Origin of the sequence: Pluralibacter sp. (assembly GCF_019237635.1) — a bacterium.
Taxonomy (GTDB): domain Bacteria; phylum Pseudomonadota; class Gammaproteobacteria; order Enterobacterales; family Enterobacteriaceae; genus Enterobacter_B.
This window is the reverse complement of record NZ_JAFAGS010000099.1, coordinates 1-46,197: the sequence shown is the minus strand read 5'-3', so window position 1 is coordinate 46,197 and position 46,197 is coordinate 1. Positions and strand designations below refer to the sequence as shown.

Below are 46,197 nucleotides of genomic sequence, written 5' to 3'. Positions count from 1 at the left end.
ACCTGCCGCCAGCGGTAACCGCCAGTTTATCCAGCGTCCCGGCAGCAGGCGCTGGACTCCCCGAACCAGCAGTGAACCCAGCAGCGCGCCTAAGGCAATATGCAAACCGGAAATCGCCATCAGGTGCATTGTTCCCGTTTGCTGCATAATGGCCTTGACCTCAGGCGGTAACGACAAGCGTTCTCCCATCCCCAGTGCGATGATGACCAGCCGCCAGGAAAACGGCGCCAGCGTTTGCTGTAGCGACGCCAGGTAGCGTGCCCGCCAGGAGCAGGAGGCATCAAGCGGTGTGGCGGAAAGGATGGCGCCGCTGAGTATGCTGTGCCGGGAAAACGCGTAGCGCTGCGCATCGAACGCGCCATCATTTAACTGTCCGTGCACCACCCTGGCGCGAATCGTCATTCTCCAGCGCTGGCCCGCGCACACCGACGGCGTCAACGGCCCGCCAAACAAGCTAATGGCGGGAGCGGGAAACAGCCGTTTCCCGCGGTGGCTGACGATGTCCCCCTGATGGACAGTTTGCCCGTCCGTGCTACGAATAATGACATCAACCGTTTGCGCGTTCCCCGTCAGCCGCTGAACCGGCCATATCACCTGCTGCGCCGACAGTACGGCCCAGCAAAAGCACAACAACGTCACCCCCGTATAGCGCAGGACGGGTTTGCGGAGAAAAGCCAACAGGCAGGCAAACAGGGTAAGCACGCCGATAATGGCAACGCCGGGCAGCGACGGTAAGACGACAAGCGGTGAAATACCGCCAATAACGCAGACGGCAAGCGATGGTAAACGCATGACACTCCCTCCTTCCAGGCCAAGTGTCCGGCGTCAGCAGGATAATGTCTGGTCTGTTTTCAAGGGATTGCGGCGAAGCGCGGAAAAAATAAGACAACATTGCAGAGCGTTTCAGTACCTGCACTGCGGCGGTTCCACTACGCTGTCTCTGGCCAGAGACAGAAATGAAAAAAGCACCCGCAGGTGCTTTTTTCGCGCTCAAGTTTTAACAGCAGCGTGCTGACAATAACTCAACCGTAAATATTGGCGCGATCGCGCAATTCTTTACCCGGCTTAAAGTGCGGAACGTATTTACCTTCCAGCTCGACTTTATCGCCTGTCTTCGGGTTGCGCCCAACACGTGGGGCACGGTAATGCAAAGAGAAGCTACCGAAACCGCGGATTTCAATGCGCTCACCCTGGGCCAGCGTAGAGGCCATATGTTCCAGCATCTCTTTAACAGCATCTTCTACCGCTTTCGCAGGAATGTGAGATTGCTGGCTAGCAAGTCTTTCAATGAGCTCTGACTTGGTCATGATTCCTCCGGTTTCCTTTCAGGAAAGTAATAGCTAACAGCTTGAACAAGGGCGGCCGCAGCCGCCCTTTGTCATTGATTACAGGACGAATCCTGTAATCTGTCAAGTCCTCTACTCATCGTTCGGGCCGAAACCCGAACGATTCAGAGTAAATTACTCGCCTTTAGCTGCTTTGAACGCTTCAGCCATTGCGTTGGAGAAGTTGCCGTCTTCCTGCTTGTTGTTCACAGAAGCGATTGCATCTTTCTCGTCAGCTTCGTCTTTCGCACGAACAGACAGGCTGATTGCGCGGTTCTTACGATCAACGCCGGTGAATTTAGCTTCAACGTCATCGCCAACGCTCAGAACCAGAGTCGCATCTTCAACGCGGTCGCGGGAAGCTTCAGAAGCACGCAGGTAACCTTCAACGCCGTCAGCCAGTTCTACGGTTGCGCCTTTAGCGTCAACTGCAGTGACTTTACCGTTTACGATTGCGCCTTTCTTGTTCAGTGCAACCCAGTTGTTGAACGGATCTTCAGCGAGCTGTTTAACGCCCAGGGAGATACGCTCACGCTCTGCGTCAACCTGCAGAACAACGGCAGCGATTTCGTCGCCTTTCTTGTATTCACGAACTGCTTCTTCGCCTGCAACGTTCCAGGAGATATCAGACAGGTGAACCAGACCGTCGATGCCACCATCCAGGCCGATGAAGATACCGAAGTCAGTGATAGACTTGATTTTACCTTCAACGCGATCGCCCTTGTTGTGGGTTTCTGCGAACTGCTGCCACGGGTTAGATTTGCACTGCTTCAGACCCAGGGAGATACGACGACGTTCTTCGTCGATGTCCAGAACCATAACTTCCACTACGTCGCCAACGTTAACAACTTTGGACGGGTGGATGTTTTTGTTGGTCCAGTCCATTTCGGAAACGTGTACCAAGCCTTCAACGCCTTCTTCGATTTCAACGAAGCAGCCGTAGTCGGTCAGGTTGGTCACGCGACCGGTCAGCTTGGTACCTTCCGGGTAACGCTTAGCGATAGCGACCCACGGATCTTCGCCCAGCTGTTTCAGACCCAGAGAAACACGGGTACGCTCGCGGTCGAACTTCAGCACTTTAACAGTGATTTCGTCGCCAACGTTCACGATTTCGCTCGGATGCTTAACGCGTTTCCAGGCCATGTCAGTGATGTGCAGCAGGCCGTCTACGCCACCCAGATCAACGAATGCACCGTAGTCAGTGAGGTTCTTAACGATACCTTTGACTTCCATGCCTTCCTGCAGGTTTTCCAGCAGCTGATCGCGCTCTGCGCTGTTTTCGGATTCGATAACGGCACGACGAGAAACAACAACGTTGTTACGCTTCTGGTCCAGCTTGATGACTTTGAATTCAAGCTCTTTGCCTTCCAGGTGCAGCGTGTCGCGAACCGGACGCACGTCTACCAGAGAACCTGGCAGGAACGCACGAATGCCGTTCAGCTCAACAGTGAAGCCGCCTTTAACTTTGCCGTTGATAACACCGGTAACAGTTTCAGCTTCTTCGTAAGCTTTTTCCAGCGTGATCCAAGCTTCGTGACGTTTAGCTTTCTCACGGGACAGCAGAGTTTCACCGAAGCCGTCTTCCACTGCATCCAGTGCAACGTCAACTTCGTCGCCTACCTGGATTTCCAGTTCGCCGGCTGCGTTTTTGAACTGCTCTGCAGGGATTGCAGATTCAGATTTCAGGCCCGCATCAACCAGAACAACGTCTTTGTCGATAGAGACAACAACGCCACGAACGATGGAACCCGGACGGGTTTCGATTTCTTTCAGGGATTCTTCAAACAGTTGAGCAAAAGATTCAGTCATGTTTAATCTTCAAAAGTTAGATTAACGTCCATCTGACTTCATGTCGGATGGGGTTGTTTTACATACCCGCTCACACTCCGTTGCAGCGGGGGTACTACAAAATTCGGAGGCTTACTGCCTTTAATTCAAACAGCAGCCAGTTTTTGGCGCGCGTATTGTAGCGCTTTTTCAATCACTTGCTCAATACTTAATCGTGTTGAATCCAACACTAAAGCATCAGCAGCGGGAACCAACGGTGCCACCGCACGGTTGCGATCGCGATCGTCACGTTCCTTTATCTCGGCCAAAAGGCGTTCAAAGTTAACACTAAAGCCCTTCTCCTGCAACTGTAGCATACGGCGGTGGGCGCGCTCCTCCGAGGAGGCGTCGAGGAAAATTTTCACCGGCGCATCCGGGAAAACGACAGTGCCCATATCACGCCCGTCGGCGATCAGGCCCGGACCTTCACGAAACGCGCGCTGGCGGCGCAACAGCGCTTCACGCACACGCGGGAAGGCGGCGACCTGCGAGGCGGCATTTGCGACCTCCTGGGTACGGATTTCCGCACTAACGTCCTCACCTTCAAGAATGACCTCAAGATTGCCATTCGTCGAGACGAAGCGGACATCCAGGTGCGCCGCGAGGGGAACCAGGACGTCTTCGGAGGTCACATCTACGTGATGATGCAACGCGGCCAGCGCCAGAACGCGATAGATAGCGCCCGAATCCAGCAGATGCCACTGCAGCGCTTCCGCCATTGCCTTGCACAGAGTGCCTTTTCCAGCACCGCTAGGTCCATCAATGGTGATTACCGGGGCAATTGCCGTCATCTTTTTCTCCTTCACTAAGGCATCGGTTGCATAAACGCCGCGCATTATACGCGTCATTGCCTTTGACCGTTAATACTGGTTGCAAATTACAGCCTGATTGAAGGTGAGTGTAGAATAAATGAGCAGAGGGAATAATCAGAAAGCGCAACGCTGCGCCGGACGGCGCAGCGCTATGGGGTCAGGCAAGCGTGCTAATGCGGGTCAGTTGTTCAAAATAGTCCGGGAAAGTCTTAGCCGTACATTTCGGGTCAAGGATAGTCACCGGGGTATCCGACAACGCCACCAGCGAGAAACACATCGCCATACGGTGATCGTTGTAAGTCCCAATCTCGGCGACATTCAGCCGGGCAGGCGGCGTCACGCGGATGTAATCCTCGCCCTCTTCCACGTCCGCGCCGACTTTACGCAACTCCGTCGCCATAGCGAACAAGCGGTCGGTCTCCTTGACGCGCCAGTTATAGATGTTGCGCATCGTCGTCGTGCCTTTAGCGAACAGCGCGGTGGTCGCAATCGTCATCGCGGCATCAGGAATATGGTTCATGTCCATATCAATGGCGTTCAGCTCGCCGCGGGTACAGGAAATAAAATCATCCCCCCAGACGATGGTCGCCCCCATTTTCTCCAGCACATCGGCGAAACGAATATCGCCCTGCACGCTATTGCGGCCAATCCCGGTCACTTTCACCGTACCGCCTTTAATGGCTGCCGCCGCGAGGAAATACGAGGCTGAAGAGGCATCGCCCTCCACCAGGTAGTCGCCTGGCGACTGATAATGCTGCCCGCCTTTCACCACAAAACGCTGATAGTCCTGATTATCTACCGCCACGCCGAAGGTTTTCATCAGATGTAGCGTGATGTCGATATACGGCTTCGACACCAGATCGCCCTTGATGGTAATCACGGTGTCCTGCTCCGCCAACGGCGCGGTCATTAAAAGCGCGGTCAGGAACTGGCTGGAGACGCTGCCGTCAACGGCAACGTTACCGCCGTTGAAGCCGCCACTCAGGCGCAGCGGCGGGTAGTTTTCCTGCTCCAGATACGCAATCTGCGCGCCGCCCTGACGCAAGGCATCGACCAGATGGCCAATCGGACGCTCCTTCATGCGCGGCTCGCCGGTCAGCACGATATCATTGCGTCCCAGGCACAGTGCGGCCGCCAGCGGGCGCATCGCAGTCCCGGCGTTGCCCAGAAACAGTTCAAGCGAATCGTCAGCCTGCAGCGGGCCGCCGTTGCCGGTCACTTCGCAACGGGTGCGATCGGCCGACAGGGTGTAATGAACTCCCAGCGCACTCAACGCATTCAGCATATGGCGCACGTCGTCGCTATCCAGCAGGTTGGTCAGCACCGTCGTGCCGCGGGCTAACGCCGCCAGCAGCAGAGCGCGGTTTGAGACACTTTTAGAACCCGGTAAATTGATGGTGCCATCCACCCGCGCGATGGGTTGTAACGTCAGGAATTCCATGAAACTCAACTCTCAAAAACAGACATAAAAACCCCGCAGACCCGCTGCGGGGATGAACAAAGAACATCGATTAACCGCGACGGCGCTCGAAATCCTGCATGAAGTCCGTCAAGGCCTTCACGCCTGCCAGCGGCATTGCGTTATAGATGGACGCACGCATACCGCCCACAACGCGGTGGCCTTTCAGCGCATGCAGGCCCGCAGCGAAGGACTCTTCCAGGAACAGCTTGTCCAGCGCGCTGTCGGCCAACTGGAACGGCACGTTCATGCGGGAGCGGTTCGCTGTCGCCACATCGTTACGGTAGAAATCGCTATTATCGATAACGCCGTACAGCAGTTCTGCTTTTTGCTGATTAATACGATTCATGGCCGCAACGCCACCCTGCTCTTTCAGCCATTTGAACACCAGGCCGGACAAGTACCAGGCAAACGTCGGCGGAGTATTGAACATGGAATCGTTGTTGTTCAGTACGGTGTAGTCGAGGATAGACGGGCATGCTTTATGGGCTTTGCCCAGCAAATCTTCACGCACGATAACTAACGTCAGGCCCGCCGGACCGATGTTTTTCTGCGCACCGGCATAGATGACGCCAAAACGGCTGACGTCGACAGGCGCAGACAGAATAGAAGAAGAGAAGTCGGCGGCCACGACGACATCGCTGCCGAAATTCGGCATTTCGTCAATCGCGATACCGTCGATCGTTTCGTTCGGGCAGTAGTGCAGATAGGCGGCGTTATCGGACAGTTGCCATTCGCGCATCGGTTTTACCGCGCGCTTGCCGTCGACCATCACCTTCGCGTCAATCACGTGCGCGGTGCAGTATTTATGCGCTTCTTTAATTGCGCTCTCAGCCCAGTAGCCAGCATCCACGTAATCAGCTGCCGTTTTGTCGCCCAGCAGGTTGAGCGGCACGCCAGCAAACTGACCGCGACCGCCGCCGTGACAGAACAGCACTTTGTAGTTGGAAGGAATGTTCAGCAAGTCACGGAAATCTTTTTCAGCTTCTTCCGCCACCTGGATGAATTCTTTACCACGGTGACTGATTTCCATTACCGAGGTGCCTAAACCATGCCAGTCGCACAGTTCCTGTTGCGCCAGTTTAAGAACGTCTGCCGGAAGCATTGCCGGACCTGAACTAAAATTGAAGACCTGAGCCATTTCCCCTCACCACGCTGTACACGTTATCAACCCGAAGGCATAAGTTATTCCTGTGGATATCGGTTTTATCATTCAGTGACACGCGCCGCAATGGCTAAACGTCATCTGCAGTTAAATGCGGCCGTCATCACACAACAGAATCTGCCAGCTTGACGGATGAAAACCGACATTTCCGCTGTCGACGCCCCGCGCGCTTCCCCATATCCGCAGACCTTTATTTTATTGCCTCCAGTCTGGATGATAGCGCCTGACACATAAACCCCGTATGATTGCGCGCTTTCCGTACGACAAAAGTGACCGCCATGACCCAAACCTTTATTCCCGGCAAAGACGCCGCGCTGGAAGACTCTATCGCCCGCTTCCAGCAGAAGTTACTCGATCTGGGTTTCCATATTGAGGAAGCCTCCTGGCTGAACCCGGTGCCGAACGTGTGGTCGGTGCATATTCGCGACAAAGAATCCGCGCTGTGCTTTACCAACGGTAAAGGCGCGACCAAAAAAGCAGCCCTGGCCTCTGCGCTTGGCGAATACTTCGAGCGCCTGTCCACCAACTATTTCTTTGCCGACTTCTGGCTGGGTGAAACCGTTGCTAACGGGCCGTTCGTCCACTATCCGAACGAAAAATGGTTCCCGCTGACCGAAGACGACGAACTGCCGGAAGGCATCCTTGATGCCCGCCTGCGCGCCTTCTACGATCCTGACGATCAACTAACCGCAAGCCAACTGGTGGACCTGCAGTCCGGCAACGACGATCGCGGCATCTGCGGTCTGCCGTTTACCCGTCAGTCCGATGGCAAAACGGTCTATATCCCGATGAACATCGTCGGTAACCTGTACGTGTCTAACGGCATGTCCGCAGGCAATACCCGTAATGAAGCGCGCGTACAGGGACTGTCCGAAGTCTTCGAACGCCACATTAAGAACCGCATCATTGCCGAAAGCATCAGCCTGCCGGAGATCCCGGCTGAGGTCATGGCGCGCTATCCTGGCGTGGTGGAATCCATCGCCACGCTGGAAGCGGAAGGGTTCCCGATTTTCGCCTACGACGGCTCGTTGGGCGGTAAATACCCGGTTATCTGTGTGGTGCTGTTTAACCCGAGCAACGGCACCTGCTTTGCCTCCTTCGGCGCCCACCCGGACTTCGGCGTCGCGCTGGAGCGCACCGTCACCGAGCTGCTGCAGGGCCGCGGTCTTAAAGATCTCGACGTCTTTACACCACCGACCTTCGACGATGAAGAAGTCGCGGAGCACGCGAACCTCGAAACCCACTTTATCGACTCCAGCGGTCTGATCTCCTGGGATCTGTTCAAGCAGGATGCCGATTATCCGTTCGTTGACTGGAATTTCTCCGGCACCACCGAAGAAGAGTTCGCTACGTTGATGGCGATTTTCCAGACCGAAGATAAAGACGTCTATATTGCCGACTACGAGCATCTCGGCGTTTACGCCTGCCGTATTCTGGTGCCGGGCATGTCCGATATTTATCCGGCGGAAGACCTGTGGCTTGCCAACAATAATATGGGCAGCCATCTGCGCGAGACTATTCTCTCGTTGCCAAATAGCGAATGGGAAAAAGAAGACTATCTGGCGCTCATTGAGCAAATGGATGACGAGGGTCTGGATGACTTCACCCGCGTGCGGGAGCTGCTCGGTCTGGCAACCGGTAAAGATAACGGCTGGTATACCCTGCGTATTGGCGAGCTGAAAGCCATGCTGGCGCTGGCGGGCGGCGATCTGGAACAGGCGCTTATCTGGACCGAGTGGACCATGGAGTTTAACGCGTCTATCTTCTCTGCCGAGCGCGCCAACTACTATCGCTGCCTGCAAACCCTGCTGCTGCTGGCGCAGGAAGAAGAGCGCGAACCGCTGCAGTACCTGAACGCCTTTGTACGCATGTACGGCGCAGAGGCTGTTGAAGCCGCAAGCGCTGCGCTGAGCGGTGAAGCGCCATTCTACGGCCTGCAACCGGTCGACAGCTCTCTTACCGCGTTCCCGGCGCATCAGGGGCTGCTGAAAGCCTACGAGAAACTGCAGCGCGCCAAGGCGAAATTCTGGGCGGACAAGGCGTAAAGAAACAACAAATGTATGGCGAAAATATTCGCCTGCGCTATATTACGGGGCCGCATTGTGGGCCCCGTTTTTATTTATCCGGCGCCCGCGACTAATTTGTAATAATAAAGTTAATTATGCGTAAATATTATTATTAATAACTTATCACTATTGTTAATTTTAATGCATATTACCCCATTTTAATTAACTGCCAGAGAGGAGGGTTACGGAAAAAATTCAACTTCATTTGTAATTTTTAAAATTTATTTTTATTTTGATAATCAAAAAGTTACGCCGTAATTGCTGAAAAACCATGCGATTTGCGGGCCTATAAGCCAGGCGAGATATGATCTACATCAAATTCTCTTCTATAATGCTTTGTTAGTATCTCGTCGCCGACTTAATAAAGAGAGAGTTAGTGTGAAAGCTGACAACCCTTTTGATCTTTTACTCCCTGCTGCAATGGCGAAAGTTGCCGAAGAAGCAGGTGTCTATAAAGCAACGAAACACCCGATGACGACCTTTTTTCTGGCGATTACCGCGGGTGTGTTTATCTCGATTGCCTTTGTCTTCTATATCACTGCTACCACAGGCACCGCCGCAATGCCGTTTGGCATCGCAAAGCTGATTGGCGGTATCTGCTTCTCATTGGGTCTGATTCTGTGCGTGATTTGCGGCGCGGATCTGTTCACCTCTACGGTACTTATCGTTGTGGCAAAAGCCAGCGGTCGTATCACCTGGGGTCAACTGGCGCGAAACTGGTTAAACGTCTATGTTGGTAACCTGATTGGCGCGCTGCTCTTTGTTCTGCTGATGTGGTTATCCGGCGAGTATATGGCCGCCAACGGCGGTTGGGGACTCAACGTCCTGCAAACCGCCGACCACAAAATGCATCATACTTTTATTGAGGCTGTGAGCCTCGGTATTCTGGCAAACCTGATGGTCTGTCTGGCGGTGTGGATGAGCTACTCCGGCCGCAGCCTGATGGATAAAGCGATGATTATGGTTCTCCCGGTTGCGATGTTCGTCGCCAGCGGTTTTGAGCACAGTATCGCTAACATGTTTATGATCCCAATGGGTATCGTAATCCGTAACTTTGCCAGCCCGGAATTCTGGACCGCTATTGGTTCGACTCCGGACAGTTTTTCACACCTGACTGTGATGAACTTCATCACCGATAACCTGATTCCGGTTACTATTGGGAACATTATCGGCGGGGGTCTGTTAGTCGGGTTGACATACTGGGTCATTTACCTGCGTGGCGACAATCATCATTAATGGTTGTCTCAGGCAGTAAATAAAAAAGTCCACTTAAGAAGGTAGGTGTTACATGTCCGAACTTAATGAAAAGTTAGCCACAGCCTGGGAAGGTTTTGCCAAAGGTGACTGGCAGAAAGAAGTCAACGTCCGTGACTTTATCCAGAAAAACTACACCCCATATGAAGGTGACGAGTCCTTCCTGGCTGGCGCTACTGATGCGACCACCACCCTGTGGGACAAAGTCATGGAAGGCGTTAAACTGGAAAACCGCACTCACGCGCCAGTTGATTTTGACACCTCCGTTGCATCCACCATCACTTCTCACGACGCTGGCTACATCAACAAGCAGCTTGAGAAAATCGTTGGTCTGCAGACTGAAGCTCCGCTGAAACGTGCGATCATCCCGTTCGGCGGCATCAAAATGGTTGAAGGTTCCTGCAAAGCGTACGACCGCGAGCTGGACCCGGCACTGAAAAAAATCTTCACCGATTACCGTAAAACCCACAACCAGGGCGTATTCGACGTTTACACCAAAGACATCCTGAACTGCCGTAAATCCGGCGTTCTGACCGGTCTGCCGGATGCCTACGGTCGTGGTCGTATCATTGGTGACTACCGTCGCGTTGCGCTGTACGGTATCGACTTCCTGCTGAAAGACAAATACGCACAATTCGTTTCCCTGCAGTCTGACCTGGAAAACGGCGTAAACCTGGAAGCGACTATCCGTCTGCGCGAAGAAATCGCTGAACAGCACCGTGCGCTGGGTCAGATCAAAGAAATGGCGGCTAAATACGGCTGCGATATCTCTGGTCCGGCAACCAACGCTCAGGAAGCTATCCAGTGGACCTACTTCGGCTACCTGGCCGCTGTTAAGTCTCAGAACGGCGCTGCAATGTCCTTCGGTCGCGTATCCACCTTCCTGGATGCCTACATCGAACGTGACCTGAAAGCAGGCAAAATCACCGAGCTTGACGCTCAGGAAATGATTGACCACCTGGTCATGAAACTGCGTATGGTTCGCTTCCTGCGCACCCCTGAGTACGATGAACTGTTCTCTGGCGACCCGATTTGGGCAACCGAATCCATCGGCGGTATGGGCGTTGACGGCCGTACCCTGGTAACCAAAAACAGCTTCCGCTTCCTGAACACCCTGTACACCATGGGACCGTCTCCGGAGCCGAACATCACCGTTCTGTGGTCAGAAAAACTGCCGCTGAACTTCAAGAAATACGCCGCTAAAGTGTCCATCGACACCTCTTCTCTGCAGTACGAGAACGATGACCTGATGCGTCCGGACTTCAACAACGACGACTACGCTATCGCTTGCTGCGTAAGCCCGATGATTGTTGGTAAGCAAATGCAGTTCTTCGGCGCTCGTGCTAACCTCGCGAAAACCATGCTGTACGCTATCAACGGCGGCGTTGACGAAAAACTGAAAATGCAGGTGGGTCCGAAATCTGAGCCGATCAAAGGCGACGTTCTGAACTTCGACGAAGTCATGGACCGCATGGATCACTTCATGGACTGGCTGGCTAAGCAGTACGTCACTGCGCTGAACGTCATCCACTACATGCACGACAAGTACAGCTACGAAGCCTCTCTGATGGCGCTGCACGACCGTGACGTTGTCCGTACCATGGCTTGTGGTATCGCGGGTCTGTCCGTTGCGGCTGACTCCCTGTCTGCTATCAAATACGCGAAAGTTAAACCGGTTCGTGACGAAGACGGCCTGGCTGTCGACTTCGAAATCGAAGGCGAATACCCGCAGTTTGGTAACAACGACTCTCGCGTTGATGACATGGCGGTTGACCTGGTAGAACGTTTCATGAAGAAAATTCAGAAACTGACTACTTACCGTAACGCTATCCCGACGCAGTCTGTTCTGACCATCACCTCTAACGTCGTGTATGGTAAGAAAACCGGTAACACCCCAGACGGTCGTCGCGCTGGCGCACCGTTCGGACCAGGTGCTAACCCGATGCACGGCCGTGACCAGAAAGGTGCTGTCGCCTCTCTGACCTCCGTGGCTAAACTGCCGTTTGCGTACGCTAAAGATGGTATCTCTTACACCTTCTCTATCGTTCCGAACGCACTGGGTAAAGATGACGAAGTGCGTAAGACCAACCTGGCGGGCCTGATGGATGGTTACTTCCATCACGAAGCGTCCATCGAAGGTGGTCAGCACCTGAACGTGAACGTCATGAACCGTGAAATGCTGCTCGATGCGATGGAACATCCGGAAAAATATCCGCAGCTGACCATCCGTGTTTCTGGTTATGCCGTACGTTTTAACTCCCTGACTAAAGAACAGCAGCAGGACGTTATCACCCGTACTTTCACTCAGACCATGTAATTCCCTGTCTGACTGAAAACGCGTAGAATAAAGGCTCCACGATAGTGGGGCCTTTTTAACAAATATTGCCTCCCGCCCCAGCCTGCTTTGCCAGCTATCTATACTATGGGTATCTGTCAAAACAGACTCGACGCAGCCAACGAGCTGTGCGCTTACTCAGGCCCTGGATGGGCCACATCTGGAGAAAACACCGCAATGTCAGTTAATGGTCGCATTCACTCCTTTGAATCCTGTGGCACCGTCGATGGGCCGGGCATCCGTTTCATTACGTTTTTCCAGGGCTGCCTGATGCGCTGCCTGTACTGCCACAACCGTGACACCTGGGATACGCATGGCGGCAAAGAGATAACCGTTGACGAGCTGATGAAAGAAGTGGTGACGTATCGCCACTTTATGAATGCTTCCGGCGGCGGCGTTACGGCCTCCGGCGGAGAAGCTATCCTGCAGGCGGAATTCGTACGCGACTGGTTCAGAGCCTGCAGGAAAGAAGGGATCCACACCTGCCTTGATACCAACGGCTTCGTGCGCCGCTACGATCCGGTGATCGACGAACTGCTGGAAGTCACCGACCTGGTGATGCTCGACCTCAAGCAAATGAATGATGAGATCCACCAGAACCTGGTCGGCGTTTCCAACCACCGTACGCTGGAGTTTGCCAAATATATTTCGGCAAAAGGCATCAAAACCTGGATTCGCTATGTGGTCGTACCGGGCTGGTCGGACGATGACGACTCCGCGCACCGCCTGGGCGAGTTCACCCGTGATATGGGCAACGTCGAGAAGATTGAGCTGCTGCCGTACCACGAGTTGGGCAAGCACAAGTGGGTGGCGATGGGTGAAGAGTACAAGCTTGATGGCGTAAAACCGCCGAAAAAAGAGGCCATGGAGCGCGTGAAAGGCATTCTTGAGCAGTATGGTCACAAGGTGATGTATTAAGCATGACAGATGGCAGCCCCGCTGCCATCTGTATTACCACCGGTCCTCACACCACTCCCTTTTCAACCTTTAAATACTGGTCGTTGTGCTGGTGCTGCTTCCGGTATGCGTTCGGTGATGGAAACCCGTGCTGACCGTCGTCACGCCAGTATCTGTTTACTGCTGTCGACGCGCCAGCAGCGGGAAGATAAGCCCCAGGCCAACCAGCACAAACGGGGTTGCAACGTTCAGCGAGAGCTGGAACGTCCATTCAGGCGTAAAGGCCTGCATTTTTGGAAAGATACCGGTCAGACAGGCGAAGGCGGTGAATACAAAGCACCATAGCCCAACGGTAAACGCCAGACGGCGATTGCGAATAAAGACATACTCTGGTTTGAATTTGTCCGCCATGCGCAATACGGCCATAAAGGCGACGAATACCCACAGATAACGCAATGGCATCACCACAGAGTTCAGATTCAGCAACCACTTATACAGGTTGTTCATGTCGCCAATGCCGAGGGTCGGTAACATAATCAGCACTGCCACCAGCGCCATGGTCATCAGATAGCCGTTAACCGGCGTCCCCTTTTCATTCAGGCGACACAGTTTTTCCGGCACATACTTTCTGTCCGCATCCGCCAGCAGCACCTTCAGCGGCGCATCAATTGAAAACACCAGCGCTGCCACCTGACCAAGCGTATTGGCAATGGCGTAGACGACCATCAGCGAATTGCCCATATGGTAATATTCGCCCAGTTTCTGAAACGCGTAATATTGACCGTTGGTCATCAGATCGTCTGGAATATTCCGGGAGTCAAACATCATTCCCATCGCCAGCGAGCCAAGGATCGCGCACACCGCCACCATCACGGCAAGAAAGAGCATACCGCGGGGAAACTCTTTTCCCGGGTTGCGCGTATTGTTCACATAGGGCGAAATTTTTTCCGCTCCGCCGACGGCAAAGACCAGCATGGAGATGGTGGTAATGTAGGTAAAATCAAAATGCGGAATGAAGGTTTCCCAGGTGATATTCGTCGTCGCAATATGCACTTCCGTAATCGCTGGCGCGGTGACCGCCATCACCACGTAAAGCAGCGACATGACAAACATCGCAATCCCGGCGACCGATCCCACCACTTTTAGCGACTTCATACCGCGTGATGCGACCCACATAAAAAAGACAAACAGCAGCAGCGTCAGCCCCTGCAATGCAACGACACCGTATTCCTTGATAAGCGAACCGTCGCCTTTGAATGCCCAGCCCAACGCAATCAGGATAGCCTGCGGCTTTTGCGCCAGATAAGGAATATGCACAACCCAGTAAGTCCACGCCGCGAGATAGGCCAGCCCCGGCCCCATCGTATGCTTAATCCAGGTGCTGACCCCGCCTTTACCCTCCTTAAACGTCGACCCCAGTTGTCCCACAATCAGGGCATAAGGCGTGAAATAGAGGGCAAAAATAAAGATCCAGGAAAAGACGACCACCAGTCCCTGGTTGGCGTAGTTATTCACTACGTTGCCAAAACCCCATACCGTAATAAACGACATCAGCGCGATGTTATACCACCGTAACTGCTTCTCTTGCTCACCTGCCATAAGCTCAGTTCCTTGAACGTTATTTTTTACGAATTATCAAACAGGAAAAGATTATGCCGAGCACAGTGGCGAAAGAATAACGTTACAGTGCGAAACTTTAAGGTTTCGCACAGGTTTGACATTTATCACCAGAGTTAGGTAAAAAACCAGCGTATACCAACAGAATAGTCAATAAAATTATGCGTCAGGCGTGCGCCACCGGTGTCGGATGTTGGCCCGCTTTGCGTAGCAGCATCAACAGGTAGATAAACGATACGCAGGCAATCATGACAAACAGCAGATTATCGGAGTAATTCTGCATCAGCATCGCGGTAAACGTCGGTCCCAGCAGACTGCCGATGGTGTAGCTCAGCAGCAGCGCCTGGTTCATTGCCACCAGCTGATGATGTTCAACTTTTTCGCAGGCCCAGGCCATTGCCACCGGATAAAGCGTAAAGCCGGACGCGCCCAGCACGAACAGCGCAGGCGCCATCGCCGCATTGCTCAGCATCGCCAGACAGCCGAGGATCACGACAAACACCTGCACGCGCAGCACCAGCAGGCGCCCGAAGCGATCGGCAAGCCGCCCAACCGGCCACTGACCGATGATACCGGCGCTCACCATCACCGCCATCCAGAAACCAATTCCGGCATCGCTGACGCCCTGGTGGTTCAGATACAGCGGCATCAGGCCATACAGCGACCCCAACACGATGCCGGAAATCACGCAGCCGTTAACGCCGAGGCGCGCCTGGCGCAGCTTCAGCATTGGCCAGACGTGCGTTGCGCCCTGGTGTCCGTCGCGTTGGTTGACGATACGGGTAAACAGCAGCGGCAGAATGGCCGCCAGTGCCATCCCGGTGACCCACGGCAGCACGCTCATCAGATCGGTAGGGACTTTACTGACCAGCAGTTGGCCGAGCAGTGTACCGACGTAGTAGACCATCATATAGGCCGCCAGCAAGCGACCGCGGTTGCGCGACGTACCGCTGCACATCAGGGCGCTTTCCACCACCACCCAAATCATCGCGCAGCCGACGCCCGCAACGAAGCGCCAGCTCATCCAGCTCCAGAAACCCATCGTCGTTCCCAGGCCAACACAGCCGACGGCGAAAATCAGCGATGCGATATAGTAGCTACGGTTAAACCCGAGACGCTTGATAAGCCCGCCGGTCAGCAGTGTACCGACCAGATTACCGGTAAAATAGGACGAGCCGACCATACCAACCTGCCAGGTCGGCAGATTTTCATGGGCAAGCCACAGCGGGACCAGCGTGTTTAATACCGCAATCGACAGCGTCAACAAAAGCAGGCCACAAAGCAGAAGCAGCACCGGCCGGGTATAGGTGGACATGAATTAAAAAACCGTGAGGAAGTTCATATTTCGAGCGCATCATGCCATCGTCAGAAACAAAGTCAATCGGCGCCAGCCCAGTAATGACGGGGTTTTCAGCCCGACAATTGAAGTTTTTTATGCAGCGAGACGGGAGCGGAATATATTATTTAATTATTCCATTGTTTTTATTCATTAATTGGGGAAATGACTGGGAACGTTCGGTAGAAAAATTTCATGGAGGGGGCGCATTTTTTGTAAACTGCGCCGACGCGGATAGCCCCGGCGCAGTCAAGGTTTAGCTGGCGACAGCCATACCCACGGTCATATGCAGACCATAGAACACGCCGCGACCGATAAGCTCACCGACCACCACCAGCACGAATGCCAGGCTCAGCAGCGGCAGCGCAGGCTGATGACCCTTAAGCTGCGGCGCCACCCAGCACACCAGCGCCAGCGCAATCGCCGCCAGTCGCCATGACATCAGCGAGCCGTAATCCGGTACCAGCGCAGCAGCCTGCTGAACAGAACTGTGGATAGTTGCCAGTTCGTTCCCCTGCATCAGGGTGACCATTGCGCTGACCAGCAACGCCAGCAGCGTTACCGTTGGCAGGAGGCGCATCGCCCATCCTTCAACGCCCGCCACGCGCAGCAGCAGGTAGCCCAGCAGAGGACCGCCGATAAACAGCGTCAGGAAGAAGCTCATCGGCGTCCAGACGCTATACCAGGTCGGTACGGTATCGATGGTGTTGTACACCCGTACCATCATCCACACGAACACGACGCCCAGCACCATGGTCACCACCAGCCACAGATTGCGCAGCCCCTGAGGCAGTTTATTCACCACCGCCAACAGCCAGCCCAGCCCGCCAATCGCAAAGAAAAGAGCGCCGCTGGCGATTTCGTTACTCAGCGATGATGCCCCTATGCGATTCAGCGAGTTGAATGCACGCAGCGGCGAGCCAAGGTGCAGCGTCGAGGCGACGAAACCAATCCCCATCAGCACCCACAAACCGAACATACTCATCACCACGCGCTGCTGCTGTTCGCGGCTCAAAGAGCCCTTCATCAGCGCCAACGCCAGCACGATGAACCCACCCGCCACGCACTGTCCAAAGACCGTGAAGATCATCAGCGGCCATTCATGCCATCCACTTCCCATCTCACACCTCCTTCGGGTTTGCCAGGTAGCCCGTGGTATCACCAGTCGGGCGGCTATTGGCGTTAGGTTTGATAACAATGCACGGTTTTGTAAAGTGGGCGGACGGCAGCGGTGCCACGGCGGCCAGTTGGCCGTGTTTCTGACGCAACTCTTCAATCGGCCCGAAGTCCAGCGCGCGCAGCGGACAGGACTCGACACAGATCGGTTTTTTACCGTCTGCCACACGCTCATGACAGCCGTCACATTTGGTCATATGCCCTTTCGCCGAGTTGTACTGCGGCGCGCCGTATGGGCAAGCCATATGACAGTAACGGCAACCGATGCACACGTCTTCATTCACCACCACGAAACCATCTTCGCGCTTATGCATCGCGCCGCTCGGACATACCTTGGTACAGGCCGGGTCCTCGCAGTGGTTACAGGCGATGGAGAGATAGTAGGCAAAGACGTTCTGGTGCCAGGCGCCGTTATCCTCCTGCCAGTCGCCGCCCGCATACTCATAAATGCGGCGGAAACTGACATCCGGCGTCAGGTCTTTGTAATCCTTACAGGCCAGCTCGCAGGTTTTGCAACCGGTGCAACGGCTGGAGTCAATAAAAAATCCATACTGGGTTGTCATCGGTTACTCCTTACGCCTTCATGACCTGAACAAGGTTGGTGTGCGACGGGTTGCCCTTCGCCAGCGGAGAAGGCCGCTGCGTCGTCAGCACGTTAATGCTGCCCGCCTGGTCAACGCCTTTGGCGTCCGGCGCGTACCATGCCCCCTCGCCTAACGCCACTACGCCTGGCATCATGCGCGGCGTCACCTTCGCTTCGATGTGCACCTCGCCGCGGTCGTTAAAGATACGGACGCGATCGCCATTGGCGATATTGCGCGCTTTCGCATCCATCGGGTTGATCCACATCTCCTGACGACAGGACGCTTTCAGCACCTCCACGTTGCCGTAGGTGGAGTGAACGCGCGACTTGTAATGGAAACCCGTCAGCTGCAGCGGGAATTTCGCCGTCAGCGGATCGTTGTAGTTTTCGAACCCTGGCGTGTAGATCGGCAGTGGATCGATAACGTCGCCCTCCGGCAGTTCCCAGGTCGCGGCGATGTTGGCCAGCGCTTCGGAATAGATCTCGATTTTACCCGACGCCGTGGTCAGCGGGTTGGCGTGCGGATCCTCACGGAACGCTTTATACGCCACGTGATGCCCTTGCGGATCGCGTTGTTTGAACATGCCCTGCTGACGGAAGGTCTCGAAATCCGGTAGGTCCGGAATCGCCTTGCGCGAGAGTTCATGCAGGTGGCGCATCCACTCTTCCTGAGTGCGTCCTTCGGTGAACTGCTGCTCAACGCCCATCCGTTTTGCCAGCTCAGTGGTCATGTCATAGATGTTCTTACACTCAAAGCGCGGCTTAATCGCCTGCTCGGTAAAGATGACGTAGGACATGTTGCCGCAGGAGGCATCCAGCGCGAAGTCCATTTGCTCTGACGCCGTGCAGTCCGGCAGCAGAATATCGGCATACTTCGCCGACGACGTCATATGACAATCGATAACCACAATAAGCTCGCACTTCTTGTCATCCTGCAGGATGTCGTGAGTGCGGTTAATCTCGGAGTGCTGATTGATAATACAGTTACCGGCATAGTTCCAGATCATCTTGATCGGCACATCCAGTTTATCTTTACCGCGGACGCCATCGCGTAGCGCCGTCATTTCCGGGCCGCGTTCAATCGCATCGGTCCACATAAACATGGAGATACTGGTTTCAACCGGGTTGTCCAGCGTCGGCATACGCTCAAACGGCAGATCATAAGAACCTTCGCGCGCGCCGGAGTTGCCGCCATGAATACCGACGTTACCGGTCAGAATGGAGAGCATCGAGATAGCGCGGGTAGCGATTTCACCGTTGGCGTGACGCTGCGGCCCCCAGCCCTGGCTGATGAAGGCCGGTTTGGTGCTGCCGATTTCGCGCGCCAGCTTCACAATGCGGTCTGCCGGGATGCCGGTAACGGTCGACGCCCATTCCGGCGTTTTGGCGATACCGTCTTTGCCCTGACCCAGAATATAAGCCTTGTAGTGGCCATTAGCCGGTGCGCTGGCGGGCAGCGTTTTCTCGTCGTAGCCGACGCAGTACTTATCGAGGAACGGCTGATCGACCAGGTTCTCGGTAATCAGTACCCACGCAATACCGTTGACCAGCGCCGCGTCAGTACCCGGACGAATCGGGATCCACTCATCCTCACGACCTGCGCCGGTGTCGGTATAACGCGGGTCGACAATGATCATGCGGGCATTCGATTTCTGCCGCGCCTGTTCGAGATAGTAGGTCACCCCGCCGCCGCTCATACGCGTTTCGCCCGGGTTGTTGCCAAACAGTACCACCAGCTTGCTGTTTTCAATATCCGACGGACTGTTGCCGTCGGCCCAGCCGCCGTAAGTGTAGTTCAGACCGGCGGCAATCTGCGCGGAGGAGTAGTCGCCGTAGTGGTTCAGATAACCGCCGCAACAGTTCATCAGGCGCGCCACCAGGGTTTTTCCCGGCGGCCAGGAGCGGGTCATGGTACCGCCCAGCGTACCGGTGCCATAGTTCAGGTAGATGGACTCATTGCCATAGTCCTTAATCAGACGCTGCATATTGCTGGCAATGGTATCAAACGCCTCTTCCCAGGTGATGCGCTCAAATTTGCCCTCACCGCGGTTACCCACACGCTTCATCGGATATTTCAGGCGATCGGGGTTATAAACGCGACGGCGCATTGAGCGTCCGCGCAGACAAGCGCGAACCTGATGTAATCCTTCGTAGTTATCGTCACCGGTATTATCGGTTTCGACATATTTAATTTCGCCGTCGACGACGTGCATGCGTAACGGACAGCGGCTACCACAGTTAACAGTACATGCACTCCAGACGACTTTCTCTGACGCACCTGCGGGGGAGATGGCATCTGCGGCACTGGCTATGCGCGTAAAGGGTAACGTAAAGGCGCTGCTGGCCATCGCCAGACCACCTATCGCTGAGGTCTTCATCAGACCACGGCGGCTTACCTCGGCAGCCAGTAAAGCATCGGGGGCTTTAATTTTCATAGACACTCGCTTCATTGCTCAGTGAAATCAACCACCCGCTATATAATTTAATATATAGCGGAATCACTTTTTTTTAGTTATTTATGCTGCATATCACTCGAAGGGAGTATTACCACTTTAAATATTGTGGTTATTGTTCAACGTCAATGTGGGTATAAAAAAAGCGCCCGGAGGCGCTTTTTCAGATTTTTTCAGAGTGTTATTCGGAATATTACCCGATGAACTCTAATCCTTTCATATAAGGACGCAGTACTTCCGGAATCGCGATACGACCGTCTGCCTGCTGATAGTTTTCCATCACTGCCACCAGCGTACGACCCACCGCCAGACCCGAACCGTTCAGGGTATGCACCAGACGGGTTTTCTTGTCAGACTTGCTGCGGCAGCGAGCCTGCATACGACGAGCCTGGAAATCCCAGACGTTAGAGCAGGAGGAGATTTCACGGTAGGTATTCTGCGCCGGAACCCATACTTCCAGGTCAAAGGTTTTACAGGCGCCAAAGCCCATATCGCCCGTGCACAGCGCCACACGGCGGTACGGCAGACCCAACAGCTCCAGCACCTTCTCGGCGTGGCCGGTCATCTCTTCCAGCGCGTCCATGGACGCTTCCGGACGGACAATCTGCACCATCTCAACTTTGTCGAACTGGTGCATACGGATAAGACCACGGGTGTCGCGACCGTAAGAACCTGCTTCAGAACGGAAGCACGGAGAATGCGCAGTCAGTTTGATTGGCAGATCGTCTTCATCGATTATCTCATCACGCACGAGGTTGGTCAGCGGCACTTCAGCGGTTGGGATCAGCGCATAGTTGCTGCTGTCCGCTTCTTCATCCAGCGGACGGGTGTGGAACAGATCGCCGGCAAATTTCGGCAGCTGGCCGGTACCGTACAGGGTGTCATGGTTCACCAGATACGGAACGTAGGTTTCGCTGTAGCCATGCTGTTCAGTGTGCAGATCCAGCATGAACTGCGCCAGCGCGCGGTGCAGATGCGCGATTTGACCTTTCATCACCACAAAACGGGAACCGGTCAGCTTAACGGCCGCAGAGAAATCCAGCCCCGCGTGCATTTCACCGAGCGTCACGTGGTCGCGAACGTCAAAATCGAACTCGCGGGGCGTACCCCAGCGTTTGACTTCAACGTTGTCGTTTTCGTCTTTACCGACTGGCACGCTGTCGTCAGGGATGTTCGGGATTGCGAGCGCGATATCGCGGATTTCCGCCTGCAGCACGTCCAGCTCGGCTTTCGCCTGATCCAGTTCTTCGCCAAGCTTGTTCACTTCCAGGCGTAACGGCTCGATGTCTTCCCCACGCGCTTTCGCCTGGCCGATGGATTTCGATCGCGAGTTGCGTTCAGCCTGCAGGTTTTCAGTTTGAACCTGCAGAACTTTACGACGCTCTTCAAGAGCGCGCAGTTTATCTACATCCAGCTTAAAGCCCCGGCGTGCCAGTTTTTCTGCGACTGCGTCTGGCTCGTTACGCAGCAGATTGGGATCGAGCATGCTTATCCTGTGCTTATCGAATTAATAAAATAGGAGGAAATGACCGCAGCCTGCGGTCACAGAGATACCTTACCAACATTACCGCAACGTCAGGCCTAACGGTAGCGTTTTATAGGGCTATTTTGATCCTGTCCGGCGAGCCAGGCGAGCTTTTCGCCAATCTTGCCCTCAAGACCTCTGTTTGTCGGGTGATAATAGCGCGTTTGTGCCAGCTCCTGCGGGAAATACTCTTCTCCCGCCGCATAAGCGTTGGGCTCATCGTGCGCATAGCGATATTCCTGCCCGTAGCCCATCTCTTTCATCAGCTTCGTTGGCGCATTGCGCAGATGCACTGGCACGTCGTAATCCGGGCGCTCGCGCGCATCGGCCATCGCGGCCTTAAAGGCGGTATAGACGGCGTTGCTTTTCGGCGCGCAGGCGAGATAGACGATGGCCTGCGCGATAGCCCGTTCGCCCTCTGCGGGCCCCACCCGGGTGAAGCAGTCCCAGGCAGAGATCGCCACCTGCATGGCGCGCGGGTCGGCGTTGCCGACATCTTCAGAAGCAATAGCCAGGCAGCGGCGGGCGACGTACAGCGGGTCGCCGCCCGCGGTGATGATGCGCGCATACCAGTACAGCGCGGCATCCGGCGCGCTGCCGCGCACGGACTTATGCAGCGCCGAGATAAGGTCGTAAAACCGATCGCCTTTGTTATCAAAACGCGCGCTGCGCTCCCCGGCGATTTCGGTCAACAGCTCAGCTTTCAGCACGCGCTTACCGGCGTCGTTGCTCTCGGCCATGTCGGCCATCATTTCCAGCGTGTTCAGTGCCCGACGCGCATCGCCGTTGACCAGTTCGGCGATAGCTCGCCGCGTGTCGTCCGGCAGCACAATGTCCTGACCTCCGTAGCCGCGCGACGTATCGTCCATCGCCTGCGTCAACACAGATTCAATATCGTCGACGGAAAGGGATTTCAGCAGATAAACGCGGGCACGCGACAGCAGCGCCGAGTTGAGTTCAAAAGAGGGGTTTTCGGTGGTCGCGCCAATGAAGGTTATCGTGCCGTCTTCAATATGCGGCAGAAATGCATCCTGCTGACTTTTATTAAAACGGTGGACTTCATCGACGAACAAAATGGTGCGGCGGCCCGCGTTGCGGTTCTGACGGGCGCGCTCGATGGCTTCGCGAATTTCTTTCACGCCGGACGTCACAGCGGAGAGTCGCTCGACGTCGGCGTTGGCATAACGGGCGATGACCTCCGCCAGCGTCGTTTTTCCGGTGCCCGGCGGCCCCCAGAGGATCATCGAATGCAGATGTCCGGCCTCAATGGCGCGCGGCAGGGGTTTACCCGGCGCCAGCAAATGCTGCTGGCCAATGTACTGCGCTAACGTTTCTGGCCGCATACGCGCGGCCAGAGGTTGAAAGGCATTATCGGAAAAATCGAGCGACAGGTTGCTCACACGCGCCTCTTACTTGCGTTGGTCATCCACGGTGACGCCCTTCGGCGGAGTGAAGGAGAATTTAGACGCATCCACTGCGCCATTTTGCTGCGACTTCAGTTGATAGCTGCTGCGCTGATCGTCCTGCTCCACCGCACTGAACTGGTGAATCGTACCGTCACGGCCGACGTTAATCGTAAACTGTTTCAGGTTGCCACTGGAGCCTTTCGGCGTCAGCACGAAGTCATCGCCGTTTTGCTTAATGTTGTACTGCTGCCAGTCGCTGGACTGGTTGCGGGCGATCAGCATAAACGGCGTGTTGCTGGTCGCATCTTTCAGCCAAGTGGCCGTCGCCTGCTCAACGAACGGGTTATAGAACCACAGCGTTCTACCGTCAGAAACCAGCACGCTTTCATCCGGCTGCGTCATATGCCAGTTGAACAGGTTCGGACGTTTCACCCACAGATCACCCTGACCGTCCTGCACCGCGTTACCGCTGCCGTCGGTCACCTTCTGCGTAAAGCTGGCGTGGAAGCTGCTCACCTTATCCAGACGGCTTTTCAAATCGCTTGCCGCATCGGCCCAAACGCTGCTGGCAACAAAGCTGGTGAGTAAAGCACAGGTGATGGCGAGTTTTTTCATCTTAATTCCTTAAATGCGTCACTCCCGACGCGGGAGCCTCTTGTTCCCACTGTAGGCTTCACGCCCACATGGGAACAGAAGAAAATGCTGATTCTTTGGTTATTTACCCAACTTTGCACATCAGTCAAACGGTGGCGGCGCCAGCACTTCGCGGTTGCCGTTATGACCGGCTTCGCTGACGATGCCCTGCGCTTCCATCTGTTCGATGATGCGCGCCGCACGGTTGTAGCCGATGCGGAACTGACGCTGGACGCCGGAAATGGAGGCCTTACGTTTTTCCGTCACAAAGTTAACGGCCTGGTCGAACAGCGGATCGAGCTCTTCGCCGCTGTCTAAACCACCGCCGCCGCCTTCGTTTTCGCTGTCGGAGGTAATACCGTCAACGTACTGCGGACGACCGCGCGCTTTCCAGTCCTGCACTACGGCGTGAACTTCCTGATCGCGAACAAACGCGCCGTGAACGCGCACCGGCGCGGCGCTGGAGTTCGGCCCGGCATACAGCATATCCCCCATACCCAGCAGCGATTCCGCTCCACTCTGGTCGAGGATCGTACGGGAGTCAATCTTACTGGAGACGGTAAAAGCGATACGGGTCGGAATATTGGCTTTAATCAGGCCTGTAATGACGTCAACCGACGGACGTTGTGTCGCCAGCACCAGGTGAATACCCGCGGCGCGCGCTTTCTGCGCCAGGCGAGCGATAAGCTCTTCCACCTTTTTACCGACGGTCATCATCAGGTCGGCGAATTCGTCCACCATCACCACGATATACGGCAGTTTTTCCAGCGTCGGATGTACGGCATCCATGCTGTCGCCCGGCTTCCAGTATGGGTCCGGAATCGGACGTCCCATACGCGCCGCCTCGGCGATTTTTTCGTTGTATCCCGCCAGATTACGCACGCCCAGCGCGGACATCAGCTTGTAGCGGCGCTCCATTTCATTGACGCTCCAGCGCAGGGCGTTGGCGGCGTCCTTCATATCGGTGACAACTTCCGTCAGCAGATGCGGAATGCCTTCATAGACGGAAAGCTCCAGCATTTTCGGGTCGATCATGATGAAACGCACGTCTTCCGGCTGCGCTTTATAGAGCATACTGAGGATCATGGCGTTGACGCCGACCGACTTACCGGAACCGGTGGTACCGGCTACCAGCAGGTGGGGCATTTTCGCCAAATCGGCAATCACCGGGTCGCCGGCGATATCTTTCCCCAGCACCACGGTCAGCGGCGACGGACTTTCGCGGAACTTCACGCAGTCCAGCACTTCTCGCAGATAAACGGTCTGGCGTTTTTTGTTCGGCAGTTCCAGCCCGACGTACGGTTTGCCCGGGATAACCTCCACCACGCGAACAGCGACAGTGGAAAGCGAACGGGCAAGGTCGCGAGAGAGGTTGGAAATACGGGCGGCTTTCACCCCCGGCGCCAGATTCAGTTCGAAACGGGTGATGACCGGCCCCGGTGAATAGTTAACGACATCCGCTTTAATGCGGAAATCCGCCAGGCGCGCTTCCACCAGCCGCGCCATCTGCTCCAGCGCGAAGGTATCGACCGGCTCGATTTCCGTCGGCGGCGGCGTTAACAGATCCAGCGACGGCAGCGGCGTCGTCGGCTTATTCAGCGGACGCGAATCGCCGTTACGCATCAACAGCGGATGAATCAGGCTCTCCTGCGGCTGCGGCGCAGACTGCTGTTGCGGCGGTGGCTGATACGCGGGCTGCTGTACGTGCTGCGGATGTGCCTGCTGGGCATACTGCTGCACCGGCGGCTCCTGCGGCGTCACGCTCGGGGTAAAGAGCGGCGCTTTCGGACCGTCGTCTACCAGCGTTTGCATCGGCGAGAATTCAAAATCCGCCAGCGAGAACGGGTTGGCGCCATCCGGCTGTTCTCCGGCATAACGCGCCTGCTGCTGGGCGGCAAACTGACGCGCCAGCTCAGCCTGTTCCGCCGAATCTTCGTCGTCCGTCACCGCATCGTCTTCATATTCCTCGCCGTAACGCTGGTGCTGAGTAGCGGCAAACTGGCGAGCCAGTTCATCCTGCTGCTGCGCTTCGGCCTCTTCATCGCTGATAAACTCATCAGAATAGTGCTGATGACGATCCGCTTCGCGTGCGCGCTCTTCCGCCATACGCTGCGACGGTATTTTGATGCCAAAAGAGGCGGAAGCCAGCTCGCGACGCGTCGGCACGCGCACGCGGTTCGGACGCGGCAACTGAGGACCAATCCCCTCTTTCACCTGGGCGCGCGGACCGTCAGCCGGGCTAAACAGCGGCGCGGATGCCGCGGCCGCTATTGCAGCAGCGCCCGCAGCCTGCTTCACGCTGGCCGCCGCTGGCGCAACCACGGTTGTCGGGTCAATGGCGGGGACGACAGACGGCGCAACGGGTTCCGGCACGGGCTGATACCAGGCCGCCAGTTGTTCACGCTCACGCGCGCGTTTTTCTTCCACTTCTTCGAAATAGTAGAGCGGCGGACGCTGCGGCTTAACCTCTTCCACAGGTTCTGGCTCCGGCATCTCCGGCGCTACCGGCTGCGCAAAAACGGGCTCCTGATGCAACGGATATTCCGGCTCAGGCTGGTAAACCGGTTCCGGCTGATACGTCGGCGGCTCGGCCTGGTACACTGACGGTTCCGGCTCCTGCCAGAACGCTTCCGGCTGTACATATTCAGGTTTCGCAGGAGGAACCTGCGGCGGCCAGTTGTCCGGAGACGGCGCAATGACGGGTTCAGCCGTTTGCGGGCCTGGCACCAGCTGCCATTCCACCGCGGGCGGCATGAATTCAGCATCGCTGCCTGCAGGCATCGCTGGCGCAATCGATGCGGCAGCGCCCGGCAGCGCGGCGACTGTCGCCGCTGAGGCCGTCACAGCGCCGGTTATTGAATGACCGTTAAGCAGCGGATCGTTTTCATCCCAGGCCGCCGGACGCGCTGCGCTTTGCCCTGAGAACAATACGTCGTCAGCTTCCGGCTGGCGCGTCGCACTGTGGCCGGAAAACAAGACATCGTCCGGATCGGCAGACTGCCCCTGTGCGGCATAGAGCGCCTCGTCGTCAGGGTCGTCCATGCGTTTGCCGGAAAACAGCGCCGCATCGGTCTGACGCCCCATCGGGTTAATAAACTTCTCGGCCATGCGCTTACGGCGGGCCAGCGCGCCGCGCAGGATCCGCGTACGGCGCGCTTCTTTACGCGGCGGCGCCTGCTCGTCTTCGTCGTCCTCATACTCTTCGTCATCAACCCAGGTATCGTCACGACGGGTTCTGTTGCTGGCGAAGGTGAGTATATTGAGGATCAGGCTGCCGAGTTTTTCCGCGATGCTGACCCATGACCAGCCGGTAAACAGAGTCAACCCGGCGGCCCAAATGCAGAGCAGCGCAATTGTGCCGCCGCTACTGTGCAGCATCGGCTGAAGCGCCGTGCTCAACAGGCTGCCAATGACGCCGCCGGAAGCGAAATACCAGATATCATCGGCGTTGATGGCCGCCAGACCGCAGGAGGTCAGGATCAGCGCCAGCACGCCAATCAGGCGCAGTGAAACGGCAAAATAGTCGACGTACTCGTCGCTGGCGCGGTGGCGATATGCGAACCAGCAGCCGCCGATAATGATCACCGGAATGGTGTACGCCATCACGCCAAAAATAAAGAACAGCGTGTCAGCAAGCCAGGCGCCGGGCGCTCCGCAGAGATTGTGAATAGGCTCATGCCAGGCGGTCTGCGACCAACTGGGGTCTGAAGGGTTGAAGCTGAGCAGAGCGGCCATCAACCAGACGGCAAAAAGAGAGCATAAGAGCAGTAACGCCTCCAGAAGTCGGCGCCCGCTGCTTAACTTAGTAAATGTGACTTCTTTGTCTTCGGTATATTCCTGGCTCAAGAAAGGCTCTCCAGGTTCCAGGCGCTTTCCTGCCTGATGCTAAAACGGACAACAGCGCCGGGTCTCCCCGGCACTGTTGCTGTATGGATTAACAGGAGTGTAATCAACTTATGCTGATTTTGCACCTGTTCCGTATTAGCGAGTCTTAATAACCAGACGATTACTCTGTTTGACTTCTTCCATAACCACGTAGGTACGGGTGTCGTTCACGCCCGGCAGGCGCAACAGGGTCTCGCCCAACAACTTACGGTACGCTGACATATCCGGTACGCGGGTTTTCAACAGGTAGTCGAAATCACCGGAAACCAGATGACATTCTTGAATTTCTTCAAGTTTCTGTACAGCGGCGTTAAATTGCTCAAACACATCCGGCGCGCCACGATTCAGAGTAATCTCAACAAAAACCAGAAGTGATGCATCCAGATAATGCGGGTTCAGCAGCGCGGTATAGCCCTGAATAAACCCTTGTCTTTCCAGCCGACGCACACGCTCGAGGCAAGGTGTCGGAGAAAGTCCCACTCGCTTAGAAAGCTCGACGTTGGAAATACGCCCATCCTTTTGCAACTCGTTCAAAATATTACGATCGATGCGGTCGAGATCTTTGCCTGGGCGCTTCTTGCTATCTACCATTATTATTTTCTCTCTGTATTCCTTCCCTACTCCTGTCTTGACCCTGTGCACTTCACTGTTCAGGGCCTGCCCGCTGTTTGCGACATATTTCTGCTACCCGTTATGTCGCCAAACCCAAGGGTACGCGTTGAGAAGCCCGTTGCCAGAAGGCAGTCACCGACATCACGAATGGCGTCTGTCCACGCCATGCGTCAAAAACGTTGACCCGGGTAAAAATGGTATTTCCGTGAATGAAAATTCACCACACACGAAACACTGCTTTTTCTCCCTCCAATGTTTTCGCAAAAGCACAGGTGATTGTCAAAGCAAAACATCGATTTTTAGTACAACGTGCCGGATATTCATTATCACAATGGGTTGATTCTCATGTTATCTCCTTATAATCACCCCGATCGCAGTAGAATGAGTTATAGCAATCGCTGATAAAATCGCCGATTCATAGACAAACTCTATTACACATATTGTTTACAAAATCCCATCACCCTTTTATTACTCCCGCAAATTCCCTACAATCCCGGCCAATGTCTGCCAACAATTATGGGGATCTCATGGGCACGGCCAAACACAGTAAACTGCTTATTCTTGGTTCTGGACCTGCGGGATACACCGCTGCGGTCTATGCGGCGCGCGCAAACCTGCAACCGGTTCTGATTACCGGCATGGAAAAGGGCGGTCAGTTGACCACTACCACTGAAGTGGAAAACTGGCCTGGCGATCCGAGCGACCTGACCGGTCCGCTGCTGATGGAGCGCATGCACGAGCATGCGGTGAAGTTCGATACCGAAATTATCGTCGACCACATCAGCAAGGTTGACCTGCAAAACCGCCCGTTCCGCCTGACCGGCGACAGCGGCGAGTACACCTGCGATGCCTTAATCATCGCCACCGGCGCTTCCGCGCGCTATCTGGGTCTGCCGTCTGAAGAGGCGTTCAAAGGCCGCGGCGTTTCCGCCTGCGCCACCTGCGATGGTTTCTTCTACCGTAACCAGAAGGTCGCGGTCATCGGCGGCGGCAACACGGCGGTTGAAGAAGCGCTGTATCTTGCCAACATCGCCGCTGAAGTGCATTTGATTCACCGTCGCGACACTTTCCGCGCGGAGAAAATTCTGATCAAACGTCTGATGGATAAAGTGGAAAGCGGCAACATCGTGCTGCACACCGATCGCACTCTGGAAGAAGTCACCGGCGATCAGATGGGCGTCAGCGGTCTGCGCATTCGCGATACGCAAAATAGCGATAACGTGGAATCGCTGGAAGTCGCCGGTCTGTTTATCGCTATCGGTCACAGCCCGAACACGTCTATCTTTGACGGTCAGCTTGAGCTGGAAAACGGCTACATCAAGGTGCAGTCCGGCATTCACGGCAACGCAACCCAGACCAGCATTCCTGGCGTTTTTGCCGCCGGTGACGTCATGGACCACATTTACCGCCAGGCGATTACCTCCGCCGGTACAGGTTGTATGGCCGCGCTGGATGCTGAACGTTACCTTGACGGTTTAGCAGATAACGCAAAATAATCATTACAACTCAGTAACAAAGGTAAAAAAGGCGACGATAAGTCGCCTTTATTTTTGCGACGTTGTAACATTGCCGGGCCTAATATACTCATATGAAACCTGCATAAGCACGCAATGAATAAAACCCGTCAACAAGAGCTTACCCGCTGGTTAAAACAGCAAAGCGTTATTTCCCGCCGCTGGCTGGCAATCTCCCGCGGACTCGGCGTCGTGAGCGGCCTGCTGATTGTCGCGCAGGCCTGGATGATGGCTCGCCTTCTTCACCATATGATCATGGAGAATATTCCGCGCGAAGCGCTACTGATGCCATTTATCCTGCTGGTGCTGGTGTTTGTTTTGCGCGCCTGGGTGGTCTGGCTGCGTGAACGTGTCGGTTTCCATGCCGGACAGCACATCCGCTTTGAAATCCGCCGCCAGGTACTGGATCGTCTGCAACAGGCCGGGCCCGCCTGGATTCAGGGGAAACCGGCGGGAAGTTGGGCGACGCTCATTCTGGAACAAATTGACGACATGCATGACTACTATGCCCGCTATCTGCCACAGATGGCGCTGGCGGCGTGCGTGCCGTTGCTTATCGTGCTGGCGATTTTTCCCTCCAACTGGGCGGCTGCTCTGATCTTATTAGGCACCGCGCCGCTAATACCGATTTTTATGGCGCTGGTTGGCATGGGCGCGGCTGACGCCAACCGCCGTAACTTCCAGGCGCTGGCGCGCTTAAGCGGCCACTTCCTTGACCGCCTGCGTGGCATGGAGACGCTGCGTATCTTCGATAGGGGAACTGCGGAAACAGAGAACATCCGCCAGGCTTCGGAGGATTTCCGCCAGCGCACAATGGAAGTTCTGCGCCTCGCATTTCTCTCCTCCGGCGTGCTCGAATTCTTTACCTCGTTGTCTATCGCCCTGGTAGCGGTCTATTTTGGCTTCTCCTACCTCGGTGAGCTGAATTTTGGTCATTACGGCACCAGCGTGACGCTGCTGTCGGGCTTTCTGGCGCTGATTCTGGCCCCGGAGTTTTTCCAGCCGCTGCGCGACCTTGGCACCTTCTATCACGCCAAAGCCCAGGCCGTTGGCGCGGCCGACAGTCTGAAGACTTTTATGGAAGCGCCGCTGGCGCAACCACATCAGGGTGACATCATGGCCGACGAAAATGCCATGGTCACCCTGGAGGCGAATACGCTTATCGTGAAATCGCCGGAAGGACATACGCTGGCAGGCCCGCTGACGTTCACCCTTGAGGCTGGCCAGCGCGCGGTGCTGGTTGGGCAAAGCGGCTCGGGCAAAAGCTCGCTGCTGAACGCGCTGGCTGGCTTCCTGCCTTATGACGGCTCGCTTCTCGTTAACGGCGTTGAATTGCGCGACCTGACCCCGGAAAGCTGGCGTCGCCTGCTGAGCTGGGTGGGACAAAACCCTCAACTCCCAGCCGCTACGCTACGGGAAAACGTGCTGATCGCCGCTCCCGACGCCGATGATGTACAGCTGCAACGCGCGCTGGACAGAGCCTGGGTCAGCGAATTCGTTGACCAGCTACCGCAAGGCATTGATACCGTGATTGGCGATCAGGCGAGCCGCCTGTCGGTCGGTCAGGCTCAGCGCGTCGCGGTGGCCCGCGCGCTGCTGACGCCCTGTCGCCTGCTGCTGCTGGATGAGCCAGCCGCCAGCCTCGACGCGCACAGCGAGCAGCGGGTCATGCAGGCGTTGACCGAGGCCTCAGCCCGGCAAACCACCCTGATGGTGACTCATCAACTGGAAGATCTTCAGACATGGGATGCGATTTGGGTCATGCACGACGGACAGATTGTTGAACAAGGGCCATATGAGCAGTTGGCCGCAGCGCAGGGACATTTTTCCCGCCTGCTGGCGCATCGTCAGGAGGAGATTTAAATGCGCGTATTAGCCCCCTATCTGGCGCTCTATAAACGCCACAAATGGCTATTGTCGCTCGGCGTCGTGCTGGCGATCGTGACCCTGCTCGCCAGCATCGGATTGCTGACGCTCTCTGGTTGGTTTTTGTCCGCGTCGGCCGTGGTCGGTTTTGCCGGCGCCTACAGCTTTAACTACATGCTGCCAGCAGCCGGCGTTCGCGGCGCCGCCATCATCCGTACCGCCGGACGCTATTTCGAACGCCTGGTCAGCCATGACGCCACTTTCCGCGTGCTCCAGCATCTGCGCGTCTTCACTTTCAGCAAGCTGCTGCCCCTCTCCCCCGCCGGTCTGGCGCGTTTTCGTCAGGGCGAGCTGCTGAACCGCGTCGTGGCGGATGTTGATACCCTTGATCACCTCTACCTGCGCGTCATTTCTCCGCTTATCGGCGCGCTGGTGGTGATCCTGGTAGTGACCTTCGGCCTGAGCTTCCTGGACGTCACGCTGGCGCTGACCCTTGGCGGCATCATGCTGCTGACGCTGTTTGTGCTGCCGCCGCTGTTTTATCGCGCCGGGAAACCGACCGGCGAAAGCCTGACGCAGCTGCGCGGGCACTATCGTCAGCAGTTGACAGCGTGGCTGCACGGTCAGGCCGAACTGTCGATTTTCGGTGCCGCCACCCGCTATCGCGAACAGATGGAACAGACGGAGCTGAGCTGGCATGAAGCCCAGCGCCGCCAGTCTGAGCTTACCGCGCTCTCCCAGGCGCTGATGATGCTGATTGGCGGTATCGCCATCATCGCGATGCTGTGGATGGCCGCAGGCGGCGTTGGCGACAACACACGCCCTGGCGCCCTGATCGCCCTGTTCGTCTTTTGCGCTCTCGCCGCCTTTGAAGCGCTGGCGCCGGTCACCGGCGCGTTTCAGCATCTCGGTCAGGTTATGGCCTCAGCGCTGCGCATTACCCAAATTACCGCACAGCAGCCGGAAGTGCAGTTTCCGCAGACCACATCCGTTACGCCGACCCACGTCAGCCTGACGCTGCGCGATGTAACCTTTGCGTACTCGCCGCAGGCGCAACCGGCGCTGAACGCGATTAACCTGCAGGTTGCCGCAGGTGAGCACGTCGCCATTCTCGGCCGCACCGGCTGCGGGAAGTCCACGCTGCTGCAGCTGCTGACCCGCGCCTGGGACCCGCAGCAGGGCGAACTGTTGCTCAACGAGAGCCCACTCTCCTCCCTTGATGAACCCACGTTGCGTCGCGCCATGAGCGTGGTGCCCCAGCGCGTACATCTTTTCAGCGCTACGCTTCGCGACAACCTGCAGCTGGCATCGCCTGACGCCAGCGATGAAGCGTTGACCAACGTGCTGATGCGTACCGGCCTTGAGAAGCTGCTGGAGGACGCCGGGCTCAACAGCTGGCTGGGAGAAGGCGGCCGCCAGCTCTCCGGCGGCGAGCTCCGCCGACTGGCAATCGCCCGCGCTTTGCTGCACGATGCGCCGCTGATGCTGCTCGACGAGCCAACCGAAGGGCTGGATGCCTCAACCGAACGGCAAATCCTTGATTTAATGGCTGACGTTATGCGCGATAAAACGCTGCTAATGGTCACCCATCGCCTGCGCGGGCTGGCGCGTTTTAATCAGATAATTGTGATGGACAACGGACAAATAATTGAGCATGGTAATCACGCTGAATTGCTGGAGAAACAGGGGCGTTATTACCAGTTCAGACAGCGTCTGTAGAGGCTACAATACACAAAATCATTCAAGTTGCATCAAGGCAGCAAGCCCGAGAATCCCCAGTCGCATAGATAACTCTGTGACTGGGGTGAGCGAGCGTAGCCAACGCAGAAGCAGCTTGAAGGATGACGTGTATATTTGAATTGAAGCGTTAATAGGCGTGCAGGAGTTGTCGTATATGCGTCTGGTCCAGTTGTCCCGTCACTCCATCGCCTTCCCATCGCCGGAGGGCGCCCTGCGCGAGCCCAATGGCCTGCTGGCTCTCGGCGGCGATCTCAGCCCCGCGCGGTTGCTGATGGCCTATCAGCGCGGTATTTTTCCGTGGTTCTCGCCCGGCGACCCAATCCTCTGGTGGTCGCCCGATCCCCGCGCCGTGTTGTGGCCGGATGCGTTTCACGTTAGCCGCAGCATGATGCGGTTTCACAAAACCTCGCCCTACCGTGTCACGTTGAATCACGCGTTCGGAAAAGTGATTGAAGGCTGCGCGGGCAATCGCGATGAAGGCACCTGGATCACCGACAGCATTGTGCTGGCCTATCATCGTCTCCACGAACTGGGGCATGCGCACTCGATTGAAGTCTGGCGCGATACTGAGCTTGTCGGCGGCATGTACGGCGTCGCGCAAGGTACCCTGTTCTGCGGAGAATCGATGTTCAGCCGGGCGGTAAACGCCTCTAAAACCGCGCTGCTGGTGTTCTGCGACGAATTTATGCGCCAGGGCGGCAAACTCATCGACTGCCAGGTGTTAAACGACCACACCGCCTCACTGGGAGCCGTGGAAATGCCGCGTCGACATTATCTCGACGCACTTGATGAGCTACGCACCGAACGCCTCCCCCTGCATTTCTGGGTACCCCGTACGCTGTTTGCGCCTGAACGATAAATGTTTTCGGCACAATGGTCATCAGGATGATATAATTGTGCCGGAAGTCGTTTCTGCCTGTTGCCCTGCCGCCGTTTCAGGAATTCCCCTATACGTTTGGTGCGTCATACGGTGTTTTCGCGTGAACCTCGGGTAATGCGCAAAAACGGCCTTCCCTTAACCTGTGAATTTCGCCTGCATCAAAAGGACGAGCGAAAGAAAACGGGTAAATCTTTACTTACTTGATGAACTTCGGCATTATCTTGCCGGTTCAAAACTATGGTAGTGATACCCCAGAGGACTAGATGGCCAAAGAAGACAATATTGAAATGCAGGGCACCGTTCTTGAAACGTTGCCTAACACTATGTTCCGCGTAGAACTGGAAAACGGTCACGTGGTCACTGCGCATATCTCCGGAAAAATGCGTAAAAACTACATCCGCATTCTGACGGGCGACAAAGTGACTGTTGAACTGACCCCGTACGACCTGAGCAAAGGCCGCATTGTCTTCCGTAGTCGCTAATCTCCGCAGATAATAGATTCCTGGCGCTGCATTGCCGGGAATCACTTGGTGTTAACTGCTCTGCATCACGTCAGAGCAGTTTTTTTATACTCCCGCCTTGCTAACTTTCCGTTCACCGACTGTTATTACAGATACCCCCCATCTCTCTGTAAAACGGGAATATTATGCTGCGTCTTTCCGATTACCCAGTACTCATCTTTGTGGTTTGTCTGCTCCTGTTTTGGGTATCCGGTTTGATTGCCCGACTGTTGTATCGTCGTTATCGCAATAAAGAACCCGATGGCGATAATTACTCGCTGCTGCTCGGCGCCGTACTGAGTATTCTCGGGTTGATTATCGGTTTTACCTTTTCTATGGCCGTCAGTCGTTATGACATGCGCAAAAACTATGAAGAGGAAGAGGCAAATGCGATTGGCACGGAGTGGTTACGTATGGATTTACTCCCCGGAGAAGAATCCGTACTGGCAAAACGACTGCTACGAAATTACCTCGATCAGCGCATTCTTTTCTACCAGGCAGGACATCTTGATGATGTCGACAAAATAAACCGTGACACGAATGCCCTTGAAGAAAAGCTCTGGAAAATTATCAGCACGGAGTCCAGAACGCATCAGACCCCCATCATGCAGATTGTCACCGTCGGGATGAACGACGTGTTCAACACCGCCGGATATACCCAGGCGGCCTGGTGGAACCGAATACCGCGCTCCGCATGGGCGCTGCTGTTTATCCTGGCGATGTTCTGCATTGTGATGATTGGCTTTCGCAACAACGCGCTGAAAAAATCGACGTTTCCATGGCTGTTGCCCATTGTCTTTTCCGTCGCCTTTGCGCTTATTGCCGATATTGACAGCCCGCGCGGCGGTATTATTCGCATCCAGCCGCAGAACCTACTGGCGCTGGCGGAATCACTGCCGCCGGGAGGGCTTCCTGGCGTGGACCCACAATGAAAATCTGGAAACCATCACGCAAAACGCCGCTTTAAGCGGTTTTTTGTCCGGAAACGACGTGACACTTATTCTCTGAAATGGAAAACTTAACCCTTGAGTTAAGTTAACTTAAAAGTTAACATCCAACTTCAGGGAATGAGTATGTTTACGATGATCTACCATCCCGAGGCCGCTGACGAAATCATTGCACTTCCTGAGGCTCTGCGGGGGAAAACGATGCGGCTGCTTCGCACATTGTCTGAACAAGGGAATAATTTGCGTTTTCCCCATTCACGCCCGCTCAGGCAAGGACTGTTTGAACTCCGAGCACCAGGGACAAACATTTCCCGTACCCTGTTTATTTTCCATCGTCATCAGCGCATTTACGTTTTGCGCTGTTTTATCAAGAAAACCGAAAAAACGCCCGCGCGCGAAATCGATATGGCATTGCAACGCTTCGAGGAGATGATAAATGCCGAAGAAAATTAAGCTGTACACCCACGAAGAAGTCGAAGTCCGCACACTCAACACGCCTGAATCTATCCGGGCCTATGAGGAAGCCGGGGAGGAATTTGCCCTTCTGGAACAACTCACAGAATGGCGAGAAAACGCCGGGCTCACTCGCGCAGAAGTTGCCGCTCGTATGGGAGTCAGTGCACCAGCAATTAGCCGTCTGGAACGCAACATCGATCGTGCGACATGGACCACACTCAAACGCTATGCGTCCGCCTGCGGTGTCAAAATTGCGATTACCGTTCATACCCCCGATAACCCGTAGATGACGACTTCAGAGAAGAGCATAAAAAAGCCGGGCTTTCGCCCGGCTCCGTTGTGCCTTTAAACAGCTAAAATATCTTAATGCGCGGCTTCTGGCTTGTGCTTCTGCGCCGCCTGGAAGTCATAGGTGAGCTCGTTTTTCCCGGTATCAAGAGCCACAGTTACCTGACCACCATCGACCAGCGAGCCGAACAGCAGCTCGTTTGCCAGCGGTTTTTTCAGGTTGTCCTGAATAACGCGCGCCATCGGACGTGCGCCCATCGAGCGGTCGTAGCCTTTCTCCGCCAGCCAGTCGCGAGCTTCCTGACTCACTTCCAGCGACACGCCTTTTTGATCCAGTTGGACCTGCAACTCGACGATAAACTTGTCGACCACCTGGTGGATCACATCGGTAGAGAGGTGATCGAACCAGATGATGTTGTCCAGACGGTTACGAAACTCCGGCGTAAAGATCTTCTTGATCTCTTCCATCGCATCAGTGCTGTTATCCTGCTGGATAAGGCCGATGGACTTACGCTCGGTTTCCCGCACCCCGGCGTTGGTGGTCATCACCAGCACGACGTTACGGAAATCCGCTTTGCGCCCGTTATTGTCAGTAAGCGTACCGTTGTCCATCACCTGCAGCAGCAGGTTGAAGACATCCGGATGCGCTTTTTCGATTTCATCAAGCAGCAGCACCGCGTGTGGATGTTTGATCACCGCATCAGTGAGCAGACCGCCCTGATCGAAACCGACATAACCCGGAGGCGCGCCAATCAGGCGGCTTACCGTATGGCGTTCCATATATTCAGACATATCGAAGCGCAGTAATTCAATACCCAGCGCTTTCGACAGCTGCACCGTTACCTCGGTTTTCCCGACCCCGGTCGGCCCGGCAAACAGGAATGACCCGACAGGTTTGTGATCCTGACCGAGACCCGCGCGGCTCATCTTGATGGCTTCGGTTAAGGCCTCAATGGCTTTATCCTGACCAAAGACCAGCATTTTCAGGCGATCGCCGAGATTTTTCAGGGTATCGCGGTCGCTCTGCGACACGCTCTTCTCAGGAATGCGCGCGATACGCGCCACCACGGACTCAATATCCGCCACGTTGATAGTTTTCTTGCGACGGCTTATCGGCATCAGACGCGCGCGGGCGCCCGCCTCGTCGATAACGTCGATCGCTTTATCCGGCAAGTGGCGATCGTTGATGTATTTCACCGCCAGCTCCACCGCCGCACGCACCGCCTTCGCGGTATAACGCACGTCGTGGTGCGCTTCATACTTCGGCTTCAGACCGTTGATAATCTGTACGGTCTCTTCTACCGACGGCTCAGTAATGTCGATTTTCTGGAAACGACGCGCCAGCGCGCGGTCTTTTTCGAAAATGTTGCTGAATTCCTGATAGGTGGTCGAACCGATCACGCGGATCTTACCGCTGGAGAGCAGCGGTTTGATCAGGTTGGCCGCATCCACCTGCCCGCCGGACGCCGCGCCCGCACCGATAATGGTGTGGATCTCGTCGATAAACAGGATACTGCTGGTATCCTGCTCCAACTGTTTGAGCAGCGCTTTAAAGCGTTTTTCAAAATCACCGCGATATTTGGTGCCCGCCAGCAGTGAACCGATATCCAGCGCATAGATGGTGCAATCGGCCATCACTTCCGGCACGTCTCCCTGGACGATGCGCCAGGCGAGCCCTTCGGCGATAGCGGTTTTACCGACGCCGGACTCACCGACCAGCAACGGGTTGTTTTTACGGCGACGACACAGCACCTGAACGGCGCGCTCAAGCTCTTTCTCGCGGCCAATCAGCGGGTCGATACCGCCGACACGCGCAAGCTGGTTAAGGTTGGTGGTGAAGTTTTCCATACGATCCTCCCCGCCTGCTTGCTCTTCATTATTGGGTTGGCTTCCGGAATCGGAAGACTGGCTCGGCTCGTCTTTACGCGTGCCGTGAGAGATGAAGTTCACCACATCAAGGCGGCTGACTTCATGCTTGCGCAGCAGATAGGCCGCCTGGGACTCCTGTTCGCTGAAAATCGCGACCAGAACGTTGGCCCCGGTGACTTCGCTACGGCCAGAAGACTGAACGTGAAATACCGCACGCTGCAACACGCGCTGGAAGCTGAGCGTCGGTTGTGTATCGCGCTCCTCTTCGCTGGCAGGCAGGACGGGTGTGGTTTGTTCGATGAAGGCTTCGAGTTCCTGACGCAGGGCCACCAGATCCACGGAGCAGGCTTCCAGCGCTTCGCGGGCGGATGGGTTGCTGAGCAGCGCCAGCAGTAAGTGCTCGACGGTCATAAACTCATGACGGTGCTCGCGCGCTCTGGCGAAAGCCATGTTTAAACTGAGTTCCAGTTCTTGATTGAGCATAGGCACCTCCCCCAATTTATATGCCTGTCTTCAGGCCTGTTCCAGCGTACACAGCAACGGATGCTCGTTCTCCCTCGCATACTGGTTCACCATGGCGACTTTGGTTTCAGCCACTTCGGCGGTAAACACGCCGCAGATGGCTTTCCCTTGATAGTGAACCGTAAGCATCAGTTGCGTTGCACGTTCTACATCATAAGAAAAGAATTTCTGTAACACGTCAATAACAAACTCCATTGGAGTGTAATCATCATTGACTAATATCACTTTATACATCGCTGGCGGTTTTAGCGCATCGCGAACCTGGTCTTTTGTTAACTGGTCAAAATCCAGCCAATCACGCGTCTTGCTCATTGTCAGTGTTCATCTTCAGTTACGACTCAGGCGGGATTTCCCCGTCGCTGACCAGAGTCTATACACAATTTGAATCTACAGTAGATCATAGATAACTATCATCTATTGTTCCTATCCGCGACGCCTGTCACAAACCGCGCAATAGCGTTAACTGCTTCAAATTTTGATGCATTTTCCATCGCTTTCCCCTATCTGCCGCTTGACGCGATGCCTGATTTATCTAAATTGTACAGGCGAGAGTTGGCGAGGTTTTGTACAGCCATCCGGCTCCACCACCGGTTCATTCCATCTGATTATAAAGATTTACGAAGGATGTCGAAGTATGGAAATGGGTACTGTTAAGTGGTTCAACAATGCCAAAGGGTTCGGTTTCATCTGCCCTGAGGGCGGCGGCGAAGATATTTTCGCCCACTATTCTACCATCCAGATGGATGGTTACAGAACGTTAAAAGCCGGACAGCCCGTTCGGTTTGATGTTCACCAGGGACCAAAAGGCAACCACGCTAGCGTAATTATCCCTGTGGAAGCAGAAACAGCAGCATAGTGCTCCTGCTTCATTGTGTACATCCTGCAGACAAAATGCCAGTCCTGATGACTGGCATTTTTATTTATCACTATTCACGCGCCAGCGCATCCACCGGATCGAGCCGCGCCGCGTTACGCGCCGGTAGCCAGCCAAACAGCACGCCGGTCAGCGTCGAGCAGACAAACGCCATCAGCAACGCCAGCGGAGAAAAGCCTATCTGCCAGTCTGGCAGGAACAGTTGCAGGGTGAAAGCTATCATCAACGACAGCCCGACGCCTAACGCCCCGCCCACCAGGCACACCAGCACGGCTTCTATCAAAAACTGCTGTAGCACGTCGGACGCCCGCGCGCCCACCGCCATGCGGATGCCAATCTCACGCGTGCGTTCGGTGACCGACACCAGCATGATATTCATCACCCCAATACCGCCCACCACCAGCGAAATCACCGCCACCAGCGTCAGGAACAACTGAAGGGTGTGTGTGGTCCGTTCCGCCGTTTTCAGGATACTGTCCATATTCCAGGTGAAGAAATCTTTCTTACCATGCCGCAGGCTTAGCAGCCGGGTGAGCTGCTGCTCCGCCAGGGTGCTGTCATAGCCCTCTTTGACCCGCACCGTTACCGAGTTAAGCCACGATTGCCCTATCACCCGTCCTGCCATGGTGGTGTAAGGCAACCAGACGCGCAGAATTTTACTGCTGCCGAACATCGACTGCTTTTCATCCGCCACACCGATGACGGTAGCGGGCATATTGCCGACCAGAATGATTTCACCCACGACGCTGACCTTGTGCGGGAACAGCTGGCGCCGGGTGTTACCATCAAGCACCACCACCTGCGCTCGTCCTCGCAGCTGCACATCATTAAACGTGCTGCCTTCGCTGAAGCTCATGCCGTAAACGTTAAAATAGTGCGGTCCGACGCCGTTGGCGCTTGCCGCCACGTCGGTGTTATTGACCCGCAGGCGCAGGTTTTTAGAGACCGCAGGCGTCGCAGAGCTGACCCACAGCTGCTGCTGAATGGCCAGCAGGTCGTCATACTTCAGCGCCTGCTGGTACTGCGGATCGTCATCGCCAAAATCTTTTCCCGGATAGACATCGATGGTGTTGGTGCCCATCGCCCGGATATCCGCCAGCACCATCTGTTTGGCCGCGTCGCCAACAATCACAATCGACACCACCGAGGCGATACCGATGATAATGCCAAGCATAGTGAGCAGCGTGCGCATTTTGTTTGCCGCCAGCGCCCGCCACGCCATGGTCAGCGCTTCCCGAAACCCGCCGCTAAACTGCCGCCAGCCGGAAGCAGACAGCGCCTTTTCTGACTCAACGCGCGCCGTGACAGCAGGTTTGGCTGGCGGATTACTGATTATCTCACCGTCGCGGATCTCGACGATCCGCTCCGCCTGCGCCGCCACCTCCGGGTCGTGCGTCACAATGATGACCGTATGCCCCTGCTCCTTGAGCTGGTGCAAAATCGCCATTACCTCTTCGCCGGAATGGCTGTCGAGCGCGCCGGTAGGTTCATCCGCGAGGATCACCTGACCGCCGTTCATCAGCGCGCGGGCGATACTGACGCGCTGCTGCTGGCCGCCCGAAAGCTGCGACGGGCGGTAATCAACGCGCTCGTTAAGGCCGAGTCGCCCGAGCAGGTCGCGCGCCCGCGCCAGGCGCTGCTGACGGTCATTGCCCGCATAGACGGCAGGCACTTCGACGTTTTGCGCCGCCGTCAGGTGCGGCAACAGGTGATAGCGCTGAAAGATAAAACCGAAATGATCGCGCCGCAGCCGCGCCAGCGCATCGCTGTCCAGCGTGGCGATATCGACGCCTTCCACACGATAGGTACCGGACGTCGGCTTATCCAGACAGCCAAGGATATTCATCAGCGTCGACTTCCCGGAGCCGGACGCGCCGACAATGGCCACCATCTCCCCGGCATTCACGGAAAGCGTGACGCCCTTGAGCACCTCTACGCTACCGTCCCCGGAAGGGTAGCTGCGGCGAATATCCTTTAGCTCAAGCAGCGTCGTCATTTTGCCGCTCCGGGCCTGCTTTCACCGGTAATGACTTCATCGCCCTCCTCCAGCCCCTTGACGATTTCCACATCCGTATCGTTACGCGCCCCGATGCTCACTTCTCTGTCTTTCACTTCGCCATTACGCAGCAACCGTACGTTGTAGCGGTTATCGCCTACGGTATCGCCCAGCGCCGACAGCGGAATGGTCAATACGTTATTGATGCCAGAGAGCTGAATATGCACCTGCGCCGTCATTTCGAGACGCAGCACGCCCTGCGGATTCGGCACTTCGAAGCGGGCATAATAGAAGATGGCGTCATTGACCTTTTCCGGCGTCGGCAGAATGTCTTTCAGGCGCCCCTCATAGCGGGTCAGCGGGTCGCCAAGCACGGTAAACCAGGCCTTTTGCCCGGGCGTCAGGTGAATCACGTCGGCTTCTGACACCTGCGCTTTTACCAGCATGGTGCTAAGGTCAGCCAGCGTCAGGATGTTCGGCGCCTGCTGCGCGGCAATCACCGTTTGTCCTTGCAACGTGGTGATTTGCGTCACTTCACCCGCCATCGGCGCCAGAATACGGGTGTAATCGAGGTTAGTTTTCGCGGTGTCCAGCGTCGCCTGATTGCGCTTGATTTGCGCATCGATGGTGCCGATCTGCGCCTCTTTTACCGCCAGATCGGTCGCCGAAGTATCCAGATCCTGACGCGAGATCAACTGAGTCTTCGCCAGTTGCTGATTGCGCGCCAGCGTCACCTGCGCCAGCTTGCGTTCGGCCACGGCCTGCAGGCGCTGCGCACGCAGCTCCATCAACGTCGCTTCGACTTCCTTGATCTGGTTTTGCGCCTGTTCGGGGTCAATGACCCCCAGCAGTTGATCTTTTTTGACCTTATCGCCGATGTTCACCGGCAAGGTTTTTAACTGTCCACTGACCTGCGCCCCGACATCGACCTTGCGCAGCGCATCAAGCTTGCCGGTCGCCAGCACGTTTTGCTGCAGGTCGCCTTTACGAACAATCATCGTCTGATATTGCGGTAATGGCGCGTTCAATGTACGCCACACCCAGCCTCCCGCCAGAACCACCAGCACGGCGATCGCGATGTAACGCTTTTTGCCTTTTCCCTTCAGGTTCATAAAAATTCCAGATAATAGAGTCCGGCGGTGATTGTATCTAAACATTTCATCAACAAAACACTTCTTTTACTCCCAAATCATTCATCCGTTGCATAAATATTGAGAAATGTTCTGCTGGAATATCGGGTAATTAATTAATAAATACCAGGCTTCCAATGTCTCTCATCGCTGACGCTCCGCACGATACCGATCTGCCTCAACCGAAATCAGGTTGGGATTTGTTTCACCTGCTGAGAAAAGGTCTGTTAACGCCAGGACTCGCGTGGCAGAACCCGGCCTACCGCCGTAAATTCATGCTCCGTTCTCTGGCGACCCCCTTTTCGACCAAACAGCTGCTGGACTCTCTGGCGAAGCAGCCGCGTCTGATGCAGATGCTGAAAGTGCAGCCGGGCCTGCCATGCCGCCTGCATCGCCCGTGGTTATCGATGAACATGCAGCGTCAGAGCACAATCGATGCGCTGAACTGGCACTACCAGACCATGGGCCAGCGTTTACCAGCACAGGTGCTGAACGGCTCTCTGAGCAAAGCGGGAATTACGCTCGCCACCCTGACCGGCCGCGATGAGCAGAGCTTCGCAATTCGCCTGCTCACCGACGCGATGCGGGATAAAGAAGGTGAAGCCACGCTGATTTTCTGCGACAGCGAAAATACCGTGCTCGCAGAAATGACCTTTACCCTGTGCCAGTTTGACGGCAAGCACACGATGTATATCGGCGGGATGCAGGGGGCGAAAGCACACGTGTCGCATGAGCTGATTCAGGTCGCCACGAAATCCTGTAACGGACTTTTTCCAAAGCGCCTGCTGGTTGAAACGGCGATGATCGTCGGCAAACAGCTTGGCGTGGAATCCATCCGTGCCGTCAGCAATGAAACGCACATCTATCGCAGCATCCGCTATCGCAAGAAGAAGCAGGATAAGCTACACGCCGACTACAACAGCTTCTGGGAATCCCTGGGCGGCAACATTGACGGTCACGGTGATTTTCTCCTGCCGCTGGTGATGGCGCGCAAGCCAATGGAAGAGATTGCCAGTAAGAAACGTTCGGAATACCGCCGTCGCTACGAGCTGCTCGACAGCCTGCAGGCGCAGACCGAGCAGCTCTGCGCTCATCCGTACTAATCCGCTCTCCCGCGGGCAAGCCACAGCACGCGGGAAAACATTTTCTTCAGCAGGGTCGGCACAGCATCCACCCCGCGATGCCCTGCCTCCATCGCCACCTCAATGGCCAGATCCGGTTTCGATGAGCGGTGAATCGCTTTGGTGATCACTCGCCGCATGTTCATCGGAATAGTGTCCGGTAGCTGCGCGACCCGGTGATAGACATCATCAAACCCCTGGCGGTACAAGAAATGCTCCATGTCCATGGCGGGCAGCGTGGTCAAATGATGATGCTCAAGCTCCCGGTCGTTATTCAGCAGACTACGCACCGTGGCGGCATATTTTTTCCCTGCCTCATCGCCATCCACCAGGACATGCCACTCAATCCCCATCCGTCGGGCAAACTTAATGAGCGGCTTGAGGCCTGACTGAGCGAACTCAATCACCTTGATCCCTTCTGCATCGAAATGGTGGCCGCACTGGCGCGCAAATTCGTTAATCACCCAGGTTTCGGTCTCCCCCTCCACCAGCAGCCAGCAGCGGGAAAACAGCGAGGAGGCGCGGTTAAAACGAATATGGAAGGCAATACGCCGCCCGTCCTCCGCGCTGAGTCCTCCCGGCCCCAGACGCCAGGCGGAAACGCGCGACGAGTCGCGCACCAGACGACAGACATGCTCCACGGGCGTCATCGACAGGATCTCGCCGGAGTTGGTGGTGCTCACCCGCTGCAGCGGCAGCAGGTTAAGTAAATTCCAGGCTACCGACAGCATAATGGGGTGCAGGCGGGTTTCCGGATCTTCCACCAGCAGCAGCGGCCTCGCGTCTCTATCCAGCCGAATCGTGCCTTTGGCCTGTAGTAACGTGGCGAACAGCCCAAGGAGGATCACCCGATGGCTGCGGCCGCCCGGCTTGTCGATCATGCGGTTGATGATATCGAGATAGCGCCAGCTGCGCTGCTCATCGTGAGAACGACGGCGCATCAAACGGTGGCGTGATTCGGTGCTCCCCTGTTCGGAGAAATAGTGCTCCAGCAGTTGCACCATCGCCGACAACCCCTGGCGAATCTGTCCATCGGTTAAATTTTGCGGGCTGGTGACCAGCTCACGCGAGAGAAAATCGAGCTGACGCGCGGTTATCTCGATGTCCGGCACGAGCGGCACCGTACCGTTGCGGATACGCCGCATAAAGCGCGCGTCGCGCAGACGCAGGACCGGCATCAGCCGCACCAGGTGCTGGGCGAGATTGTCGATATCGTCAAGCTCCAGCGCTTCCCCTTCGCTGTTGATAAAGCTGCGCAGCGTCATCACACTGCCATCTTCAGCAAGCTCGCCTTCAAGACGGTAGAAAATGCGCTGAAAGCCATCGTCGCAAGGCACCCAGCCGTCTGCCAGCGGGCGATAGCGGCGCACCCGGTGGCGTCCGGGCTCCAGTTCGCGGAAGGTAAGGACGATATGCAGATGGTGTTCGCGGCCCTGGAGGTCGCCTGGCGGGAACCAGAAATCCTCGCGGACAAAATGATAAAGATCGGGCTCCGGCGACAGCAGCAGCGTCAGCGCGTCCAGCAGACTGGACTTACCCCAGGCGTTCTCCCCTATCAGGACATTGTTCTGCTCCAGCATTAACGACATCCGGTTGATTCCGCGAAACCCGACTATTTCCACTCTTTCGAGAAGCATACGCCCTCCGCCCGTCAAAATATTCCCTTTCGTTAACAGCAGTATAGAGTATAGCGGGGTCAAATCCTGGACGATACCTGCATTAATGTAATGTTATTGCAAAAAATTTCCGGGCAGAACGACAGCGCATAAAAATAAGTCTGCTAGTAGTTTATCGACTTAATTGTTATTAATTCGAACGGATCTTTGATTATCCCAAATTACTCTATACTGATATCACATCCATTCTGTACAAGGAATAACGGCAAAATCCTTAACATAAATTTATTTATGCAAATTAACTGGTAAAGGGATGCGTTTCGTTCTTAAAATAACGGTTACTTTAATTGTATCGTCATCCCTTTGTGGCGATAAATAAGATCCGGTGCGGGAATACCGTCACCGTTATTTTTTGAGGTGGTTATGTTCAGAAAACTGGCAGCGGAATCCTTTGGTACATTCTGGCTGGTATTTGGGGGTTGCGGTAGCGCCGTCCTGGCGGCAGCGTTTCC

Annotated in this window: 35 protein-coding genes and 2 pseudogenes; 16 read left to right on the top strand and 21 right to left on the bottom strand. The window is 55.6% G+C overall.

All coding sequences use genetic code 11. The features are described 5' to 3' along the window. From JO226_RS11645 to serC, 6 genes are all read right to left on the bottom strand, one after another. On the bottom strand, positions 1–792 hold a 792-nt coding region (locus JO226_RS11645), incomplete at its 3' end, for a ComEC/Rec2 family competence protein (RefSeq protein WP_293583030.1). 230 nt (positions 793–1,022) lie between these two features. Beyond that, positions 1,023–1,307 (bottom strand): integration host factor subunit beta, encoded by a 285-nt coding sequence (ihfB, locus tag JO226_RS11640; protein ID WP_013366854.1) that lies wholly within the window; start codon positions 1,305–1,307, stop codon positions 1,023–1,025. Positions 1,308–1,460: 153 nt separating this feature from the next. Then, positions 1,461–3,134 (bottom strand): 30S ribosomal protein S1, encoded by a 1,674-nt coding sequence (rpsA, locus tag JO226_RS11635; protein ID WP_293583029.1) that lies wholly within the window; start codon positions 3,132–3,134, stop codon positions 1,461–1,463. A 125-nt stretch (positions 3,135–3,259) separates the two neighbouring features. After that, positions 3,260–3,943: a (d)CMP kinase gene (cmk, locus tag JO226_RS11630; protein ID WP_293583028.1), complete on the bottom strand. Its 684-nt coding sequence runs from the start codon at positions 3,941–3,943 to the stop codon at positions 3,260–3,262. A 178-nt stretch (positions 3,944–4,121) separates the two neighbouring features. Beyond that, on the bottom strand, positions 4,122–5,405 hold the full coding sequence (gene aroA / locus JO226_RS11625) for a 3-phosphoshikimate 1-carboxyvinyltransferase (protein WP_293583027.1): 1,284 nt from the start codon (positions 5,403–5,405) through the stop codon (positions 4,122–4,124). A gap of 70 nt (positions 5,406–5,475) precedes the next feature. After that, a complete protein-coding gene (serC, locus tag JO226_RS11620; RefSeq protein ID WP_293583026.1) occupies positions 5,476–6,564 on the bottom strand; it encodes a 3-phosphoserine/phosphohydroxythreonine transaminase in 1,089 nt (362 codons plus the stop codon). A gap of 302 nt (positions 6,565–6,866) precedes the next feature. On the opposite strand from serC, the gene ycaO reads away from it, so the two are divergent. The 4 genes from ycaO (at position 6,867) to pflA (ending at position 13,161) form a co-directional block, all read left to right on the top strand. Next, complete coding sequence (gene ycaO, locus JO226_RS11615) at positions 6,867–8,633, top strand: 30S ribosomal protein S12 methylthiotransferase accessory factor YcaO (RefSeq protein ID WP_293583025.1); 1,767 nt, start codon at positions 6,867–6,869, stop codon at positions 8,631–8,633. Between the two features lie 399 nt (positions 8,634–9,032). Then, positions 9,033–9,890: a formate transporter FocA gene (gene focA, locus JO226_RS11610; RefSeq protein ID WP_293583024.1), complete on the top strand. Its 858-nt coding sequence runs from the start codon at positions 9,033–9,035 to the stop codon at positions 9,888–9,890. Positions 9,891–9,942: 52 nt separating this feature from the next. After that, entirely contained in the window at positions 9,943–12,225 is a 2,283-nt protein-coding gene (pflB, locus tag JO226_RS11605) for a formate C-acetyltransferase (protein ID WP_293583023.1), read from the top strand. Between the two features lie 195 nt (positions 12,226–12,420). After that, positions 12,421–13,161, top strand: a complete 741-nt coding sequence (gene pflA / locus JO226_RS11600; RefSeq protein ID WP_293583022.1) for a pyruvate formate lyase 1-activating protein — start codon at positions 12,421–12,423, stop codon at positions 13,159–13,161. A 156-nt stretch (positions 13,162–13,317) separates the two neighbouring features. Here pflA and JO226_RS11595 read toward each other — a convergent pair whose 3' ends face one another. From JO226_RS11595 to lrp, 10 genes are all read right to left on the bottom strand, one after another. Continuing rightward, a complete protein-coding gene (locus JO226_RS11595) occupies positions 13,318–14,739 on the bottom strand; it encodes an APC family permease (protein WP_293583021.1) in 1,422 nt (473 codons plus the stop codon). A gap of 184 nt (positions 14,740–14,923) precedes the next feature. Then, complete coding sequence (locus JO226_RS11590) at positions 14,924–16,072, bottom strand: MFS transporter (protein WP_293583020.1); 1,149 nt, start codon at positions 16,070–16,072, stop codon at positions 14,924–14,926. Positions 16,073–16,349: 277 nt separating this feature from the next. Next, on the bottom strand, positions 16,350–17,213 hold the full coding sequence (locus JO226_RS11585; RefSeq protein WP_293583019.1) for a dimethyl sulfoxide reductase anchor subunit family protein: 864 nt from the start codon (positions 17,211–17,213) through the stop codon (positions 16,350–16,352). A 1-nt stretch (position 17,214) separates the two neighbouring features. Next, the gene (locus JO226_RS11580; RefSeq protein ID WP_293583018.1) at positions 17,215–17,832 is read right to left on the bottom strand and encodes a DMSO/selenate family reductase complex B subunit; all 618 of its coding nucleotides are present in this window, start codon (positions 17,830–17,832) and stop codon (positions 17,215–17,217) included. Between the two features lie 10 nt (positions 17,833–17,842). Further along, entirely contained in the window at positions 17,843–20,287 is a 2,445-nt protein-coding gene (gene dmsA / locus JO226_RS11575; RefSeq protein WP_293583017.1) for a dimethylsulfoxide reductase subunit A, read from the bottom strand. A 211-nt stretch (positions 20,288–20,498) separates the two neighbouring features. Then, the gene (serS, locus tag JO226_RS11570; protein ID WP_293583016.1) at positions 20,499–21,791 is read right to left on the bottom strand and encodes a serine--tRNA ligase; all 1,293 of its coding nucleotides are present in this window, start codon (positions 21,789–21,791) and stop codon (positions 20,499–20,501) included. Between the two features lie 95 nt (positions 21,792–21,886). Next, positions 21,887–23,230: a replication-associated recombination protein RarA gene (gene rarA, locus JO226_RS11565; RefSeq protein WP_293583015.1), complete on the bottom strand. Its 1,344-nt coding sequence runs from the start codon at positions 23,228–23,230 to the stop codon at positions 21,887–21,889. Between the two features lie 9 nt (positions 23,231–23,239). Beyond that, complete coding sequence (lolA, locus tag JO226_RS11560; protein ID WP_293583014.1) at positions 23,240–23,851, bottom strand: outer membrane lipoprotein chaperone LolA; 612 nt, start codon at positions 23,849–23,851, stop codon at positions 23,240–23,242. 120 nt (positions 23,852–23,971) lie between these two features. After that, complete coding sequence (locus JO226_RS11555) at positions 23,972–27,715, bottom strand: DNA translocase FtsK 4TM domain-containing protein (RefSeq protein WP_293583013.1); 3,744 nt, start codon at positions 27,713–27,715, stop codon at positions 23,972–23,974. A 135-nt stretch (positions 27,716–27,850) separates the two neighbouring features. After that, complete coding sequence (gene lrp / locus JO226_RS11550; RefSeq protein ID WP_000228469.1) at positions 27,851–28,345, bottom strand: leucine-responsive transcriptional regulator Lrp; 495 nt, start codon at positions 28,343–28,345, stop codon at positions 27,851–27,853. Between the two features lie 548 nt (positions 28,346–28,893). Between lrp and trxB the strand changes: the two genes are divergently transcribed. The 9 genes and pseudogenes from trxB to JO226_RS11505 all read left to right on the top strand — a co-directional run bounded on the left by trxB (position 28,894) and on the right by JO226_RS11505 (position 36,555). Next, a complete protein-coding gene (trxB, locus tag JO226_RS11545; RefSeq protein WP_293581030.1) occupies positions 28,894–29,862 on the top strand; it encodes a thioredoxin-disulfide reductase in 969 nt (322 codons plus the stop codon). A gap of 114 nt (positions 29,863–29,976) precedes the next feature. Beyond that, on the top strand, positions 29,977–31,743 hold the full coding sequence (gene cydD, locus JO226_RS11540) for a cysteine/glutathione ABC transporter permease/ATP-binding protein CydD (RefSeq protein ID WP_293581028.1): 1,767 nt from the start codon (positions 29,977–29,979) through the stop codon (positions 31,741–31,743). After that, positions 31,744–33,465, top strand: coding sequence for a cysteine/glutathione ABC transporter ATP-binding protein/permease CydC (gene cydC, locus JO226_RS11535; protein WP_293581026.1), 1,722 nt, complete (start codon positions 31,744–31,746; stop codon positions 33,463–33,465). 175 nt (positions 33,466–33,640) lie between these two features. Then, positions 33,641–34,345 (top strand): leucyl/phenylalanyl-tRNA--protein transferase, encoded by a 705-nt coding sequence (gene aat, locus JO226_RS11530; RefSeq protein WP_293581024.1) that lies wholly within the window; start codon positions 33,641–33,643, stop codon positions 34,343–34,345. A gap of 209 nt (positions 34,346–34,554) precedes the next feature. Then, a pseudogene (locus JO226_RS11525) lies at positions 34,555–34,702 on the top strand (hypothetical protein); the annotation flags it as partial. Then, positions 34,654–34,848 carry a translation initiation factor IF-1 gene (gene infA / locus JO226_RS11520; protein ID WP_001377321.1) on the top strand — a complete coding sequence of 65 codons (195 nt, stop codon included), beginning with the start codon at positions 34,654–34,656 and terminating at the stop codon, positions 34,846–34,848. The pseudogene JO226_RS11525 and the gene infA, both read left to right, overlap by 49 nt. A 164-nt stretch (positions 34,849–35,012) precedes the next feature. Further along, on the top strand, positions 35,013–35,798 hold the full coding sequence (locus JO226_RS11515; protein ID WP_293581022.1) for a hypothetical protein: 786 nt from the start codon (positions 35,013–35,015) through the stop codon (positions 35,796–35,798). A gap of 141 nt (positions 35,799–35,939) precedes the next feature. Continuing rightward, a complete protein-coding gene (locus tag JO226_RS11510) occupies positions 35,940–36,266 on the top strand; it encodes a type II toxin-antitoxin system RelE/ParE family toxin (protein WP_293581020.1) in 327 nt (108 codons plus the stop codon). Beyond that, positions 36,250–36,555, top strand: coding sequence for a helix-turn-helix transcriptional regulator (locus tag JO226_RS11505; protein ID WP_293581019.1), 306 nt, complete (start codon positions 36,250–36,252; stop codon positions 36,553–36,555). Before JO226_RS11510 ends, JO226_RS11505 begins: the two co-directional genes overlap by 17 nt. A gap of 77 nt (positions 36,556–36,632) precedes the next feature. Here JO226_RS11505 and clpA read toward each other — a convergent pair whose 3' ends face one another. Together clpA and clpS are read right to left on the bottom strand one after the other, a co-directional pair. Then, positions 36,633–38,909 carry an ATP-dependent Clp protease ATP-binding subunit ClpA gene (gene clpA / locus JO226_RS11500; protein ID WP_293581017.1) on the bottom strand — a complete coding sequence of 759 codons (2,277 nt, stop codon included), beginning with the start codon at positions 38,907–38,909 and terminating at the stop codon, positions 36,633–36,635. 30 nt (positions 38,910–38,939) lie between these two features. Next, positions 38,940–39,260, bottom strand: coding sequence for an ATP-dependent Clp protease adapter ClpS (gene clpS, locus JO226_RS11495; RefSeq protein WP_013366886.1), 321 nt, complete (start codon positions 39,258–39,260; stop codon positions 38,940–38,942). 322 nt (positions 39,261–39,582) lie between these two features. Between clpS and cspD the strand changes: the two genes are divergently transcribed. Next, positions 39,583–39,804 (top strand): cold shock-like protein CspD, encoded by a 222-nt coding sequence (gene cspD / locus JO226_RS11490; RefSeq protein WP_013366887.1) that lies wholly within the window; start codon positions 39,583–39,585, stop codon positions 39,802–39,804. A 70-nt stretch (positions 39,805–39,874) separates the two neighbouring features. Here cspD and macB read toward each other — a convergent pair whose 3' ends face one another. Continuing rightward, entirely contained in the window at positions 39,875–41,818 is a 1,944-nt protein-coding gene (macB, locus tag JO226_RS11485) for a macrolide ABC transporter ATP-binding protein/permease MacB (protein WP_293581014.1), read from the bottom strand. Then, the gene (macA, locus tag JO226_RS11480; RefSeq protein WP_293581012.1) at positions 41,815–42,930 is read right to left on the bottom strand and encodes a macrolide transporter subunit MacA; all 1,116 of its coding nucleotides are present in this window, start codon (positions 42,928–42,930) and stop codon (positions 41,815–41,817) included. Before macA ends, macB begins: the two co-directional genes overlap by 4 nt. A 155-nt stretch (positions 42,931–43,085) precedes the next feature. Between macA and JO226_RS11475 the strand changes: the two genes are divergently transcribed. Next, positions 43,086–44,051 (top strand): VirK/YbjX family protein, encoded by a 966-nt coding sequence (locus tag JO226_RS11475; protein ID WP_293581010.1) that lies wholly within the window; start codon positions 43,086–43,088, stop codon positions 44,049–44,051. On the opposite strand, the gene JO226_RS11470 is transcribed toward JO226_RS11475, so the two are convergent. Beyond that, positions 44,048–45,706, bottom strand: coding sequence for an ATP-dependent endonuclease (locus JO226_RS11470; RefSeq protein WP_293581008.1), 1,659 nt, complete (start codon positions 45,704–45,706; stop codon positions 44,048–44,050). The genes JO226_RS11475 and JO226_RS11470 overlap by 4 nt on opposite strands. Positions 45,707–46,108: 402 nt before the next feature. Between JO226_RS11470 and JO226_RS11465 the strand changes: the two are divergent. Continuing rightward, positions 46,109–46,197: pseudogene (locus JO226_RS11465) on the top strand (aquaporin); the annotation flags it as partial.

Excerpts from the sequence above, each read along its gene's own strand:
- JO226_RS11590 (WP_293583020.1), bottom strand. The coding sequence starts at position 16,072 with ATGTCCACCTATACCCGGCCGGTGCTGCTTCTGCTTTGTGGCCTGCTT.
- lolA (WP_293583014.1), bottom strand. The coding sequence starts at position 23,851 with ATGAAAAAACTCGCCATCACCTGTGCTTTACTCACCAGCTTTGTTGCC.
- cydC (WP_293581026.1), top strand. The coding sequence starts at position 31,744 with ATGCGCGTATTAGCCCCCTATCTGGCGCTCTATAAACGCCACAAATGG.
- ihfB (WP_013366854.1), bottom strand. The coding sequence starts at position 1,307 with ATGACCAAGTCAGAGCTCATTGAAAGACTTGCTAGCCAGCAATCTCAC.
- aat (WP_293581024.1), top strand. The coding sequence starts at position 33,641 with ATGCGTCTGGTCCAGTTGTCCCGTCACTCCATCGCCTTCCCATCGCCG.
- macA (WP_293581012.1), bottom strand. The coding sequence starts at position 42,930 with ATGAACCTGAAGGGAAAAGGCAAAAAGCGTTACATCGCGATCGCCGTG.
- JO226_RS11595 (WP_293583021.1), bottom strand. The coding sequence starts at position 14,739 with ATGGCAGGTGAGCAAGAGAAGCAGTTACGGTGGTATAACATCGCGCTG.
- JO226_RS11510 (WP_293581020.1), top strand. The coding sequence starts at position 35,940 with ATGTTTACGATGATCTACCATCCCGAGGCCGCTGACGAAATCATTGCA.
- trxB (WP_293581030.1), top strand. The coding sequence starts at position 28,894 with ATGGGCACGGCCAAACACAGTAAACTGCTTATTCTTGGTTCTGGACCT.
- cmk (WP_293583028.1), bottom strand. The coding sequence starts at position 3,943 with ATGACGGCAATTGCCCCGGTAATCACCATTGATGGACCTAGCGGTGCT.
- infA (WP_001377321.1), top strand. The coding sequence starts at position 34,654 with ATGCAGGGCACCGTTCTTGAAACGTTGCCTAACACTATGTTCCGCGTA.
- JO226_RS11470 (WP_293581008.1), bottom strand. The coding sequence starts at position 45,706 with ATGCTTCTCGAAAGAGTGGAAATAGTCGGGTTTCGCGGAATCAACCGG.
- aroA (WP_293583027.1), bottom strand. The coding sequence starts at position 5,405 with ATGGAATTCCTGACGTTACAACCCATCGCGCGGGTGGATGGCACCATC.
- lrp (WP_000228469.1), bottom strand. The coding sequence starts at position 28,345 with ATGGTAGATAGCAAGAAGCGCCCAGGCAAAGATCTCGACCGCATCGAT.
- cspD (WP_013366887.1), top strand. The coding sequence starts at position 39,583 with ATGGAAATGGGTACTGTTAAGTGGTTCAACAATGCCAAAGGGTTCGGT.
- clpA (WP_293581017.1), bottom strand. The coding sequence starts at position 38,909 with ATGCTCAATCAAGAACTGGAACTCAGTTTAAACATGGCTTTCGCCAGA.
- clpS (WP_013366886.1), bottom strand. The coding sequence starts at position 39,260 with ATGAGCAAGACGCGTGATTGGCTGGATTTTGACCAGTTAACAAAAGAC.
- macB (WP_293581014.1), bottom strand. The coding sequence starts at position 41,818 with ATGACGACGCTGCTTGAGCTAAAGGATATTCGCCGCAGCTACCCTTCC.
- pflA (WP_293583022.1), top strand. The coding sequence starts at position 12,421 with ATGTCAGTTAATGGTCGCATTCACTCCTTTGAATCCTGTGGCACCGTC.
- JO226_RS11580 (WP_293583018.1), bottom strand. The coding sequence starts at position 17,832 with ATGACAACCCAGTATGGATTTTTTATTGACTCCAGCCGTTGCACCGGT.
- JO226_RS11585 (WP_293583019.1), bottom strand. The coding sequence starts at position 17,213 with ATGGGAAGTGGATGGCATGAATGGCCGCTGATGATCTTCACGGTCTTT.
- JO226_RS11505 (WP_293581019.1), top strand. The coding sequence starts at position 36,250 with ATGCCGAAGAAAATTAAGCTGTACACCCACGAAGAAGTCGAAGTCCGC.
- JO226_RS11475 (WP_293581010.1), top strand. The coding sequence starts at position 43,086 with ATGTCTCTCATCGCTGACGCTCCGCACGATACCGATCTGCCTCAACCG.
- dmsA (WP_293583017.1), bottom strand. The coding sequence starts at position 20,287 with ATGAAAATTAAAGCCCCCGATGCTTTACTGGCTGCCGAGGTAAGCCGC.
- JO226_RS11515 (WP_293581022.1), top strand. The coding sequence starts at position 35,013 with ATGCTGCGTCTTTCCGATTACCCAGTACTCATCTTTGTGGTTTGTCTG.
- ycaO (WP_293583025.1), top strand. The coding sequence starts at position 6,867 with ATGACCCAAACCTTTATTCCCGGCAAAGACGCCGCGCTGGAAGACTCT.
- serS (WP_293583016.1), bottom strand. The coding sequence starts at position 21,791 with ATGCTCGATCCCAATCTGCTGCGTAACGAGCCAGACGCAGTCGCAGAA.
- serC (WP_293583026.1), bottom strand. The coding sequence starts at position 6,564 with ATGGCTCAGGTCTTCAATTTTAGTTCAGGTCCGGCAATGCTTCCGGCA.
- cydD (WP_293581028.1), top strand. The coding sequence starts at position 29,977 with ATGAATAAAACCCGTCAACAAGAGCTTACCCGCTGGTTAAAACAGCAA.
- rpsA (WP_293583029.1), bottom strand. The coding sequence starts at position 3,134 with ATGACTGAATCTTTTGCTCAACTGTTTGAAGAATCCCTGAAAGAAATC.
- pflB (WP_293583023.1), top strand. The coding sequence starts at position 9,943 with ATGTCCGAACTTAATGAAAAGTTAGCCACAGCCTGGGAAGGTTTTGCC.